Annotated in this window: 51 protein-coding genes and 2 tRNA genes; 29 read left to right on the top strand and 24 right to left on the bottom strand. The window is 59.9% G+C overall.

Annotated elements, in window-relative coordinates:
* The coding region (gene sigJ / locus AC6RA8_RS02620) for an RNA polymerase sigma factor SigJ (RefSeq protein ID WP_500350570.1) at positions 1 to 953 on the top strand (953 nt) is incomplete at its 5' end.
* Between the two features lie 108 nt (positions 954 to 1,061).
* Here the strand turns inward: sigJ and AC6RA8_RS02615 are convergent.
* Entirely contained in the window at positions 1,062 to 3,491 is a 2,430-nt protein-coding gene (locus AC6RA8_RS02615) for an ATP-dependent helicase (protein ID WP_500350569.1), read from the bottom strand.
* 164 nt (positions 3,492 to 3,655) lie between these two features.
* Here AC6RA8_RS02615 and AC6RA8_RS02610 point away from each other — a divergent pair, with 164 nt between their 5' ends.
* The 4 genes from AC6RA8_RS02610 to AC6RA8_RS02595 all read left to right on the top strand — a co-directional run bounded on the left by AC6RA8_RS02610 (position 3,656) and on the right by AC6RA8_RS02595 (position 9,584).
* Entirely contained in the window at positions 3,656 to 4,795 is a 1,140-nt protein-coding gene (locus AC6RA8_RS02610) for an alpha-hydroxy acid oxidase (RefSeq protein ID WP_500350568.1), read from the top strand.
* Positions 4,796 to 4,974: 179 nt separating this feature from the next.
* Positions 4,975 to 8,421, top strand: coding sequence for a pyruvate carboxylase (locus AC6RA8_RS02605; protein WP_500350567.1), 3,447 nt, complete (start codon positions 4,975 to 4,977; stop codon positions 8,419 to 8,421).
* Positions 8,418 to 9,125 carry a phosphotransferase gene (locus AC6RA8_RS02600; protein ID WP_500350566.1) on the top strand — a complete coding sequence of 236 codons (708 nt, stop codon included), beginning with the start codon at positions 8,418 to 8,420 and terminating at the stop codon, positions 9,123 to 9,125. Before AC6RA8_RS02605 ends, AC6RA8_RS02600 begins: the two co-directional genes overlap by 4 nt.
* 33 nt (positions 9,126 to 9,158) lie before the next feature.
* Positions 9,159 to 9,584 carry a VOC family protein gene (locus tag AC6RA8_RS02595; RefSeq protein ID WP_500350565.1) on the top strand — a complete coding sequence of 142 codons (426 nt, stop codon included), beginning with the start codon at positions 9,159 to 9,161 and terminating at the stop codon, positions 9,582 to 9,584.
* On the opposite strand, the gene AC6RA8_RS02590 is transcribed toward AC6RA8_RS02595, so the two are convergent.
* Together AC6RA8_RS02590 and AC6RA8_RS02585 are read right to left on the bottom strand one after the other, a co-directional pair.
* The gene (locus AC6RA8_RS02590; protein ID WP_500350564.1) at positions 9,581 to 9,766 is read right to left on the bottom strand and encodes a hypothetical protein; all 186 of its coding nucleotides are present in this window, start codon (positions 9,764 to 9,766) and stop codon (positions 9,581 to 9,583) included. The two genes, AC6RA8_RS02595 and AC6RA8_RS02590, sit on opposite strands and share 4 nt — an antisense overlap.
* 26 nt (positions 9,767 to 9,792) lie before the next feature.
* Entirely contained in the window at positions 9,793 to 10,170 is a 378-nt protein-coding gene (locus AC6RA8_RS02585; RefSeq protein WP_500350563.1) for a hypothetical protein, read from the bottom strand.
* Between the two features lie 119 nt (positions 10,171 to 10,289).
* Here AC6RA8_RS02585 and AC6RA8_RS02580 point away from each other — a divergent pair.
* Both AC6RA8_RS02580 and AC6RA8_RS02575 read left to right on the top strand, forming a co-directional pair.
* Positions 10,290 to 10,364: transfer RNA gene (locus AC6RA8_RS02580), tRNA-Gly, on the top strand.
* A gap of 54 nt (positions 10,365 to 10,418) precedes the next feature.
* The gene (locus AC6RA8_RS02575; RefSeq protein ID WP_500350562.1) at positions 10,419 to 11,297 is read left to right on the top strand and encodes a hypothetical protein; all 879 of its coding nucleotides are present in this window, start codon (positions 10,419 to 10,421) and stop codon (positions 11,295 to 11,297) included.
* Positions 11,298 to 11,354: 57 nt separating this feature from the next.
* Here AC6RA8_RS02575 and AC6RA8_RS02570 read toward each other — a convergent pair whose 3' ends face one another.
* Positions 11,355 to 11,594: an Lrp/AsnC family transcriptional regulator gene (locus tag AC6RA8_RS02570; RefSeq protein ID WP_299200866.1), complete on the bottom strand. Its 240-nt coding sequence runs from the start codon at positions 11,592 to 11,594 to the stop codon at positions 11,355 to 11,357.
* A gap of 140 nt (positions 11,595 to 11,734) precedes the next feature.
* Between AC6RA8_RS02570 and hisB the strand changes: the two genes are divergently transcribed.
* Positions 11,735 to 12,322 (top strand): imidazoleglycerol-phosphate dehydratase HisB, encoded by a 588-nt coding sequence (gene hisB, locus AC6RA8_RS02565; protein ID WP_500350561.1) that lies wholly within the window; start codon positions 11,735 to 11,737, stop codon positions 12,320 to 12,322.
* Positions 12,319 to 12,957: an imidazole glycerol phosphate synthase subunit HisH gene (hisH, locus tag AC6RA8_RS02560; protein WP_500350560.1), complete on the top strand. Its 639-nt coding sequence runs from the start codon at positions 12,319 to 12,321 to the stop codon at positions 12,955 to 12,957. The genes hisB and hisH overlap by 4 nt, the downstream gene beginning before the upstream one ends.
* A gap of 236 nt (positions 12,958 to 13,193) precedes the next feature.
* Here the strand turns inward: hisH and AC6RA8_RS02555 are convergent, their stop codons facing one another.
* On the bottom strand, positions 13,194 to 13,502 hold the full coding sequence (locus tag AC6RA8_RS02555) for a phosphoribosyl-ATP diphosphatase (RefSeq protein WP_500350559.1): 309 nt from the start codon (positions 13,500 to 13,502) through the stop codon (positions 13,194 to 13,196).
* Positions 13,499 to 14,260 carry an imidazole glycerol phosphate synthase subunit HisF gene (gene hisF / locus AC6RA8_RS02550; RefSeq protein ID WP_500350558.1) on the bottom strand — a complete coding sequence of 254 codons (762 nt, stop codon included), beginning with the start codon at positions 14,258 to 14,260 and terminating at the stop codon, positions 13,499 to 13,501. The genes AC6RA8_RS02555 and hisF overlap by 4 nt, the downstream gene beginning before the upstream one ends.
* A 185-nt stretch (positions 14,261 to 14,445) precedes the next feature.
* Here hisF and AC6RA8_RS02545 point away from each other — a divergent pair, with 185 nt between their 5' ends.
* On the top strand, positions 14,446 to 14,898 hold the full coding sequence (locus AC6RA8_RS02545; RefSeq protein WP_500350557.1) for a DUF302 domain-containing protein: 453 nt from the start codon (positions 14,446 to 14,448) through the stop codon (positions 14,896 to 14,898).
* A 3-nt stretch (positions 14,899 to 14,901) separates the two neighbouring features.
* On the opposite strand, the gene hisA is transcribed toward AC6RA8_RS02545, so the two are convergent.
* The gene (hisA, locus tag AC6RA8_RS02540) at positions 14,902 to 15,621 is read right to left on the bottom strand and encodes a 1-(5-phosphoribosyl)-5-[(5-phosphoribosylamino)methylideneamino]imidazole-4-carboxamide isomerase (RefSeq protein WP_500350556.1); all 720 of its coding nucleotides are present in this window, start codon (positions 15,619 to 15,621) and stop codon (positions 14,902 to 14,904) included.
* A 130-nt stretch (positions 15,622 to 15,751) separates the two neighbouring features.
* Between hisA and AC6RA8_RS02535 the strand changes: the two genes are divergently transcribed.
* A complete protein-coding gene (locus AC6RA8_RS02535; RefSeq protein WP_500350555.1) occupies positions 15,752 to 16,135 on the top strand; it encodes a DUF2147 domain-containing protein in 384 nt (127 codons plus the stop codon).
* 158 nt (positions 16,136 to 16,293) lie between these two features.
* A complete protein-coding gene (locus AC6RA8_RS02530; RefSeq protein ID WP_500350554.1) occupies positions 16,294 to 16,692 on the top strand; it encodes a DUF2147 domain-containing protein in 399 nt (132 codons plus the stop codon).
* A gap of 106 nt (positions 16,693 to 16,798) precedes the next feature.
* On the opposite strand, the gene AC6RA8_RS02525 is transcribed toward AC6RA8_RS02530, so the two are convergent.
* From AC6RA8_RS02525 to rlmB, 3 genes are all read right to left on the bottom strand, one after another.
* The gene (locus AC6RA8_RS02525) at positions 16,799 to 17,272 is read right to left on the bottom strand and encodes a CoA-binding protein (protein ID WP_500350553.1); all 474 of its coding nucleotides are present in this window, start codon (positions 17,270 to 17,272) and stop codon (positions 16,799 to 16,801) included.
* Positions 17,273 to 17,494: 222 nt separating this feature from the next.
* Positions 17,495 to 17,785, bottom strand: coding sequence for a hypothetical protein (locus AC6RA8_RS02520; RefSeq protein ID WP_500350584.1), 291 nt, complete (start codon positions 17,783 to 17,785; stop codon positions 17,495 to 17,497).
* 9 nt (positions 17,786 to 17,794) lie between these two features.
* The gene (rlmB, locus tag AC6RA8_RS02515; RefSeq protein WP_500350552.1) at positions 17,795 to 18,571 is read right to left on the bottom strand and encodes a 23S rRNA (guanosine(2251)-2'-O)-methyltransferase RlmB; all 777 of its coding nucleotides are present in this window, start codon (positions 18,569 to 18,571) and stop codon (positions 17,795 to 17,797) included.
* Between the two features lie 106 nt (positions 18,572 to 18,677).
* On the opposite strand from rlmB, the gene AC6RA8_RS02510 reads away from it, so the two are divergent.
* A tRNA-Tyr gene (locus AC6RA8_RS02510) sits at positions 18,678 to 18,761 on the top strand.
* 284 nt (positions 18,762 to 19,045) lie between these two features.
* Here AC6RA8_RS02510 and AC6RA8_RS02505 read toward each other — a convergent pair.
* From AC6RA8_RS02505 to AC6RA8_RS02480, 6 genes are all read right to left on the bottom strand, one after another.
* Positions 19,046 to 20,158 carry a type IV secretory system conjugative DNA transfer family protein gene (locus AC6RA8_RS02505; RefSeq protein ID WP_500350551.1) on the bottom strand — a complete coding sequence of 371 codons (1,113 nt, stop codon included), beginning with the start codon at positions 20,156 to 20,158 and terminating at the stop codon, positions 19,046 to 19,048.
* Between the two features lie 73 nt (positions 20,159 to 20,231).
* On the bottom strand, positions 20,232 to 20,504 hold the full coding sequence (locus AC6RA8_RS02500; RefSeq protein ID WP_500350550.1) for a hypothetical protein: 273 nt from the start codon (positions 20,502 to 20,504) through the stop codon (positions 20,232 to 20,234).
* A gap of 22 nt (positions 20,505 to 20,526) precedes the next feature.
* Positions 20,527 to 20,739, bottom strand: a complete 213-nt coding sequence (locus AC6RA8_RS02495) for a hypothetical protein (RefSeq protein WP_500350549.1) — start codon at positions 20,737 to 20,739, stop codon at positions 20,527 to 20,529.
* Between the two features lie 598 nt (positions 20,740 to 21,337).
* Positions 21,338 to 22,363 carry a quaternary amine ABC transporter ATP-binding protein gene (locus AC6RA8_RS02490; protein WP_500350548.1) on the bottom strand — a complete coding sequence of 342 codons (1,026 nt, stop codon included), beginning with the start codon at positions 22,361 to 22,363 and terminating at the stop codon, positions 21,338 to 21,340.
* 1 nt (position 22,364) lies between these two features.
* Entirely contained in the window at positions 22,365 to 23,399 is a 1,035-nt protein-coding gene (locus tag AC6RA8_RS02485; protein WP_500350547.1) for an ABC transporter permease, read from the bottom strand.
* Positions 23,400 to 23,472: 73 nt separating this feature from the next.
* Complete coding sequence (locus tag AC6RA8_RS02480) at positions 23,473 to 24,438, bottom strand: glycine betaine ABC transporter substrate-binding protein (protein ID WP_500350546.1); 966 nt, start codon at positions 24,436 to 24,438, stop codon at positions 23,473 to 23,475.
* A 237-nt stretch (positions 24,439 to 24,675) separates the two neighbouring features.
* Between AC6RA8_RS02480 and AC6RA8_RS02475 the strand changes: the two genes are divergently transcribed.
* The 7 genes from AC6RA8_RS02475 (at position 24,676) to AC6RA8_RS02445 (ending at position 30,174) form a co-directional block, all read left to right on the top strand.
* Positions 24,676 to 25,047 carry a hypothetical protein gene (locus AC6RA8_RS02475; RefSeq protein WP_500350545.1) on the top strand — a complete coding sequence of 124 codons (372 nt, stop codon included), beginning with the start codon at positions 24,676 to 24,678 and terminating at the stop codon, positions 25,045 to 25,047.
* Positions 25,044 to 26,117, top strand: a complete 1,074-nt coding sequence (locus tag AC6RA8_RS02470) for a Rieske 2Fe-2S domain-containing protein (protein ID WP_500350544.1) — start codon at positions 25,044 to 25,046, stop codon at positions 26,115 to 26,117. The genes AC6RA8_RS02475 and AC6RA8_RS02470 overlap by 4 nt, the downstream gene beginning before the upstream one ends.
* Positions 26,114 to 26,869 (top strand): hypothetical protein, encoded by a 756-nt coding sequence (locus tag AC6RA8_RS02465; protein WP_500350543.1) that lies wholly within the window; start codon positions 26,114 to 26,116, stop codon positions 26,867 to 26,869. Before AC6RA8_RS02470 ends, AC6RA8_RS02465 begins: the two co-directional genes overlap by 4 nt.
* Complete coding sequence (locus AC6RA8_RS02460) at positions 26,866 to 27,129, top strand: hypothetical protein (protein ID WP_500350542.1); 264 nt, start codon at positions 26,866 to 26,868, stop codon at positions 27,127 to 27,129. Before AC6RA8_RS02465 ends, AC6RA8_RS02460 begins: the two co-directional genes overlap by 4 nt.
* 78 nt (positions 27,130 to 27,207) lie before the next feature.
* Positions 27,208 to 28,215: a GT-B fold glycosyltransferase domain-containing protein gene (locus tag AC6RA8_RS02455; RefSeq protein WP_500350541.1), complete on the top strand. Its 1,008-nt coding sequence runs from the start codon at positions 27,208 to 27,210 to the stop codon at positions 28,213 to 28,215.
* Positions 28,216 to 28,350: 135 nt separating this feature from the next.
* Positions 28,351 to 28,779 carry a hypothetical protein gene (locus AC6RA8_RS02450; RefSeq protein WP_500350540.1) on the top strand — a complete coding sequence of 143 codons (429 nt, stop codon included), beginning with the start codon at positions 28,351 to 28,353 and terminating at the stop codon, positions 28,777 to 28,779.
* 102 nt (positions 28,780 to 28,881) lie between these two features.
* Positions 28,882 to 30,174, top strand: a complete 1,293-nt coding sequence (locus tag AC6RA8_RS02445) for an O-acetylhomoserine aminocarboxypropyltransferase/cysteine synthase family protein (RefSeq protein WP_500350539.1) — start codon at positions 28,882 to 28,884, stop codon at positions 30,172 to 30,174.
* A 122-nt stretch (positions 30,175 to 30,296) separates the two neighbouring features.
* Here AC6RA8_RS02445 and AC6RA8_RS02440 read toward each other — a convergent pair whose 3' ends face one another.
* Complete coding sequence (locus tag AC6RA8_RS02440) at positions 30,297 to 30,977, bottom strand: SIMPL domain-containing protein (RefSeq protein WP_500350538.1); 681 nt, start codon at positions 30,975 to 30,977, stop codon at positions 30,297 to 30,299.
* Positions 30,978 to 31,139: 162 nt separating this feature from the next.
* Here AC6RA8_RS02440 and AC6RA8_RS02435 point away from each other — a divergent pair, with 162 nt between their 5' ends.
* On the top strand, positions 31,140 to 33,902 hold the full coding sequence (locus AC6RA8_RS02435; protein WP_500350537.1) for a hypothetical protein: 2,763 nt from the start codon (positions 31,140 to 31,142) through the stop codon (positions 33,900 to 33,902).
* Positions 33,903 to 33,958: 56 nt separating this feature from the next.
* Here the strand turns inward: AC6RA8_RS02435 and hppD are convergent, their stop codons facing one another.
* Complete coding sequence (gene hppD, locus AC6RA8_RS02430) at positions 33,959 to 35,053, bottom strand: 4-hydroxyphenylpyruvate dioxygenase (protein WP_500350536.1); 1,095 nt, start codon at positions 35,051 to 35,053, stop codon at positions 33,959 to 33,961.
* A gap of 136 nt (positions 35,054 to 35,189) precedes the next feature.
* Between hppD and AC6RA8_RS02425 the strand changes: the two genes are divergently transcribed.
* Together AC6RA8_RS02425 and AC6RA8_RS02420 are read left to right on the top strand one after the other, a co-directional pair.
* The gene (locus AC6RA8_RS02425) at positions 35,190 to 35,645 is read left to right on the top strand and encodes an Lrp/AsnC family transcriptional regulator (protein WP_189369757.1); all 456 of its coding nucleotides are present in this window, start codon (positions 35,190 to 35,192) and stop codon (positions 35,643 to 35,645) included.
* Between the two features lie 189 nt (positions 35,646 to 35,834).
* Positions 35,835 to 37,715, top strand: coding sequence for a monovalent cation:proton antiporter-2 (CPA2) family protein (locus AC6RA8_RS02420; protein WP_500350535.1), 1,881 nt, complete (start codon positions 35,835 to 35,837; stop codon positions 37,713 to 37,715).
* Positions 37,716 to 37,774: 59 nt separating this feature from the next.
* Here the strand turns inward: AC6RA8_RS02420 and cobT are convergent, their stop codons facing one another.
* Positions 37,775 to 38,782: a nicotinate-nucleotide--dimethylbenzimidazole phosphoribosyltransferase gene (gene cobT, locus AC6RA8_RS02415; protein ID WP_500350534.1), complete on the bottom strand. Its 1,008-nt coding sequence runs from the start codon at positions 38,780 to 38,782 to the stop codon at positions 37,775 to 37,777.
* Positions 38,783 to 38,853: 71 nt separating this feature from the next.
* Between cobT and cobS the strand changes: the two genes are divergently transcribed.
* Positions 38,854 to 39,618 carry an adenosylcobinamide-GDP ribazoletransferase gene (cobS, locus tag AC6RA8_RS02410; protein WP_500350533.1) on the top strand — a complete coding sequence of 255 codons (765 nt, stop codon included), beginning with the start codon at positions 38,854 to 38,856 and terminating at the stop codon, positions 39,616 to 39,618.
* 63 nt (positions 39,619 to 39,681) lie between these two features.
* Here the strand turns inward: cobS and AC6RA8_RS02405 are convergent, their stop codons facing one another.
* From AC6RA8_RS02405 to AC6RA8_RS02385, 5 genes are all read right to left on the bottom strand, one after another.
* Positions 39,682 to 40,194, bottom strand: a complete 513-nt coding sequence (locus AC6RA8_RS02405) for a CarD family transcriptional regulator (protein WP_500350532.1) — start codon at positions 40,192 to 40,194, stop codon at positions 39,682 to 39,684.
* Between the two features lie 290 nt (positions 40,195 to 40,484).
* Complete coding sequence (gene fdxA, locus AC6RA8_RS02400; protein WP_500350531.1) at positions 40,485 to 40,820, bottom strand: ferredoxin FdxA; 336 nt, start codon at positions 40,818 to 40,820, stop codon at positions 40,485 to 40,487.
* Positions 40,821 to 40,871: 51 nt separating this feature from the next.
* The gene (locus AC6RA8_RS02395) at positions 40,872 to 41,258 is read right to left on the bottom strand and encodes an RNA-binding S4 domain-containing protein (protein ID WP_500350530.1); all 387 of its coding nucleotides are present in this window, start codon (positions 41,256 to 41,258) and stop codon (positions 40,872 to 40,874) included.
* Entirely contained in the window at positions 41,259 to 44,075 is a 2,817-nt protein-coding gene (locus tag AC6RA8_RS02390) for a helicase-related protein (protein WP_500350529.1), read from the bottom strand.
* A gap of 21 nt (positions 44,076 to 44,096) precedes the next feature.
* A complete protein-coding gene (locus AC6RA8_RS02385) occupies positions 44,097 to 44,642 on the bottom strand; it encodes a tetratricopeptide repeat protein (protein ID WP_500350528.1) in 546 nt (181 codons plus the stop codon).
* An 86-nt stretch (positions 44,643 to 44,728) separates the two neighbouring features.
* Here AC6RA8_RS02385 and AC6RA8_RS02380 point away from each other — a divergent pair, with 86 nt between their 5' ends.
* Genes AC6RA8_RS02380 through AC6RA8_RS02360 form a run of 5 tightly spaced genes read left to right on the top strand, consistent with a single transcriptional unit; the run spans position 44,729 to position 49,442 of the window.
* Positions 44,729 to 45,019: an SCP2 sterol-binding domain-containing protein gene (locus AC6RA8_RS02380; RefSeq protein ID WP_500350527.1), complete on the top strand. Its 291-nt coding sequence runs from the start codon at positions 44,729 to 44,731 to the stop codon at positions 45,017 to 45,019.
* Entirely contained in the window at positions 45,019 to 45,960 is a 942-nt protein-coding gene (locus AC6RA8_RS02375; RefSeq protein WP_500350526.1) for an alpha/beta fold hydrolase, read from the top strand. Before AC6RA8_RS02380 ends, AC6RA8_RS02375 begins: the two co-directional genes overlap by 1 nt.
* 38 nt (positions 45,961 to 45,998) lie before the next feature.
* Positions 45,999 to 47,003, top strand: a complete 1,005-nt coding sequence (locus AC6RA8_RS02370) for a ligase-associated DNA damage response exonuclease (RefSeq protein ID WP_500350525.1) — start codon at positions 45,999 to 46,001, stop codon at positions 47,001 to 47,003.
* Complete coding sequence (locus AC6RA8_RS02365; RefSeq protein WP_500350524.1) at positions 47,000 to 48,592, top strand: ATP-dependent DNA ligase; 1,593 nt, start codon at positions 47,000 to 47,002, stop codon at positions 48,590 to 48,592. Before AC6RA8_RS02370 ends, AC6RA8_RS02365 begins: the two co-directional genes overlap by 4 nt.
* Positions 48,585 to 49,442, top strand: a complete 858-nt coding sequence (locus tag AC6RA8_RS02360; protein ID WP_500350523.1) for an amidohydrolase family protein — start codon at positions 48,585 to 48,587, stop codon at positions 49,440 to 49,442. The genes AC6RA8_RS02365 and AC6RA8_RS02360 overlap by 8 nt, the downstream gene beginning before the upstream one ends.
* Positions 49,443 to 49,552 lie beyond the last annotated feature (110 nt).

The following is a 49,552-nucleotide window of genomic DNA, read 5'->3' as shown; positions in this document are numbered from 1 at the left end:
TGACGTGGACCGATCAATTCGAAGCACAGCGGCCGATGCTTACGGCCCTGTGCTACCGCATGCTGGGCGAACGGGCCGCCGCCGAAGACGCAGTACAGGATACATGGCTTAAATGGGCCGCTGCGGATCATGCCGCCATCCGAACACCGGCCGCATGGCTGCGCACCGCCGCAACACGGGTGGCCATCGACAGCCTGCGTCGGGCCAAAACGCGTCGGGAATCCTATGTTGGCCCATGGCTGCCCGAACCGTTGATTGTGGATGAAACGACCGCCGAAGACAGCTTTGCCCAAGCGCAGGATTGCGAACTGGCCCTGCTCTGGATGATGGACACGCTGCCCACCAACGAACGCGCCGCCTTTGTCCTGCGCGAGGCGTTTGATGCTTCCTATGCCGACATTGCCCAGACACTGGGCAAATCAGAAGCCGCCTGCCGCCAACTGGTCAGCCGCGCCCACCGCCGCGTGGCACAATCTACCCCGGACCTGACGCAACCAGCGGGCAAACGCGCCGCCCAGATCAGCGGCTTTCTCGCCGCCATCGTCAGCAACGATCTCGACGCTGCCAAGGCCTATCTGTCCAAGGATGCTGTTGCCATCTCGGATGGCGGGGCCAAGGCCCGCGCCGCCCGCCGCCCGCTCATCGGCCCGGATGATATCGTTCTGGTCTCACATACAGTCACGCTGAAACACGCCGGTACCCTCGTACCCACCCCGGTCACTGCGAACGGCCACCCAGCACTGCTGATGACCGAAAACGGTCTGGCCCAAACACTCTTCACGGTGGCCCTGAACAGCCAAGGTCAAATCTGCTGGATGTATACGATGCGCAACCCCGACAAGCTGCCCTCCGTGGCCGTACACCGGGTCGGCGGGCGGGCGCCTTTGCGTCAGCAAACAGAGCCGCCCGACGGCAAAGCCCTACAAACAGTTAAGCCCGCCGCGCAAACGTAAATGCCCAGCCAAAGTGAGCGGATCGTTAGCGCGGTTCGGCGCAGCAAAACGCGCAGTATACAAATTTGAAAGGGCAGTACGATGCGTTAACCGCACTGCTCGGTGACCTCAAAACGGAATGTCATCCGTCCCTGACACAAAGCGCGAGACCACCTTCTTCGTTCCCGCCTTTTCAAAGTCGACTTCCAGCTTATCACCCTCAATCCCGATGATTGCACCGTATCCGAACTTCTGGTGAAACACCCGCTCACCAACCGTGAAGGCCGACACCGCATTCAGGTCGATCACTGTGTTCCGGCTCTCCTTGGGCTGGCTCATGGGTCGCTCGCCGGCGCGCGCCTGCAACCGTTTCCAGCCGGGCGAGTTGTAAACATTCGCTTCAGCCGCCGCTTGGTGCAACCGCGACTCACCCCCCATATTCGGGGCCGCAGCACCAAACCCGCCCCCGTATAGGCCCGGGGGCGTCAGCACATCCACATGTTCCTCGGGCAGCTCATCAACAAAGCGCGACGGCATGGATGATTGCCATTGTCCAAACACCCGCCTGTTCGAAGCAAAGGAAATCGTACACACCTCCTCCGCCCGCGTGATGCCCACGTAGGCCAAGCGCCGTTCCTCTTCGAGCCCCTTGATCCCGCTTTCATCCATCGACCGCTGCGATGGAAACAGCCCATCTTCCCAGCCTGGCAGGAACACCTGCGGGAACTCCAGACCCTTGGCAGCGTGCAGGGTCATGATCGAAACCTTGGCCTCGGCATCCTCGCTGGCATTGTCCATGACCAGCGAAACGTGCTCGAGAAACCCTTGCAAATTTTCAAAGGATTCAAGAGCTTTCACAAGCTCCTTCAAGTTCTCCAACCGCCCCGGCGCCTCGGGGGTTTTGTCGTTCTGCCAATGCGCGGTATAGCCCGACTCGTCCAAGATGATCTCTGCCAACTCGATATGGCTCACCGGCGGTGGACCGTATTCGACACGCAACGGCGCCACACCCTCATCAATCACAGAGTCATCTTGCGCCACTTCAATGCGCGGTCCACGCAGCTTGGAGTTCCAGCGCGCAATTCCATCGACAAGCGCGCCTAACTCCTTGCCACCCTTTCCTTTAATCAAACCCTGATCAACCGCCAGCCGCGCGCCTTCAACCAATGACACCCCGTTGGCCCGCGCCGTGATCTGGATGGTCTGCTGCGCCTTGTCCCCCAAGCCCCGCTTGGGTGTGTTCACGATCCGCTCAAACGCCAGTTCATCGTCGGGCGATACGACAACGCGGAAATAGGCCATCGCATCCCGGATCTCCATCCGCTCGTAAAAGCGTGGCCCGCCAATGACCCGATACGGTAATCCGATGGTCAGGAACCGATCTTCAAAAGCGCGCATCTGATGCGAAGCACGTACCAGAATAGCCATGTCTTCCAGTGACATAGACCGCACACCTCGTGTGCCGCTCTGCGCCGCCTCGATCTCTTCCCCGATCCAGCGCGCTTCTTCCTCGCCGTCCCAATGGCCGATCAGGCGCACCTTCTCGCCCTCGTTCTTGTCGGTCCACAGCGTCTTACCCAGACGATCTTCGTTGCCGTCAATGACACCCGAGGCCGCCGCCAGAATATGCGGGGTCGACCGATAGTTCTGTTCCAGCCGCACCACATGCGCGCCCGGAAAATCCTTTTCAAACCTTAGGATGTTGCCCACCTCGGCCCCGCGCCAGCCATAGATCGACTGGTCGTCATCGCCCACACAACAGATGTTCTTGTGCCCCTGTGCCAGCAACCTAAGCCACAGATATTGCGCAACGTTGGTATCCTGGTATTCGTCCACGAGGATGAATGCAAACCACCGCTGATACTGTTGCAGCACATCCGGATGCGCTTGAAAAATAGTGACCATGTGCAACAGCAGGTCCCCAAAGTCGCAGGCATTCAGTTCGATCAGACGGCGCTGGTATTGCGCATAAAGATCAACGCCCTTGTGATTGTAGGCCCCGGCATCCGCTGCAGGAACCTTGTCGGGTGTCAACGCCCGGTTCTTCCACCCATCAATGATGCTGGCCAGCTGCCGCGCGGGCCAGCGCTTGTCATCGATGTTGGCCGCCTGAACAAGTTGTTTCAAAAGGCGGATCTGGTCGTCCGTATCCAGAATGGTGAAATTGCTCTTGAGGCCCACAAGCTCGGCATGGCGGCGCAGCAGCTTCACGCAGATGGCGTGAAAGGTACCCATCCAAGGCATACCTTCGATCGGCTGCCCCAGCATCTGCCCCACGCGGTTCTTCATCTCGCGTGCGGCTTTGTTGGTAAAGGTGACGGCCAGAATCTCGTTCGGACGCGCCCTGCCCGTGTTCAGCAAGTGCACGATCCGCGCGGTCAGCGCTCGGGTCTTGCCCGTACCCGCGCCCGCAAGCATCAGCACCGGCCCATCCAGTTGCTCGACCGCCTCGCGTTGAGCGGGATTCAGATCATCCAGGTACGGTTGCGGGCGCGCTGCCATGGCACGTGCGGACAGGGATGCACCTTCAAAGGCGTCAAATTCATCAAAGCTGCTCATGCCGCAATGTATCGCGCCAGCGTTCAAAGGAAAAGACTGATGTTCACGCGATGTTCCGCACCCTTTTGCCCTTTTCGAAACCGCAGTTTGGAGAGTCCAACAGGCAGAGCGTTCGCAAATTCAACGGCTTGCAGCCCTGCGCCCCCATCTCCATAGTCCCGCGCATGGATCTGAACAGCCGCTATCCCGCCCTCAGCGATCTGCGCGACCGCGCACGCCAGCGAATCCCGAAATTCGTTTGGGAGTATCTGGACAGCGGAACTGGCGATGAGGCAACGCGCCGCCGCAATCGCACAGCGCTTGATCGCGTGGGGTTGTTGCCCTCCATTCTGCACGGCGAATTCGAAGCTAACCTGTCCACGAACCTGTTGGGAAAGCAGCGCGCGTTGCCCTTTGGCATCGCTCCGGTTGGCATGTCCGGACTGATGTGGCCCGACGCCGAACGCCACTTGGCGCAAGGCGCAGCGCGCCTGGGAATCCCCTACGCCCTGTCCACAGTGGCGGCCGCCTCGCCCGAGGATGTCGCCCCGGTTTTGGGCGAGGATGCCTGGTTCCAGATGTACCCACCCCGCGATGAGGGCATCCGCAAGGACATGCTGGACCGCGCCCGCACCGCCGGATTCAAGACACTGGTGCTGACCGTCGATGTACCCGTCGCGTCCCGGCGCGAACGGCAAACACGTTCCGGCATCACCAACCCACCCCGTCTGACCCCACGCCTCATGGCGCAGGTGGCCCTACGACCTGCATGGGCCTTGGCGATGGCGCGCAAAGGCATGCCACACATGCGGATGCTGGACGCCTACGCGACAGCGGCAACCAAGAACCTGCCCGTCACGGCCCATGTCGGATACCTTCTGCGTACATCACCGGATTGGGATTATGTATCCTGGCTGCGCGATGCTTGGGACGGACCCTTCGTCGTCAAAGGTGTGATGCGGGGCACGGATGCAGAAAAGCTCGAAGGTCTGGGCGTCGATGCCATCTGGGTGTCGAACCACGCGGGCCGTCAGTTTGATGCGGCCCCCGCAACAATCGAAGTTCTACCCGCCGTCCGGCGCGCCACGCGGTTACCCATCATCTTCGACAGCGGAGTCGAGGGTGGACTGGACATCCTGAGGGCTATGGCATCCGGGGCGAACTTCGTCATGCTGGGTCGCGCTTGGCACTACGCACTCGCGGCACTGGGACCGGATGGCATCGATCATCTCAGCCATATCCTGTCCGAAGACTTGAAGGCCAATATGGGTCAACTTGGAGCGCGGACGCTGCAGGACCTCCCAAAACCATTTGAACACGCCTAGCGCCGACACTCGCTCGGCATCAGGTAAGTATTGACTGACCACCCAGACACCACAGCCGGTCATCCACCGGGCACCTTTTCTCCTGCAGAGCCATCTACCCACAACCACGTATTGTTTGCGTCACGTAAACATCATAGAGAATGCCGCGACTGCAAAATACGGCCCCGGGGGGAGCGACCATGCCCGATTTCCAAAAGATTCTCATCGCCAACCGCGGTGAGATCGCCATCCGCATCATGCGCGCCGCGAACGAAATGGGGAAAAAGACGGTCGCCGTCTTTGCCGAGGAAGACAAGCTTGGCCTGCACCGCTTCAAGGCGGATGAAGCCTACCGCATCGGTGAAGGGCTTGGCCCCGTCGCCGCCTATCTAAGCATTGACGAAATGATCCGCGTGGCTCGCGAAAGTGGTGCGGATGCCATTCACCCGGGCTACGGGCTTCTGTCCGAAAACCCCGACTTTGTAGATGCCTGCGAGAAAAACGGCATCACCTTCATCGGTCCCAAGTCCGAAACCATGCGCGCCCTAGGCGACAAGGCCAGCGCCCGCAAGGTGGCCATTGCCGCTGGCGTGCCTGTCATCCCAGCCACCGAAGTGTTGGGCGACGACATGGACGCGATCCGCAAGGAAGCGAAAGAGATCGGCTACCCCCTGATGCTCAAAGCCTCTTGGGGCGGCGGCGGGCGTGGCATGCGCCCGATCATGGGTGAGGATGAGGTCGAGGAAAAGGTGCTCGAAGGCCGCCGCGAGGCCGAAGCGGCCTTTGGCAACGGCGAGGGCTATCTGGAAAAGATGATCACCCGCGCCCGCCACGTCGAAGTGCAAATCCTGGGCGACAAGCATGGCGGCATGTATCACCTGTTTGAACGCGACTGCTCGGTCCAGCGCCGCAACCAGAAGGTCGTGGAGCGCGCGCCTGCCCCCTACCTGACCGACAAACAACGCGCCGAGATCTGCGATCTGGGCTACAAGATCTGTAAGCACGTGAACTATGAATGCGCGGGCACGGTCGAGTTCCTGATGGATATGGAAACCGACAAATTCTACTTCATCGAAGTGAACCCCCGCGTGCAGGTCGAACACACCGTGACCGAGGAAGTGACGGGCATCGACATCGTCCGGGCGCAAATCCTGATCGCCGAGGGCAAGCCGATAGATGAAGCCACTGGCATGGCCTCGCAGAAAGACATCAAGCTGATGGGTCACGCGCTCCAGACCCGCGTGACGACGGAGGACCCGCAGAACAACTTTATCCCCGATTATGGACGCATCACCGCCTACCGTTCGGCCACCGGCCTTGGCATCCGCCTCGACGGTGGCACGGCCTATGCGGGCGGCGTCATCACCCGCTACTATGACAGCCTGCTGACCAAGGTGACGTCCAAGGGTCCAACGCCTGAGATTGCCATCGCCCGCATGGACCGCGCCCTGCGCGAGTTCCGTATTCGCGGCGTGTCAACAAACATTGCCTTTGTCGAAAACCTGCTGAAGCACCCGACCTTCCTGTCGAACGAATACACAACCAAGTTCATCGACGAGACGCCCGAGCTGTTCCAGTTCCCTAAACGGCGCGACCGCGGCACCAAGGTGCTGAACTACATCGCGGACATCACCGTGAACGGGCACCCGGAGGTCAAGGACCGCCCCCGACCCCGTGCCGATATCAAAGATCCGAAACCGCCATCACTGCAGGCTGATCCGTCGCACCAGATGGGCACCCGCAATCTGTTGGAACAAAAGGGCCCACAAGCGGTTGCCGACTGGATGAAATCCCAGCAGCAATTGCTGATCACCGACACCACCATGCGCGATGGGCACCAGTCTCTGCTAGCCACGCGGATGCGCAGCTATGACATGATCAAGGTGGCGCCTGCCTATGCGGCCAACCTGCCGCAGCTGTTCTCCATGGAATGCTGGGGCGGTGCGACTTTCGACGTGGCCTATCGCTTCTTGCAGGAATGCCCGTGGCAGCGCCTGCGCGATCTGCGCGAGCGTATGCCCAACCTAATGACGCAAATGCTGCTGCGCGGCGCCAACGGGGTGGGCTACACCAACTACCCTGACAACGTGGTGCAGGAATTTGTGCGCGTCGCCGCAGACACCGGCATAGACGTCTTCCGCGTTTTTGACAGCCTGAACTGGGTCGAAAACATGCGCGTCGCCATGGATGCGGTCCAAGAGCAGAACAAAATCTGCGAAGGCACGATCTGCTACACCGGCGACATCATGGACCCGGACCGTGCCAAGTATGACCTGAAATACTACGTCGACATGGGCAACCAGTTGAAAGATGCCGGCGCCCACGTGCTCGGTCTCAAGGACATGGCAGGCCTTCTGAAGCCCGCGGCAGCCAAGCAGTTGATCCGCGCCCTGAGGCAAGAGGTGGGTCTGCCCATCCACTTCCACACTCACGACACCGCGGGTGTGGCCGTTGCGACAATCCTCGCGGCGGCCGAAGCTGGGGTAGACGCGGTCGATTGCGCGATGGACGCGCTGTCAGGCAACACCTCGCAGGCCACGCTCGGGACTGTTGTCGAAGCTCTGCAAAACAGTGACAGAGACACCGGCCTCAACATCGACGCCGTGCGCGACATCTCGGACTATTGGGAAGCGGTGCGCGCCCACTACGCGGCCTTTGAAAGCGGCATGCAGGCCCCCTCCTCCGAGGTGTACCTTCACGAAATGCCCGGCGGGCAGTTCACCAACCTCAAGGCACAAGCGCGCTCGCTTGGTCTTGAAGAACGCTGGCACGAAGTTGCCCGGACCTATGCAGATGTTAACCAGATGTTTGGCGACATTGTGAAGGTCACACCGTCGTCCAAAGTGGTGGGCGACATGGCCTTGATGATGGTCTCGCAGGGACTAACCCGTGACGAGGTCGAGGACCCTGACAAAGAGGTCGCCTTCCCCGACAGCGTCGTGGACATGATGCGCGGCAACCTGGGCCAGCCTCCGGGCGGCTTCCCGCATGGCATCCAGCAAAAGGTACTCAAAGGCGAAGAACCCAACACAGCCCGCCCAGGCGCAGATGTGCCCCCGGTCGATCTGGAAGAGACACGCACCGACCTTTCCGGCCAACTGGAAGGCAAGGCCATCGATGACGAGGATCTGTCAGGCTACTTGATGTATCCCAAGGTGTTCCTCGACTACATGGGACGTCACCGTACATACGGCCCCGTTCGAACCCTCCCAACCAAGACGTTCTTCTACGGCATGAATCCCGGCGATGAGATCACGGCGGAAATCGACCCTGGTAAAACCCTCGAAATTCGCCTGCAAGCGGTGGGTGAAACCAACGAGGACGGCGAAGTGCGCGTGTTCTTCGAACTCAACGGCCAACCGCGCACCATCCGCGTGCCAAATCGCCTGGTGAAGTCGCAAACAGTCTCTCGACCCAAGGCCGAAGACGGCAACGCCGGTCATGTCGGCGCGCCCATGCCGGGTGTCGTGGCCAGCGTCGGTGTCACAGCCGGACAGGAGGTTTGTGAAGGCGACCTTCTTCTGACCATCGAAGCCATGAAAATGGAAACCGGTATTCACGCCGAACGCGACGCGGTTGTCAAAGCCGTGCACGTCTCGGCCGGCGGTCAAATCGACGCCAAGGACCTGCTGGTCGAGTTGGAGTGACCCCGCCGCTGGGCGCATGGGGGCTGACGGGCACACCCGTCCCCCTGCCCGGCGGACACCGCAACACCGTGCTGCGCGTAGGCCAACACGTGCTCAAGTCGACGCGGCGGTCTGAGGCAGCTATCGCGTGGCTATTGCCTGTCGCACGGCATGCAGAAGCTTGTGGACTGCACGTACCGAAACCTCTTCAGTCCAGCCTTGGTACCTTCGTGGTTGATGGCTGGACCTGCGAACCGTTCTTCGAAGGTAGCCCCACATCTCCAAATTCTGTGGCCGACAAGATCACACGCCTTCACAGATTTGCCGCTGACCTACCTCAACGCGACGGGTTTGTATCCGCCCGCGATCTTCTGATCGAGCAGTCAGGGGGAGATATCGATCTGACCAGAGTGCCACCGGATCTCGTTGTCCAACTCAGGGCGGCATGGTCGGCAATCGGCCTTGAAACCACACTTGTGCACGGCGACCTGAACCCGGACAACATACTAACTGACACGGATGGCAATGTGACGTTGATTGACTGGGACGAAGCGCGCCGCGATCACCCTATCTTTGACACCGCCACCTGGTCCGATGCACAGACACCGATCATCAAACAAGCCGCACTCGCCTGGGAGATTGCGTGCTCCTGGGAGATCGAGCCCGCGCATGCGCGATCGCTTGTGCCGTCGTTCATGCCAGGATTGAAGCTTGGTGAGCACTAACTCACAATTGTGACCTCCCGGGATCGGACGTAGATGACGTCTCACAACCGCACACCTCCAACAGCCAGACCCGAAATAGATATGCACATCCAATCCTTCTCCATCCTCGTCCCGGACTACGAAGCAGGCCTCGACTTTTTCTGCGGAACACTGGGCTTCGAATTGGTCGCCGACATCGATCAGGGCCACAAACGCTGGGTCGAAGTGCGCGCCCCCGGTGCGCAGACGTCAATCATCATCGCGCGGGCGGACGGCGCAAACCAGATCGCTAGCATCGGCGCCCAAGGTGGCGGACGGGTCTGGTTGTTCCTGCACTCGGATGACTTTGCACAAGACCATGCACGGCTGACGTCACGCGGGATCGCTTTCGAAGAAGAACCACGGCACGAGGTCTACGGAACCGTGGCCGTCTTCCGAGATCCCTTTGGCAACCGCTGGGACCTGATCCAGCGCACTTAACGCTGTGTTTCGATCTGCGTGTCCACAATGGCCGAGGCCGTGAAAAGAACGCCACCGATCACCTCAGTCCCGGCATTTACATGATGCCTCAGTTGCGGCTCTGCGTCGCCTGAGGCAGCACAGCCCAGGACAATCGCAAAGGCCAGTATCAGTGATTTGGCTGCGGACAAGCTGAGGGGCATCGGGGATCCTTTCTGTTGAGCCAGTTCTAAACAGGTGACGGAATGACGGTGACCGCGCCTTGCCCCGCAACGCCGAAGTCCAGAAACAGGATAAAGCTGGCCGGAGGCGGCGTGGTGAACGTCACGGTTGCGCGCGCTGGAACATCCTCCGCGAAATTGACGGCAACCGGTGCTTCAAACTGTACGGTTGCGCCAGGAACGTACATTGCCTGCAGGACCAACGGACCACCCAACCCCGTGAGGATAAGCCGTATGTTCACTTGAAGCCCCACCATGACGGCGCGCTCGACCTGGGCCATCATGGTGGGACCATGCGGCCCGTCATGAGCTTGGGCTGCCGGAGAAAAAGCACAGGCAGAAAGCAGGGCAAGGACCGCAATTATGACGCGTGAGTGGCGGATCATGTGACTTCTACGCAGGGGTATCGGCCTTCCGTCGCCTGTTTCCAAATTTTTTGCAATCTTGTCCATTTTCCCCTTGCAGCGCGAGGCGGGTAAAAGTATTCCACGCCTCACCCAAGGAAGCGGGCGTAGCTCAGGGGTAGAGCATAACCTTGCCAAGGTTAGGGTCGGGCGTTCGAATCGCCTCGCCCGCTCCAACATCCTCCCTCGCGGGAGTGACAAGAAGGCCGCCGCTTGGCGGTCTTTTTTGTTTGTCATCTGCAAATGTTGCCGCCAAACCACGTGTTTCCACAACGCGGACATACGGGATTCAAAGTTGTGGACGCCGCACCTGCAGCGCATTAGCGTCAGCTGCAAGCAGGCTGGTCCTGCGTAATGAAAAGGCTCACACAAGAGCCGTCAAGACGAGCAGGTCTCACATGAAATATCTTATCAGCGCCGTACTTGGCGTCACCCTTCCAATTGCCAGCGCTGCACAGGCGGTCGAGGTCACCGGCGGTTCGGTACAACTGGAGTACTCGGCTTTTGAGGACGACACAGATCTCAACCGGGTCAATCTCGAAGGCTCGATGGAAATCGGTTTTACACAATCGTTCAGCACCCAAATTGACCTGGGCCACAACAGTTTCGGCGAAACAGACATCGATGGCACCAACATTGGTCTGCACGCGATCTACCACTTGAACGACTCTACGTCGCTTGGCGCATTCTATACACGCGAAGATGTTGAAGACGCCGATGCCGATATCTTCGGCATTGAAGCAGGTTTCGAAACGGGCGCCTTCGAGGTTGAAGGCTTCCTCGGCCAGCTTGATGCAGAAAACGAGGACGAAACAATTTTCGGGTTCGAGGGCCGGTACGAATTGAATTCGGGATTCGGATTGTCCCTCGGATACGAAGATGTAGGCAGCAGCTCAACTGTAAACGTGGCGACCACAACGCTGCGGATCGACCGGGATGTCACCAGTAACCTCAACCTGTTTGCTGAAATTGGGTCGACCAGCATTGACACTAACATCGGCGATGCTGATGAAACATTCGTCGGCATCGGCGGCCGTTACGTATTTGGCGCCGAGCGCGGCGCGACGTTCAATCAGCGTGGGTTGTTGCGCATCATTCCGGGTCTCTGATCTGCCCAAGCATCGCCGCAGGTCTGTCTCTTGTACAGCGCCGCGGCGCACGTATCCTCAGAACACCTTGAACGTCATCGTGGTTAGCGACCGTTCGATCCCATCGATATCTAGCAGCTCATCATTGATGTATTTTCCGACATCCTGACCTTCTGGAATGTAGACCTTCATCAACAAGTCGTAATCGCCCGAGGTCGAATAAAGCTCGGAATGGATTTCACGCAGCGCAATCTCTTCGGCGACCTTGTAGGTGGAACCGGGGCGACAGCGGATTTGGATGAAAACACAAGTGGTCATGGGCAAGGCCTTGGGCAACTGAGGTGCATACCCCGTAGTGGCACGTCTGCACAGGTGCCTGCAAGCGTGATGGGCGCCTCTTGGCGGCGCTGCCCTCCCCGCCTATAGAGACATCCGAACGCATAGGCAGGAGGCGCGCGATGCGCAGCACCACCCTTACCCGTACCACGGCCGAAACCGATATCTCGGTGTCGCTGAACCTGGATGGCACCGGTCAATATGACAATGACACGGGCGTCGGCTTCTTCGACCACATGCTGGATCAGCTTGCGCGCCACGCGCTGATCGACATGACCGTGCGCTGCAAAGGGGACCTGCATATCGACGACCACCACACGGTCGAGGACGTGGGCATCGCCATTGGGCAGGCGCTCAGCCAAGCCGTTGGAAACAAGAAGGGAATCCAGCGCTACGGATCCTGCCTGTTGCCCATGGATGACGCGCTTGTCCGGGCGGCACTGGACCTGTCGGGGCGGCCCTTCCTTGTGTGGAACGTGGATCTGCCGACGCCCAAGATCGGGACCTTTGACACTGAGCTCGTGCGTGAATTCTTCCAAGCGCTTAGCACCCATGGCGGCATAACGTTGCACGTTGACATGCTGCACGGGATCAACAGCCACCACATTGCCGAAGCGGCCTTCAAGGCGGTTGCGCGCGCGCTGCGCGTGGCGCTCGAGGTCGATGCGCGCATGGCAGATGCCATTCCCTCGACCAAGGGCAGCCTATGAGCCTGACGGTCCTGATCGACTACGAAAGCGGCAACCTACACTCGGCCGAAAAGGCGTTCGAACGCATGGCGCGCGAGGCGGATGCCGGCACGGTTGTGGTGACTTCTGACGCAGATGTGGTGGCCAAGGCCGACCGGATCGTGCTGCCGGGCGACGGGGCCTTTCCCGCCTGTGCAGCGGCTTTGCGCGGCTCCGGCATGTATGACGCACTTGTCGAAGCCGTTGAAAAAAAAGCGAAACCTTTTCTCGGGATCTGCGTGGGCATGCAGTTGATGGCAGCATGGGGTCGTGAGTATAGCGACACGCCGGGATTGGGGTGGATCGATGGTGAAGTTGTACCAATCAAACCCTCAGATACGGCTTTGAAGGTGCCTCATATGGGGTGGAACGATCTGGTTCTGGAGGCACAACACCCCGTATTTGAAGGGGTTTCGACGGGCGATCACACCTATTTCGTGCACTCCTATCACTTCGAGGTGGCGGACCCGGCCATGCGGTTCGCCCATGTGGATTACGGCGGAGATGTCACTGCTGTTGTTGGGCGGGACACGATGCTGGGGATGCAATTCCATCCCGAGAAGAGCCAGGATATCGGCCTGCGCATGATCCGCAATTTCCTGACTTGGGCGCCCTGAGAAGCGGGGCGGAGGACACCTCCGCCTCACGCGCGTAAGGCGCATTTCAATGCGCCGCCTGCCGTCGAAAGGCAGTGTGCCATTTGTCTGGTTAAAATCACCAAAACGCACCGTACGGCACACAAGGCATTGAAATCACGTGCGAACCACAGTTTCGCTAGGAAAGAGTTGATGCCCCGAACAGGCTGTCCCCGCGGGGACACATGCGCAAATCGTAAGGCGGAGGTGTCCTCCGCCTACCCCCGCGCTGCCTTTTCGGCGATGCCAGATGTGCCCTGGCGCCGCGCAAGTTCCGCCATCACATCACCCAGCGCCACGTCCCGCGCCGCCAGCATCACCAACAGATGATAAAGCACATCGGCTGCCTCAGATGTCAGAGCGGCTTTATCATCTTTCACCGCTTCGATGATCGCTTCTACGGCTTCTTCACCAAATTTCTCGGCGCATTTTTCCGGCCCCTTGGATAATAGCTTGGCGGTCCAGGAACTGTCGGGGTCCGCGCCTTTGCGGGCCTCAATGGTCGCAAAAAGATCGTCGAGGGTCATGTCAGCCTCATCGGGATACCGGCGGCCGCCATGTGGGCCTTGGCCTCTGCAATGGTGTAGTCACCGAAGTGGAAGATGGAGGCCGCCAGCACGGCGGATGCGCCCCCTTCAGTGACGCCATCCACAAGGTGGTCAAGCGTGCCGACGCCACCGCTGGCGATCACTGGGATCGGCACGGCGTCCGAGATGGCGCGCGTCAGGGGCAGGTTGAACCCTGCGCGTGTCCCGTCGCGGTCCATGGAGGTGAGCAGAATCTCCCCTGCCCCTTTTTCGGCCGCGGTACGGGCAAATTCGACCGCGTCGATGCCCGTCGGCTTGCGTCCGCCATGGGTGAAGATTTCCCACCGGCCCGGCTCGACCGTCTTGGCATCGATGGCGCAGACAATGCACTGGCTGCCAAACTGGTCGGCGGCGCGCGCGAGCACATCGGGGTCGGCCACGGCGGCGGAATTGAACGATACCTTGTCGGCCCCAGCCAGCAGCAGTGCCCGCACATCCGCCACCGTCCGGACACCACCGCCCACTGTCAGCGGGATAAAGCACTGTTCCGCCGTGCGCTGCACCAGGTCGAACATCGTGCCCCGGTTTTCATGGGTCGCATGGATGTCGAGAAAACAGAGCTCATCCGCGCCCGCAGCGTCGTATGCACGCGCGGCTTCGACCGGATCGCCGGCGTCGATCAGGTCGACAAAGTTCACGCCCTTGACCACGCGGCCATCGGCGACATCGAGGCAAGGAATGATGCGCGTTTTCAACATGCGCGTCTGGTAGCGTGGATTTGACAGCGGGGAAAGGGGCTCTGCCCCCGGCCTGCGGCCTCCCCCGGAGTTTATCTGGCAAGATGAAGGAGTATTTCCGCCCATCCGCGCCCCTCACGGAAAGGTGCATGGCCTTCGCTCGCGCATATGACACCTTCGGGCTATTGCAAACGAGGAGACGCGTGATGCGGATTTTGATGGCTCTGGTGATGAGCGTTTTTTTGGCAGGTACGGCAATGGCTGGTGACAACGGGATTATTCGCAAGGAATCGGCGAATGGCGTGGTCGAGACAATGGATGCGCTTCAGGCCGCACTTGAAGGGGCTGGGCTGACCATCTTTGCGCGCGTTGATCATGGGGCTGGTGCACAAGGCGTGGGCGAAGATATTGGCAACTCGCAGCTGCTGATCTTTGGCAACCCCAAACTGGGCACGCAGGCGATGCTGGATGATCGGGCATCTGCCTTGTTCCTGCCGATGAAAATCGCGGTGTTCGAGGACGAGACAGGCAAGACCATGATCGCCTATGAGGATCCAGCGGCGATGCTGGGCAAATTGGGTGGGGTGGCTGAGGATGCCGCCTATGTCCAGACCATGACCGGTGCGTTGGGCAAGTTCACCGATGGTGCTGCGCAATAAGTGCTAGCCCTTGAGGGCCGCGAGCGCTGAGGCCAGGTCAATGGCCCCATCGTAGAGCGCGCGGCCCGAGATGGCGCCTGAAATCGCGCCTGTCGCCTTGAGCGCCGTTAGATCATCCAGTGACGACACGCCGCCGCTCGCGATGACGGGAATGTCCACCGCTTCGGCCAAGGCTTGCGTGGCAGGGATGTTTGGCCCACCCATGGCCCCGTCGCGGTTGATGTCGGTGTAGATGATCGCGGCCACGCCCGCGTCCTCGAAGGATTTGGCCAAATCGGTGGCGTCCACGTCTGTCTCCGTCGCCCAGCCTTTGGTCGCGACCTTGCCGTTCCGCGCATCGATGCCCACGGCGACGTGACCGGGAAAGGTCTTGGCCGCATCGCGCACCAGATCGGGGTTTTCGACCGCCACGGTACCAAGAATGACCCGTTGTATGCCCTTCGACAGCCACATGTCGATTGTCGCCATATCCCGAATGCCGCCACCAAGTTGTGCGGGCACGTTGCAGGATTTCAGGATCGCCTCAACCGGAGCTGCGTTAACCGGTTCGCCTGCAAAGGCGCCGTTCAGGTCCACCAGGTGCAACCATTCACACCCCGCTTCGACAAAAGCGCGCGCCTGTGCCGCCGGGTCGTCATTGAACACGGTGGCCTTGTCCATGTCCCCGTGTACGAGGCGCACGGCCTGGCCGTCCTTGAGGTCGATGGCGGGGTAAAGGATCATGTTGTCGGGCCTTTCACTGTCTGCTCGCGTCCTTGCACCTATCCGTGAGATTTGCAACGCGACCCAAGGTCATTCTTGCCATATCGCTTCCAGATGGCTCACAGTCCCGGCCATTACGGAGGAGACACTCATGAAACATCTTATCGCAGCCGCATGTGTGGCCGTTGCAGGCGCTGGAGCCGCAATGGCTGATCCTGTGCTGGGCACATGGAAAACAGAAGTAGATGATGGCGCCTATGCGCATATCGCGATGAGTAAGTGCGGCGCAAAGATCTGCGGCACGATTGCCAAAGCGTTTGACGCCAGCGGCCCGATTGCGTCCGAGAATGTTGGCAAGCAGCTTGTCTGGGATATGGAGCCCCAGGGGAGCGGTAGCTATGCCTCGGGCAAGATCTGGCAGCCGTCGACCGGCAAGGTTTTCAAGTCAAAGATGGCCCTGAGCGGCAACAGCCTGAAAGTGTCGGGCTGTGTTGGCCCGTTCTGCAAAAAGCAGACGTGGTCGCGCGTAAACTAATCCCATAGGCACCTTTTGGCCCATGCCCCCGCGCCCTTTGGGCGCGGGGTTTTTCATGTCCGATCCCCCGGTTTCGTCCCCCTCCAGACGCGCGAAACCCGGACCGACCAGGATGCCCATCAGGGTTCATCGCGTTTTGTGGTACAATGCCGTGTACCATGACACATCTGTTGGCCAAATTTGTCGTGCCTGCCGCAGCCCTGTGGCTGGCTACTCTTCCTGTCCCTGCAGCATCGGGACCGGAGGGCGTGTGGCTGACCCCACCCGACCGCAAAGGCCAGACTGCACATGTGGATGCAAAGAAATGCGGCACCGCCTATTGCGGGACGATCGTGTCGGTATTTGCCCCGTCGGGCGAGCCCATCAGTGCGGCCACCATCGGTCAGCGCGTGTTCTGGGACATGATTGGCTCCAGCAATGTCTATGAGGGCCGCGCCTTCGTCCCAGCGCACAATCGCAATTACAATGCGAAGATGCAGGTCAACGGCAACCGGATGAAAGTGTCGGGGTGTTTGGGTCTGATATGTCAGAGCCAAATCTGGCTGCGTGTGCGCTGAACGGCACTTTTCTAGGTACGTTGCTTGCGCACGACGTCATGTAGTGCGCCCGCCTTTTACCAATGTGGTGTCCGCGCGACGGACATTGATGGAAGCGGGAAAGGGGCTAGAGCCGGGATGAGATGATGCCGGTATTGAATCCACCCATCCGCAGTTCGCCAAACAGGCGCTGATATTCGATCTTGGGGCATCGGTTCTGGATGACGGTCAATCCGGCCGCACGCGCCTTCGCCGCGGCGTCGGCATGTTCCACGCCGATCTGCATCCAGATCGTTTTCAGGGTTGGAATGCGGGCCATTGCGGCGTCCACGATCTCGGGCACGGCCTCGGATCGGCGGAAGATGTCCACCATATCGACGGGTTCATCGATCGACTCGAAATCAGGCACGATCTGGCGTCCAAACAGCGTCTCGCCTGCGTAGACCGGGTTCACGGGGATCACGGTGAACCCTTTGAGCGCGAGGTACCGCGCCACATAGTAGCTGGGTCGCACCGGGTTGGTGGACACGCCCACAACGGCCACAACCTTGGTTGCCGTTAGGACCTGTTTCAGATGCGCATCGGTATAGGTTTCGGACATAATTCCCCCCTGCCCGGTCACGTTCCCAAAAAAACGCCCCGATCGCAAAGCGAAAGGGGCGCGCAGGTGCGGAACGAGGGACAGTGAAATAACCTACAGGAGTTCCAAACCTGTGGTTCACTTTTTAAGATATGATCGCTCACGTCTTGCAAAAGACCCTCTCGCAAATCTGTGAACGAAAACTTAAAGATCGGATTTGGCCGGCCCGCGGTCGCCAAGCCCTCAGTCAAATATATCTTCAATGATATCAAACGCATCCTCGAACATGTCCGCCCAACGCGACTTGCGCTTCTTGTACTTTTTCTTGGCGGGTTTTGGCTTGCTTTTGTGACGAATGGCCGAAGGCCGCACGGTTTCACGGTCGCCTGACCGCTTCTTGGGCAGCATTTTGAGGTCTTGCAAAGGCGCGCCGCAACTGGAACAGGCCAGTTCGTGGCGCTCGCGCCCTGTCAGAACAAGGGCAGCGCGGGTGCCGCAATAGCAGCACGTGGCGATCTTCGTGGGGTGGGCGATGGCCGCCTCCTATCCGTGGTCCTTGGAGGCATATAGGGCAATTGCGGCGGCATTTGAGACATTGAGTGACCCAAACCCGCCTGCCGCGTCGATTTTCACCAGCGCATCACAGGTTTCGCGGGTTTTCTGGCGCAGGCCGGGTCCCTCGGCCCCCAAGACCAGCGCGACGGCGCGACCCTTTTGGCCGCTCAGGGTGGTTTCAATCGTGGCCTCAGCCTCGCCGTCCAGTCCCAGAACCATGTAGCCCATGCCCTGCAACTCCACGATGGCATCCGCCAGATTGCGTACTCGAACATAGGGTTGGCGTTCGAGCGCGCCCGAAGCCGTTTTGGCCAGCGCACCGGTTTCGGGTGCTGCGTGATGTCGTGTGCCGATCACGGCTGATGCGCCCAGCACTTCGGCTGAACGGAGAATCGCCCCGACATTGTGCGGATCTGTCACCCGGTCGAGCAGGATCAGACGTGGTGCTTCTGCCCCGATGGCCACATCGGCAAGGCTGCCCCAGTCCAACGGCTTGACCTCAAGTGCGGCCCCCTGATGGACCGAGCCGGGATCAATGGGCGGCCTGAACTTGCGCGGGTCGATCACGTCGGGCGTGATGCCGGCGGTCAGAATGGCGTCTTCCAGCTTGTTCTTGGCATTCAGCGTGACCATCAGGCGCAGTTTTTCACGTTTGGGGTTCAGCAGCGCGTCACGTACTGCGTGCAAACCGAACAGCCAGACTGTCGCTGCCGCGTCCGCCTTTTTCGCCTGTTCCTTTTCGACGACCCATTTGGGTTTTTTCATCTTTGCACCTTTGGCCCTTTGGGTCTGATTTTGTGCCTTGACCCTTGATATACGTCCCGGTAATCACGCGCTCACGCCACCGGGGTTCAGGCCCTAATGGCGTAGTGGGCGACAGGCCGCAAGGTGTGGCAGGGGACTGTAACTCCCTCGCGGAGACGCACGCCTGGTTCGATTCCAGGGTCGCCCACCATCCCGCACTTTTTTGCGGAAATTTCCCCTAGTACCTTGAAAGGGTAGGAAATTTTAACGGTTCGATAACCGTTTTCCCGGCAGTACCGCAGGGGCTCTGCAAAGGTGAGCCGCAGCACTGTTTGACGCAGTGCCAGAGACCCGTTTTTATAAATATTCCAAGGGCTTGCCAGGAAGCTAAGGGCTGGTTCGATAAACTCGCTCTCGTGTCCGCACGGAGCCCCAGAATTCACAAGCTTATCTTCAAAAGACAGCTTTTCACGCTCCAGCTTCTCGATACGCGCCTCATAGGCTTTGATCACAGAGGAGCTGGAAGCATCGACAATGCGATCCGAGGTTGTTTCGGATTTGCCCGATGTCTTGGTAGACACACACCGGAGACAGCCCGAAGCCACGACCAATTGAGTAGAACTCGGCAATCTCAGGAAAGCGCCCAAGCTGGGCAGCTTCATCAATCACCAGATTGAGCGTTGACGCCTCAGGACGGGTTTGCTTGATCGTGCGCAGCGTTGAGAAGATCTGGCGAATGACAGCAGCATTTTGTTGGGTCATCTCCGGCGGCATCACGAAGAAGACGAAGACAGGATCGCCGCTATTCTCGCAAAGCACATCCAGCGTGAAGTCAGCCTCATTGGTACGCACCAGCGCCGCTTGCAGGCGCGGATCATTCATGAAGGCTAGAGCGTTGCTGATCCCGCCCATGACAGAGTCAAAGGTGCGGCGGCTTTCTGCGGCCATATCCAGCATCTCATCGAAGGTGATTTTCAGATCACCTTCACCAAGAGCGCTCATCACCTCAGCCGTCTCTTCCCAGCTTTCCGGGTACGAGCGCACCATGCCGATCAGCTCATTGAGAGATGTGGGAGAGACCCCGCCATCTATATGCACCAGACCGCGCATCAGAGCATCGAGCCAGTTCTGGCCTTTCTGATCGAAGAAGGCAGAGTCTCCACCACCGCTTTCGGGCAGGAAGGTACGTGCCGCACGGCGGCAGTCGGCCACAAGGCGCGGACTATCAGGCGTCAGATGGCTCAGAAGCGAGAGCCGATTACCCGTCACCCCGTGGGTAAAGTACGGGTTGATCTCATAGACCCGCGCTTTGATCGAGGCGAAGTAAGGCTCCATCACCGCGCGCAGCTCACGCTTGGGATCGAAGATCGCATAGCGGGCTGGCTCGCCGCCCCGTCCAGGCGCATCCATTAGATGGGCGAGGATAGAGGTGAACTTGCCGGAGCCAGCTCCGCCGATCAGCAGCGTGCCAGCGTTTTTGGCATGGTAGAGCTTGCGTCCACCATAAAAGCCGAACGGCACGCCGCCTTGAGCCTTGAAGGCTTTTTTGATTTCAAATGGGCTGGCAAATCGCGCCGAGCCATAGGGATATTGTTCGTCAAAAGTCATGACGTTTCCTTTCTGTTTTCAGTTTTTACTTTGAGGTGGGATGACGGCTTTTAGAGAGCCGCCATCCCTTTGATCACCGATAGACTCCAGCTTTGCCGATCAGTTTCTTGGTGGTCTTCAGCTTTGCCCCAATGAAGATGAGGCAAGCGCCGATTGCACCGCAAATGAGCATTGCCTTTCCATCTCCGTTTTGGACTGCGCCGTAAGCCATCAGGCCGAAGATCGCCCCAATTCCGAGAAGCCAGCCTTGCAGTTTCTTGCGACCGGGGATTGGGATTTCATCTTGAATGTTAGCCATATTGTTTCCTTCGTGTTTCATTTCAGTTTTGATGTCTGGCCACGTCATTGCAGCCAGCCAGATTGGTTTTTCAGATCAGTCGATAGGCGATGTAGACACCTGCCACGGTCAGCCCTGCGATAATCCCGGCTCGCGCTGCGAAGAACGTAAGGGGCCAGCAGAGCAGCATGTAACAGATCATGATGAAATCGACCGTCTCGGGGCTGTAGCTCCGCCTTGAGAGCTCCCAGACGTAAGGGCCTGTGAACTCATAAAATGGAGGGCTTACAACGATGGAGACCATCGCAGCGGCGCATGTCGCAAAACCGCCTTTCAGGTCTTCACCCGGACCTCGACCTCCAGGGCCTTGGAAGTGATTTGGATAGTGCATGTCTTACCTTTCTCGTTTCTGTTGTGCTGCGCGAAAGCACAGCGGTATCGGGCACTGAGAACGGTGTTCTCAGCGTTGGTTTGGTTTAGTTTTTGGGCTGATGGGCCCGGCTAGTGGTCGGGAGAGAGTTGGCCTCCGCTCCTGTCCAAAAACATAGGCACGACCAAGGTCGAATTAACGAACGGGCTACAAAGTACTGATATTAATAATGAAATTTCCTCATGAAGGCTTGATGCAAAAACATTTCTTAGCAAATTGCGCCGCCACAATTTACGTAGCGCAATACATCAGCTTCGCTTGGGGAGGTTTTTGAGCTTATTAAGCTGCCAGAGCGCAACTCCTCTAAACCAATCCGACTTAGGGCGTCCCGATCTTGCTATCACCGGTTCCAGCTCATCGAAAAAACCACGGTCAAAGCGGAGGCCAACAACTTCCGTCAACGGTCCGGTAGGAACCGCATGTCCTTTCAGCGTCGTTTCCCGCGAGGCCATAAAAGCATGGACAGCTTCGGTTACCCCCCAGACACCCGCGGCACGAGCGCTTTGACCAGGTCCTTCATGTCAAGCTGACCCACAACCTCGCCACCATCCGTAACTTTGTAGACGTGATTGGTATCCCCACCCGTCAGCGCGATCATGTCCTCAAGGTTGCGGGAGGCCTCGACCTCTCCGTCGAAGCTGTTGCCTTGGATGGGTTTCATCACCGACCGGACACGCAGCACGCGGGCGCGGTTAATGTCGCTTACGAAGTCTTCGATGTAAAGATCTGAAGGCGCAAGCAAAATGCCCTGCGGCTCGCCCTGTTGAACCACTGCGCCATCCTTTAGGATTACGAGGTGGTCCGCCAGTTTCAGCGCCTCGTCCAGATCGTGCGTGATGAAGACGATGGTCTTGTGCAGCTCCTTTTGCAGCTCCAAGAGCAGGTTCTGCATATCGGTGCGGATCAGCGGGTCGAGGGCCGAGAACGCCTCGTCCATAAGCATGATGTCGGTGTTGGCGGTCAGCGCACGGGCGATGCCGACCCGTTGCTGCATGCCGCCTGAGAGTTGCGCAGGATACCGGTCTTCGAAACCCTCAAGCCCCACGCGCGCCAGCCATTTGCGTCCCTCTGCATCACAAGTCGCCTTGTCCGCACCCTGCACGCTCAACGGCAGTTGGGCGTTTTCCAGCACCGTCTTGTGGGGCAACAGCGCGAATTTCTGGAACACCATGGACATCTGCTTTTGGCGCAGGTCACGCAGGGCCGCCTGCCCCAGCTTCATCACGTCCTGCCCATCCACAAGGATTTCACCGGCAGAGGGGTCAATCAGGCGGTTGAGATGCCGGATCAAAGTGGACTTGCCGGACCCAGACAGGCCCATGATCACCGTGATCTCACCCGGCTGCATATCGACATTGATGTCCTGCAGACCCAGCACGTGCTTGTGTTTTTCCAACAGGGTTGTCTTGTCCATACCCGCCTGGACATGGGGCACCATGGCCGCGTCGTTGGGGCCAAAGATCTTGTAGAGCCCGCGCAGGGACACTTTTGCGGTCATCTCAGTGTTCCTTGCGTCCGGTGTCGACACGGGCGAGCGCGGCCTTGGACACGCGATCAAGGATCACGGCCAGCAGCACGATGCCCAGGCCCGCAACGATGCCAACACCCAGTTCGAGGTTTCGGATGCCACGCAGGACCAACACGCCAAGGCCGGGGGCCGAGACAAGCGAGGCGATCACCACCATCGCGAGGCTCATCATGATCGTCTGGTTCACGCCCGCCATGATGTTTGGCAGCGCCAATGGCAGCTCAACCCGGCTGAGTTTTTGCCACGCTGTCAGGCCAAAGGCATTGGCCGCCTCAATCACGTCCTTGTCCACCAGCCGGATGCCGAGATCGGTCAGACGAATGACCGGCACGATGGCATAAAGGATGATGGCAATGCCGTACAGCTTTGATTCTGTGACAGAAAACAGGAAGATCAGCGGGATCAGGTAGACGAAGGTGGGCAGCGTTTGCAGCAGGTCGAGGATGGGGACGATGGTGCGTTGTGCCGTATCCGATTTTGACATGCCGATGCCTATAGGCACGCCAAAAAGGACCGAAAGCCCGGTACAGACAAACACGATGGCAAGGGTCTGCATCGCCACCTCGTAATGGTCAATAAACCCGAAAAAGAGGAGGACAAGGCCGACGAAGGCTGTCACGGATTTCGAGCGGCTGACCAGCCATGTGATCAGCAACAATGCGGGAATCATCAGCCACCACGGCGCGCTTTGGAACACCCAGAGCGTGCCATCGAGCATCCAGCTGAGTGGTTGGGTGATGGGATCGAGGACGAATTTCAATTCGGACCGGATCGACAGGAAGCCCTGTTCAATTCCGGCGGTCAGGTCGCGGGTCTGTCCGATGCGCCCGCAGGCTTCGTGCAGCACGTCGAGGGACGGAAACGGCAGACCGCCCTCTTCTGCCACTGCGTCGTTACCGCCGCTTTGAGCCAGAAGCTGCGCCATGGACATGGGCGCATCTTCCTTGCCCACGTCGCACCACTCCCGCAGGCCAAGGCCGTCGAAGATGCCATCATAGGCTGCCATGTCGTTCCCCAGTTTCTTGATTTTGCGCCCCAACGGGCGAGGGTTGCGCCGGGGCGAACCCCGGCGCCCGAGCTTATTGCAGCAGGGCCGACAGGTTGCCGCGTGCCTCGTCGTTCAACCAGCCACCCCAGACGTCCTTGTAGGTGGTCAGGAAGTACACGGCAGCCTCTTCGTTCGAGGCTTCGTTGGCTTCCTGCCACGCCAGCACTTCGCCCATCTGGGCGTTTGTGAACGTGACACTGCCCATCAGTGCTGCGGCGTCCGGTTCACGGTCGACAAAGGCTTGGGTCGCGGCCGTCACCACATTCGACACAGGGTATGCGGACAGGCCGGGTGTGGCGCAGTCTTCCAGACCGTTGCACGTGTGGGTGTCGGCGTCATAGGCGGGCATTTCTACCTGCACCATCGGATATTTGCCCAGAACGGATGTGGGTGCCCAATAGTAGCCAAACCAAGGTTCTTTCGCTTCGTAAGCAGCGGCGATCGCCGTTGCCAGAGTCTCGCCCGAACCGTGCTGAAAACGTTCGACGCCCGCATCAGCCAAACCGGAGGCTTTGAAGTTGTTGTGGTTGGTGATGTCACAGCCCCAACCCGACGGGCAGTCGTGGAACCGGCCACCGACCAGCTGTGGGTTCGCTTTGATCCCTTCAAGCGTCTTCAGCTCTGGATGCGCTTCGGCCAGATAGTCGGGGATCCACCACGCTTCGACGCCGCCATCGGACAGCACCTTGGACATCTCCACCAGTTTGCCCTCGCCTCGCAGCTCTTCGTAGACCTCGGTGTAGCTGGTCCAGAGCTCGGTCAGGATGTCCGGCTCGCCCGTTTCGGCCACGGATGCCATCGCGGGCACGGTGGTGGTGGGCACAACGGTCACGGAACAGCCATAGCCCTGCTCGAGCAGGAACTTGGCGACATTGGTGACCACGGCGGCAGACGCCCAGTCCATTTCGGTGATCGACACTTCGCCACAGTCGGCGGCGGCGATGGATGCAACAGACGTGCCCATCAGCAATGCGGCGGCAAATGCGAGTTTTTTCATGAGTTTGCTCCCTGTTCTGGCGGCATTTTCGCAGAAGATGGGCCAAGTGATAGACCCAAATTGCCACAGACTTACAGTCCAAACCCGCCCGTGCCGCGAAATTCGCCGCCCAAATCCACACGGCCTGATCACAATTTCGCTCTGTCAGGACAAAGTGACAGTTTGGGCTTGGGCCGGAAGGGATCAGCTTGTTAGGGTCACAGAGGAACGAACGAACTGACGCAAGGACGATACCACATGGACGTGGCACAGGCCCTCGTGATGGCGATGCAGACATGGGGGATGATCGGCGCACTTGTTGCCGCGGTGTTCCTGACCATCGGAATCGACAGAATTGATGAAGATGCGCGCGGCGCTTACATTTTCCGCCCACTCCTGATCCCCGGTGTGCTGCTGATCTGGCCGATCGTCCTGTGGCGTTGGTGGCAGATTGAAACCAAACGTGCGGCGTGGGCCAATCGCTATCGTCCGGTGCGTGCCTCTTACGGTCTGGCCGTCATCGCGATGAGCATCGGTATCGTGGTCATCGTCATTACGGGCCTGAGCGTGCGCCAGACCTGGCCCGCTGACATCGCCCCTGTGCAATTGACCGAAGGGGCGAGCCAATGAGTGTCAAGTACATCCCCGTTCAATGGAACCCGAACAAGTGGATCTATGACGCCGTGATGCTGGCCGGTGTCGCCGCATTCCTGTGGGTGTTTCTGTATGTCACGCCCGGCGCGCTCAGCCACGAGCGCCCGATCAACCCGCAAATCCACAATGCCCGCGCCTTTGGCGCCTGTGCCTTTGTCATGTTGACCGTGATCCTGTGCATTGGCCCTGCAGCGCGGCTGGACAAGCGGTTCCTGCCATTGCTCTACAACCGTCGCCATTTCGGCGTGATGACAGCCTTTGTTGCCATGACGCATGCAAGCTACATCCTGAACTGGTATTTCGCCTTTTCCAGTTCGGACAAATATGTCGGCCTGCTCTATGCCAATTCAAGCTTTGGCCAGATCGCGGGCTTTCCCTTTGAAGTCTTCGGGATTTTTGCGCTGGTCTGTCTGCTGATCCTTGCGGCAACATCCCACGACTTCTGGCTCAAGTTCCTGACGCCGCCTGTGTGGAAGCGGCTGCACTACCTGATCTACGCGGCCTATTTCTCGGTCGCGGCACATGTGTCGCTGGGCATATTGCAGGATCAGCAGAACCATGTGTTCACGGTGCTGTTCCTTGTTGGTGCTGGGGCCGTCATCGTCCTGCATCTTGCCGCTTGGATGCGGGAGCGGTCCGAGGCGGCTGCCAAAGATGGCGCGTGGGCCGAAGTGGCGCGCGTTGGTGACTTCCGCGAAGGCTATGCCAAAATCGCCAAACTCGCGAACGGTGACCGCGTGGCCGTCTACCTGATGGAGGGCAAGCTGAGCGCCATTTCCAACGCCTGTGCGCACCAGAACGGGCCATTGGGTGAGGGCAAGATCATCGACTGTCTGGTCACCTGTCCATGGCACGGCTTTCAATACGACGTGCGCAATGGCCGCTCGCCCGCACCCTTTACCGAAAAGGTCCCAACCTACCGTGTCCGCGTGGTGGACGACATGGTCGAAGTACATCCTGACGCCAATCCACCCGGCACATATGTGGAACCGGTCCCGTTGCCAGCGCCCGAACCGGACCAGCCCGAAGAAGGGGTGACAGCATGAGCGACAAGCCATTCTTCGTTGGCTACCTGCCAGCCCCGGGGCCCTTACGCACGTTCCTTTTGACGGCCTGCGTCCTGTTGATTGCCGGACTGGCGGGCGCTGGTTTTCTCATGGGCGCTGCCCAGGACGACCCCGGCCCCGGCGCCTTTCGATTTGACTATGGCCGCCAGACCGTCACCGGTGTGGTGGAAATGACGCCCTACCCCGTCATCCACGTGACCGAGGGCAATGACCGGATCAAGCCCGGTGACAGCTTTCTGATGACGGCAGGCGGCAAGTCCGGTGTCGACAGCCGCGCCATGCCACTGAACGGCCAACTGGCGCAAGTGTCCGGGATCGTGCTGGAACGCGGCGACCTTTATATGATGCAGCTGCGCGGTGGCCGAAACGGTCTGCAAGCCGCCGAAGGTGACGCGCCAGAGATCACGCCGGAGCCGCAAGGCCGTTGGAAACTGGCGGGGGAGATCTGCGACGGCAAATGCCTTGCAGGCGCCATGCGCCCGGGCCGCGGATTGGCCCACAAAGCCTGTGCCAATCTGTGTCTGCTGGGGGATGTGCCTCCGATTTTCGTGTCGACCCAACCCGTGTTGGGTGAGGAATTCCTGCTGGTCATCGGCCCCGATGGCACCCGCCTGCCCCGCGAAGCCTATGATCATGTGGCGCAGTTCATCACCGCCGAGGGTGAGATCACGAAACATGGTGATCTGCTGATCTGGGAAATCGACGTGGACACGATCGAGGTGACGGAATGAAGCGTGCTTTCTGGCTGATCATCGCCGCACTAACGGCGGCCATCCTGTTCTACGTGTCCCGGTTCTGGTACCTGCGCCTCTGGCCGCGCGATGGGCTGTTTGGCGTCGACGCACTGCGCCCTCAGGGCGGGCTGGTCGGGCAATGGCTGCGCGGCACGGATCTCGCCCCGTTCGAGCTTTTGATCTGGGCCGTGGGTGCCTTCGTGATCCTGACTGGTCTGCAAAAACTCTACGATCTTTTGAACCCACCGCCGGAATGACCGGATCTGGGTCTTTTGCCATTCCCGTGTGCCGCGTATAGTGCTGGCAAAACAGCGAAAACGCATCTCGACAGGCACATGGTACGCAAACCCAAGAAAACGACACCCCCGACGTTTAACATTGCCCTTGTGGGTCAGGCCGGGCGGCTTGGGTACGAGGCCCTGCTGTTCGTAGCGTCCTTACGCGCCAAAAGCCCCAGTTTCGCAGGGCGCGTGCTGATCGCTGAACCGCAGCCCGGACCGCTGTGGCCCAAAGACCCACGCATGACGGGTGATGTGCGCGAGGCTTTGGAAGCCCTGGGGGCAGAGGTTGTTCCCTTTCAAAACCGGCATTTCGGCGCGCTCTATCCTTACGGTAACAAGATCGAGATGCTGACGGCCCTGCCAAAAGGTGAGCCGTTTGTCTTCTTCGACAGCGACACGCTTGTGCTTGGAGATCTGGCCGCAGTGCCGTTTGATTTTAATTATCCATCCGCGTCGCTCAGACGGGAAGGTACATGGCCACAGATTGAGCTGTATGGCCCCGGCTACGGTGAAATCTGGAAGTCGCTTTACGACATGTTCGGTCTGGATTTCGAAACCAGCCTCGATACCACGGAACCTGACGAGTACTGGAAGCGCTACCTGTATTTCAACGCGGGCTTCTTCTTTGGTGCCTGCCCACATGCCTTCGGCACCCGTTTCCTGGAATATGCGCTGGCGATCCGCAACACGCCGCCAGCACCCTTGGTCTGTCAGCCGCTTGATCCATGGCTCGACCAGGTGGCCCTGCCCCTTGTGATCCACAGCTTCGGCGGTGGACGCGACAGCGCCGTACATGGCCTGCTGGACGGCAGCGTCACCTGCCACTACCGCATCTTCCCCCTTCTTTACGCACGTGAAAGTCAAAACGTGATCGACACGCTCGAAGAAGTCACGGCGCCAAACAAGATCAAGAAAGTCCTAAAAGGCTACGATCCGATCAAGAGGATGGTCTTTCAGGGACGCGGTGCGAAGGTGCGTGCCTTGTTCGATCAGAACGACATGCCACGGCGCGAACAGGCCATCCGAAACCGGATCAAATCCAACGGCTTCTGGATGCGCTGACCCGTTACGCTGCGTCAAAAACTTTGCGCGCGCCAAATTTGAGACATTTTGGGCCATTTTCCCCCTTACATACGCGTCTCAGGATATTAATTCCTCAGTCAATAAAAATTGACCCCCCACATTCGGATGGCTGAGATGACGCAATCCCTTACACGTTTTTTGACGACACTTTCGCACGCATTCTGCAATGACCGGCTGGACCTGCTGGCCGATCACTTCACCTACCCGCTGCCGCTCTATACACGGGGCGAACTGCTGGTCTTTGGCTCACGCGATGTTTTGATCGAAGCTCTCGAGCTCTATCGGAACGTGGCCTGCAAGTCCCGTATCACCCAAATCACACCGCGGGTGGTCGCCACCGGTATCCCAAGCAAGGGGTATTCCCAGGTCTGGACGGAATGGGATCACTTTAATGACGCGGGCACCCTGAAATGCACCAGCCAGGTGCGCTACGCAATCTTTCAGGACAGGATGGCCCTGCATCCCAAGATCGAGATGATCGATTACACATCGATTGGCTTTCCTGAGGTCTGCGCGTCATTGCCCCTGATGCAGACGGCCTGAGACCACGAAGCCCAGCCTGCCCTTGCCCACATCCGTTGCATTGCCTAACCATGCAGGCGATGCAATTGACCCGGCGCTTACCGCCGGACGTGGGAGAAAACTATGACCGACGGCCCAAAATACGGCTTTGACACCCTTCAGATTCATGCGGGCGCACGGCCGGACCCGGCCACAGGCGCGCGGCAAACACCGATCTATCAGTCGACCGCTTTTGTTTTCCGCGACGCGGAACACGCCGCAGCCCTCTTCAACCTGCAAGAGGTTGGCTACATCTATTCCCGCCTGACCAACCCAACAGTGGCCGTGCTTCAGGAACGCATCGCCACACTCGAAGGTGGCGCCGGTGCGGTCTGCTGCTCATCCGGTCACGCCGCGCAGATCATGGCGCTGTTCCCGCTAATGGCGCCCGGCCTGAACGTGGTGGTGTCGACCCGGCTTTACGGTGGATCGGTGACGCAATTCAGCCAGACTATCAAACGTTTCGGATGGGAGGCGACATTCGTCGACTTTGACGATCTTGATGCGGTCAAGGCGGCCATCGATGACAACACTCGCGCCGTATTCTGCGAAGCGATTGCAAACCCGGGCGGATACATCACCGATCTTGACGCCATCGCGGCCATTGCCGATGCAGCAGAAATCCCACTGATCGTCGATAACACCTCGGCCACGCCGTATCTGTGCCGCCCCATCGAACACGGGGCCACGCTGGTCGTGCACTCGACCACCAAGTACCTGACTGGCAACGGCACGGTTACGGGTGGCTGCGTGGTGGACAGCGGCACCTTCGACTGGTCCGCGAATGACAAGTTCCCGTCGCTCAGCCAGCCCGAGTCCGCCTATCACGGCCTCAAGTTCCACGAGACATTCGGCCCGCTCGCCTTCACGTTCCACGGCATCGCCATCGGCCTGCGTGACCTCGGTATGACGATGAACCCTCAGGCGGCGCATTACACGCTCATGGGCACCGAAACCCTGTCGCTGCGCATGGATCGGCATGTCGAGAACGCGATCAAGATCGCGGAATGGCTCGAAAAGGACGACCGCGTCGATTACGTCACCTACGCTGGCCTGAAAAGCTCCCCCTACTATGACCGCGTGGCCAAGATCTGCCCGCGTGGTGCGGGTGGCCTGTTCACCTTTGCGGTCAAGGGCGGCTACGACGCCTGTGTGAAACTGGTGAACGCGCTGGAAATCTTCAGCCACGTTGCGAACCTCGGCGACGCGCGCTCGCTGATCATCCACTCGGCGTCGACCACGCACCGCCAGCTTACGGCAGAACAGCAACGTGCTGCGGGGGCCGCACCGGAAGTGGTACGCGTCTCCATCGGGATCGAGGATGCAGACGACCTGATCGCTGATCTGGACCAGGCGCTGTCCAAAGCTGCTAGCTGATCCGGAAAACTAAGGGGCGCAGCTTTCTGGCTGCGCCCCTTCCTCGTTTTCCCCTTGGATGCGGCCACACGCAGGGGGCAGAGCCCCCTCAAAAAATGTCGTCGCGCAGCGCGGCCTTTGGATCACGGCTCGAGCGAGAAGCTCATCGACACACGCGACGTCACGACCAACTCCCCTGCCGCAATCGGTACGTCAGCAGACCTGGCTGCGGCAAACATCTCGGGCCGTGGTGCGTTTAGCCCTCCTTCGCTCAGGCTCAATACGGGACCAAGGCCGACACCGGCTGCAGCACTCAGTTGCGCCGCCTTCTCCATGGCATCCCTGACGGCTGCGGCCCGCGCTTCGGCCTCGGCCTCACTCGGGTCCTGCAACTGGAACTTCAATCCATTGAACGTGTTGGCCCCAACTTCGAGCACCTGATCCAGCACACCGCCCAAACCCTCCAGATCCCGCACGCGCACGGTCACCGCATTGCGTGCTTCAAAGCCGGTGATCTGGCGGTCGGTCGAGTCAAAGCCGCTCCAAACAGGGTTGACGTTCAACTGCGAGGTCTGAATGTCCCGTGCCTCAATCCCCTGTTCCGACAACACTGCAATCAGGGCCGTCGCATCGGCGCTGACCTTGGCGATCGCATCGCCGGCTGTTTCGTCAACATGCACGACACCCAGTGAAATCACGGCCATGTCGGGGGTAACGGCCACCTGACCTTCACCCGATACGGACAACACAGGGCCGTCATCCTGCGCGGCAACCGCGCCTGCCACCATCATCCAGACCGCAGCACTTACCAAAGACAGTTTCATAGCAATCTCCAATCTCTATATTGGTCCGACATTTCCCGCGTGGGTGGCGCATGCGCAAGCCGGTCATGTGGCTTTTTCTTTGCATGGGCAAAGACCTGCTTTATTCTTCGCGCAACCACCCCCAGTGTTCCGTTCGGAACGCACAGTTGTTATGGGCAAATTATGAAGCCTGAATTTGCGTTATCCTTGTCCTTTGACGGGATCCGACTGCTGCACCGCGCGGCAGGAGGGTGGCGTGAAGTGGGTGCCGTGGATGTCGGCACCGACGATCTGACCGGAAGCCTCAAGGCGCTGCGCAAGCAAGCCAACGAGGTCAAGAACAAACGGCTCCGTACAAAGCTGATTATTCCGGACAACCAGATCAAGTATCTGACCATCGATACCGGAGACATTGACCTCGAAGCGCGGCGCGAAGCGGCCAAAGATGCGCTTGATGGTGCCACCCCCTACGCGGTGGATGCGCTTGCCTTCGACATCTCGGTCGATGGGGACAAAACGCACATCGCTGCCGTTGCACACGAAACCCTGTCCGAGGCCGAAGCGTTTGCCGTCGAGCATCGCTTTCACCCGGTCAGCTTTGTCGCGGCCCCCGAGGGGGACGGGTTTCTGGGCGAACCGTTCTTCGGGCAAACGGCGCATGCCGACAACGTGTTGGCCGACGGTGCTGAGGTCGAGCCCGACGGCATTCGCGTCGTAATCGTGTCGCACGAGCCAGAGCCAGAGCCAGAGCCAGAGCCAGAGCCAGAGCCAGAGCCAGAGCCAGAGAAAACTGTCTCCGAACAAGATGCAACAGCGGACGATAGCGCGCCCGAAACCGTAGAGACGGCAAAGGTCGACCCCCCCGAACCCGACGCGGACAGTACACCTGATCCTAACAAGAAAGCCGCACCTGATAGCGGTGAGAAGTCTGTCGCTCCCAAAAGCGCAACGCCACTTCCGGAAGATGTTGTTGGGACCAAAGACGAAGTGACAACGCCGATCAATGCAGCGCTTGCCGCCAAGCCTGACCAGACCGACCCTGGGCCTGTCACAGCAAAGGAACCAACGGCCAAACCAAAAGCGCCAGAAGAAAAGGACGCGAGCGAACAGCTTACGTTGCAAGCCGAGGACATCGTCGCCAAGACCGAAGAAGAGGCGGCAACACCCCGGGCATCAGAGGAGGAAACGCCGGACGAGGCTTCCGCCCTTATGGGCTTCGCGACACGGCGTCGTGCAACGGGCGAAGGCACATCTGCCGCACCATTGGGTGGTGTCACCCGCGATGCCTCCGCCAAACGCCCAGCAGCTCGGCTGAACGTTGCCGGCACGACAGCGGACAAGGCGCCTGCCCTTGATCCGAAACAGGCAGCTTCCAAAAGCCTGCGCGCTGCACCGCCTATTGAAGACTTGCCGCCCGAAACGCTACCGGCGCCAAAGAAAGCGGCTGCAGAGAAAACTGGCTTCCTGTCGCGGCGAAAGCCCAAACGGATACCGCCCGCCCCTCCTTCGATCCAACAGGCACCCGCGCAGGCTGCGCGTGCAGGATCGCCTGCCCCGGCGGTTGCCGCAGCGACGGATGCCGAAGCGCAGCGCATGACGGTCTTTGGCGCGCGGTCAGATGTGCAAGTGGGAGGCAAACCGCGTTATCTGGGCCTGATCCTGACCGTCATCCTGCTTGTCTTCCTCGCAGGTGTGGCAGCATGGGCCTCTGTCTTCCTCGATGATGGACTTGCCAAGTTTTTCCCCAAACGGGAGCGTACCCTTGCATCAACCCTGCCAGCAGATGCAGGGCAGTCTCTGGCCGAGGATGTAGGCGCAACCGTTGAGCTGGAGCCGACCGAGCAAAGCGGTGACGAGTTGATTGTCGCCTCGCTCAACGAAGGTCTCAGCGATGACGGGCTGACGGCCGAAGATGCTGCCGTGCTGGATGCGCTGCGCGATCCACAACCCGATCCGACCGTTCAGGAAGAGCTCGACACAGCCGCCCTGGAAGCACGCTATGCCGTGACAGGCATCTGGCCCAAAGCACCGGACATTCCCCCGTCACCGACAGGTTTGATCGTGTTGGAGGACCTCTATGTCACCGGCATCGATCCTGTCAGCCCGGCCCTGGACGCGATCGCGGTACCGGGCACGGGGTCCTATCTGACTGATGCGGCCCTGCCTGATATCACGTCACCTCCGCCACCCGGAACCAACTTTGCGCTGGACGAAAGTGGCCGCATTGTCCCGACCGAGGACGGCGCACTCAGCCCAGATGGGTTCACGGTGTTCCTGGGATCCCCCCCGCTCAAACCACCAGCTGCCCGTCTGCAGCAAGAGGACGTTCCCGAGACAAGCAGCACGCCCAACACGGCTGCACTGGCGCAGGTCCGGCCCCGTGAACGTCCAAACGATCTGGTTGAGCAAAACGAACGCGCGACACTGGGCGGTCTGTTGCGGTCCGAACTTGCCTTGTTGCGGCCCCGCCTGCGCCCAGCCGCCCCGCAAGAAGCGGAACCGGTGCAGGACGTCGACACCACCGACCTTGCCGAAGAGGATGTGACCGAACCCATCAGCGCACTGGCTGTGGCACAGTCCATCCGGCCCGAGACGCGGCCCCGGAATTTCGACCGTGTGGTGGCCCGTGCCAGCCGCACCGCCACCGCACCGCAACGCGTTGCGGCCGTTGCCCCCCGAACGGTCACTCCGGCCATTCCGTCGTCAACCTCGGTCACGCGCGAGGCAACCGTGCGCAACGCAATCAACCTCAGCCGCGTTAACCTGATCGGCGTCTATGGCACGCCGTCCAACCGCCGCGCGCTGGTCCGGCTGAAAAACGGCCGCTATCAGAAGGTCAAAGTTGGTGACCGCTTTGACGGCGGGCGCGTGTCCGCCATCGGCGACAGCGAATTGCGGTACCAGAAAGGCAACCGCAACCTCGTCCTGAAAATGCCAAAAGGGTAGCAGGACACCCGTCCGGTGTCCCTCTGTGTGCTTTGTGGGAAAATGGGCGTGTGGCGTTAATCAGCCACCAATTCACCGGTATTGATCTGTTCCTGCTCGATGCTCTCGAACAACGCTTTGAAGTTCCCCTCGCCAAAGCCGTCATCGCCCTTGCGCTGGATGAACTCGAAAAAGATCGGGCCAATGACCGTCTTTGAAAAGATCTGGAGCAGGATCCTGGTCTCACCCCCGTCGACCACACCTTCACCATCGATCAGGATGCCATGTTTTTTCATCCGATCAATCGGTTCTTCGTGGTCAACAACCCGGTCCTTGGACAGATCATAGTATGTGTCGGGCGGCCCCGGCATGAACTTCAAACCGTTCTCGGCAATCGCATCCGTGCTGTCATAGATGTCGTCAGACCCCACCGCGATATGCTGGATACCTTCGCCCTTGTACTTTTTCAGATATGCCACGATCTGACCTGTCTCGCCCCGGTCCTCGTTGATCGGAATGCGGATACGACCACAGGGGGACGTCAGCGCGCGGGAAAACAGGCCTGTGAACTTGCCCTCGATGTCAAAGAACCGGATTTCCTTGAAGTTGAACAGGTCCCCATAGAACCGGAACCACGTGTCCATGTTCCCCTTGTGCACATTGTGCGTCAGGTGATCGAGATAGAAGAACCCGACGCCGCGCGGCTTGGACTGTGCCAACCATTCGTATTCGTCGTTATAGGGTGAGGTGTCGTAGTACTGGTCGACAAAATAAATCAGGCTACCACCGATGCCATAGATGGCTGGCACATCCAGCACCTTGCCATCGCCCTCATAGGGCTTGGCCCCGAGCTTCACCGCACGCTCGAAGGCGTGTTGCGCATCCACGACCCGCCAGCCCATCGACGGCGCGCAGGGTCCATGCTCGTCAACAAAACGCGCCCCGAAGCTGTCCGCTTCGGCGTTCAGCACATAAGTGATATCGCCCTGTTGCCACAGCTCGATGTCCTTCGCCTTGTGCTTGGCGACCTTCTCATATCCCATCCGGGTGAAAAGCGTGCGCAACGCCTCCGGCTCAGGATGTGCAAACTCGACAAATTCAAACCCATCCGTGCCGGCCGGGTTGTCAGCGGAGATGGTCGATTTCGGTGCGTTATGCGGGAACGGGCCCATAAGAATACCTCCTTGAACAGGTTTAATGCAGATATGGGGCTATAAACGCGCGGTATCTGCGCATAGTTTCGCGCAAACCTTTCAATCCACGCGTTTTCAGCGCATCATGTAAGGGAAATTGGACGAAATCCCGCAGATGCTTGATTCCATCGACACCCGCCTGCTCGCCGCCCTGCAAAAAAACGCACATCTGACAGCACAGGAACTCAGCGCCATGCTGCACCTGTCGGCCAGCCAAGTGGGGCGCAGACGCCAACGGCTTGAGGCCGAGGGCTACATCGAAAGCTACGTCGCCCGCCTGGATGCCAAGCGGCTGGGATTGACCGTTCAGGGATTCGTACAGGTCCAGTTGTCCGTGCATGGGCCAGAGCACGCCGCCAGCTTCGCCCGCCTGATCAACACCCAGCCGGAGGTGACAAGCGCGTGGACCATGACGGGTGAGGCTGATTACCTGCTGCGCGTCTACTGTGCCGACCTGACAGCGCTGAACACCCTCATCCATGATGTGCTTCTGCCCCATCCCGCCGTCGCACGGGTGCACAGCCAGATCGTCATGGACCAACTGAAACGCGACGGCCCCCTACCCACCTGAGACCAACAAAAACCACCCTGTGCAGTGCGCCGCGCTACACCGCTCGATACAGCATAAGAATGATTTCGCTCATTGGGACCGCGCACCCATTGTTCCACGCAGCCAATTCGGGCCAAGTTGTTTCCTTCGCCTTGTATTTCGCCGACACCGAGGCATCTTGAGAACAGACCGAAACGTACAGGGTCCAACATGGAAAGTTTTCTCTACCAAGCTTCGATCTACCTCGCCGCTGCCGTGATTGCCGTGCCGCTGGCGTCGCGCTTGGGGCTTGGCTCTGTTCTGGGCTATTTGGCTGCCGGTATTGCCATCGGTCCCGTTCTGGGCCTTGTCGGCGCCGAAACCGAGGACTTGCAGCATTTCGCCGAATTCGGCGTGGTCATGATGCTCTTTCTCATCGGTCTGGAACTTGAACCCAGGGCGCTTTGGGACATGCGGCACAAATTACTGGGTCTGGGAGGGTTGCAAATCGTTCTGTCCGCACTGGCACTGATGGGCGTTGCCATGGCCTACAACCAGCCGTGGGGTATAGCACTTGCCATCGGTCTGACTTTGTCGCTGTCCTCAACCGCTATCGTCCTGCAGACCCTTTCGGAAAAGGGTCTTATGCAGACCAGCGGTGGCCGATCCGTGTTCTCTGTCCTGTTGACGCAGGATATCGCGGTCATCCCAATCCTCGCATTCCTGCCCCTGCTCGTCGTGACCCTACCGGTACAGATCACCGGCGATGGCTCCATCACCCGTGCCCATGGCGACGACCATGGCGGCCATGGGCACGCTGCAACCATGAGCTTGGTCGAGGGCCTACCCGCCTGGGGTGTTACGCTGGTGACAATCGCGGCGGTCATTGCCGTCATCCTCGCCGGTGTGTTCCTGACCCGGCCAGTGTTCCGGTTCATCCACGCGGCCCACCTGCGCGAGATGTACACAGCGCTCGCCCTTCTGATTGTGGTTTCGATCAGCTTTCTGATGATGCTTGTAGGCCTGTCCCCTGCGCTTGGTGCCTTCCTCGCCGGCGTGGTGCTGGCCAGCTCGGAATTCCGGCATGAACTTGAATCGGACCTCGAACCCTTCAAGGGCCTGTTGCTGGGATTGTTCTTCATCACGGTCGGCGCGGGCATAAACTTTGATCTGCTCTTCCGCGATTGGCCCGCGCTCCTGTCGATGGCGATCCTCGTGATCGGGATCAAGGGCTTCCTGCTCTATCTGCTGGCCGTGTCGTTCAAGATCCGGGGGCGCGACCGCTGGCTCTTTACCCTTGGCCTTGCCCAAGCAGGTGAGTTTGGTTTTGTCCTCGTGGCGTTCTCGGTGGGTCAGGGCGTCATCCCGCAAAGCGTAGCTGAAACGCTCCTTCTGGTCATTGCACTGACCATGCTGATCACCCCCCTGCTCTTCATCCTCTACGAGCTACAATCGCGTCGCATCGCGAAGCGCGGGGTCGAAATCGAAGCCGACGAGATTGACGAAGACGGCCCCGTGATCATCGCGGGCATCGGCCGGTTCGGCCAGATCGTGAACCGCCTGCTGCAAGGTTCCGGGTTTAAGACGGTTGTTCTGGACCACGACATGGAAACCATCGCCCTGATGCGCCGTTTCGGGTTCAAAGGGTTTCTGGGCGATCCCAGCCGCCCTGACATCCTGCATGCCGCGGGGCTAGACACCGCGCGCGTGCTGGTGGTTGCCCTGGACGACAAGGATGCCTCCACGCGGCTGGTCGCCTATGCCCGTAAGACACGGCCCGACATCCACATTATCGCACGGGCGTATGACCGCGTGCATGTTTACCGGCTCTATCAGGCAGGCGCGGATGACATCGTGCGCGAGATGTTCGACAGTTCCCTACGCGCGGGGCGCTACGCGCTCGAAAACCTGGGCCTCACAGAATACGAAGCTGCCGAAGCCGAGCACGTGTTCTATGCCCATGACCGGGACGCAGTGCGGCAATTGGCCGAAGTGTGGGACCCGAACGTACCCGCTTCCAAGAATGACGCCTATGTCGAGCGCGCCAAGTCGCTGGAAAAATCGCTTGAGGCTGCTCTGTCAGCCCGCCAGGAAGAACCCAAACGGGCCTGACTAACGAACATGCCAAGGGTTGGCGGGTGGGCGAATTTGCGCAGCAAAGAGAGCACCCGTCAGCCGTCGGACACGCCCGCCTCGGCAAAGGTTGCCATGCCGGAATGGCAGGCAATGGCTCCTTTGAGCACGCCGATGGCAAGCGCTGCACCTGATCCTTCGCCCAAACGTAATCCAAGCGACAGCAGTGGGGCCTTGCCCAATGCATCCAGCATCCGGCCATGCGCTGCCTCGGCGCTTTGATGCCCCGCCACCACATGATCCAACGCGCCCTCTTGCGTCTTTGCAAGGCACGCAGCCGCAGCCGTACAGATGAACCCATCCATGATTACGGGGATGCGTAAGGACCGCGCCCGAGCGATGGCACCGACCATCCCGGCCAGTTCACGCCCGCCCAGACGCATCAACACGTCCAGCCCGTCGGTCGCCGCGCTATGCAGGTCCAGCCCATCCGCAACCACTTGCGTTTTGAACGCCAGCGCATCGCCTTCAACCCCGGTGCCACGCCCCGTCCACTCACCAGCGTCACCGCCAAACAGCTTGGCCGCGATGGCGGCGGCAGAGGTCGTGTTGCCGATCCCCATCTCGCCCACGACCAACAGGTCCGCATCCTCGGCAACAGCGTCCCAGCCTGCATGCAGGGCTTCCACAGCCTCGACCTCAGTCATGGCCGGGCCCTGGGTGAAGTCAGCCGTCGGTGTATCCAGATCCAGTGCCACAACATCCATACGGGCACCAAACGCCTTGGCCAGTTGGTTGATGGCAGCACCACCATGTTCGAAATTCGCAACCATCTGCACCGTCACTTCCGGCGGAAAGGCGGAAACGCCCCGCGCTGCAACCCCATGGTTACCCGCAAAGACGATGACCTGCGGCTCATCAATCGACGGGCGCGCATCGCCCCGCCAGCCTGCATACCATTGCGCAAGATCCTCAAGCCGGCCCAGAGCACCGGGGGGTTTGGTCAATTGCCCATTCCGCTCTGCTGCGCCTGCCAATGCCGATTGATCCGGACCGGGCATGTTGGCCAATAGAGCGCGCAGCGCATCCAAACTCTCAAAGCTCATGGGTCTTGTCCTTGCCTGTTGGTCCCACGCTCTTTACCCAATCGGAACGCACCCGCAAGTCAGGACCGGACATGGCACAGAATGATTCCGACATTGCCCTTGCGGCACGCCTCTGGGACGTGCCCGCCGCACTGGTATTGCTGACGCGCCTTCCCATGCCTGCCCTACCGGATCATGTCTTTGCCCATGGCGCGCGGGCCGTTTGGGCCTACCCCGTTGTCGGATTGGTGCTGGGCAGTCTGCTGGCGCTGTTCGCCGCCACCCTCAATGCGCTTGGTTTATCCGCACCTTTCATCGCGGGTTTGACGCTTGGTGCGCTGGTCATGCTGACCGGTGCCATGCACGAGGACGGGCTGGCCGACACAGCCGACGGTCTTTGGGGCGGGCATGATCGGGACCGACGGCTTGAGATCATGAAGGACAGCCGCATCGGAGCCTATGGCGTGCTGGCGCTGATTGTCGTGATGGGCCTGCGCTGGCTGGGACTGGCCGAGGTGTCATGGGTCGGATTGATCGCCGCCCTGATGCTAAGCCGCGCAATGATGCCACCGCTCATGCTGGCCCTGCCCCACGCGCGCAACACAGGTCTGTCCCATAGTGTCGGTGCGCCTGGCATGGGCACCGTCGTGGTTGCAGTCTTGATCGGAGTTGTCGGGGCTACAGTGTTGGCGGGTGGCGCAGGGCTGTTGGCAGCGATTGTTGCGGGTGCAGTCACCCTGATCGCCGGCCTGGTGGCGAACGCAAAGATCGGCGGGCAAACCGGGGACATTCTGGGCGCGACCCAAATCTTGACCGAGATCGCTGTCCTGTTGACGCTGGCCACAATGGCCCAATAAAAAAACGTGTCCCCGCGGGGACACGTTTGTTTTCAGCGGCTTACGTTTTTTGTTAACCGGATTTTAAGCAGCGATACGGCTGCTCAGCACGTCGCCCACTTCCTTGGCGGCGGCAATCTCGTCTCCACCAGAGACAGCGGCCACTTCACGGGTCAGACGCTCAAGCGCCGCTTCATACAGCTGACGCTCGGAATAGCTTTGCTCGCGTTGGTCGTCGGTGCGGTGTAGGTCGCGCACCACCTCGGCGATGGCAATCAGATCGCCTGAGTTGATCTTTTGCTCATATTCCTGTGCCCGGCGGGACCACATGGCGCGCTTGACCTTGGCCTTGCCCTTGAGTGTCTTCATGGCCTGACTGATCACGTCGGGGCTCGACAATGCACGCATCCCGATCTCGGTCGCCTTGTTGGTGGGGACACGCAAAGTCATCTTGTCCTTCTCGAACGAGATGACGAACAATTCCAGTTCAATACCTGCCACTTCCTGCTTTTCCACGGACGTGATCTGACCCACGCCGTGCGCGGGGTAGACGACGTATTCATTGGGGCGGAAGTCGAGTTTCTTAGATTTTGTCATTCCTGATCCTCATGCGACTCCGGGTTGGCCAGCCTTTTTGACAGTCAAAACCGCATCAGGCGGGGCATGCACTGCCACGTCTTGTTGCGGTTCAGGTCAAAATATTTGGTCGGGCCCGAAGCATTGCAACGGGTCGAGGCAGCGTCCGTCTGTCAGTTGTCCAAAGACCATAACACAAAAACGGTGGATTCGAAAGCTGCCCTAAAGGAAACTTTCAAAAGCCCCTTATTTTCCAAGCCCATACGTCTCGATTTTTTGATCCGTTGCGCTGATAAAAGCGATTCGCTGGCTTATCCGCCTTCGCCCGCGTTTTCTGAGAAGAGCTCCATCTTGCCCTCCTTGCCGTCCATCTCTTCGGCGGTGGGCAACGGGTCCTTCTTGGTGATGATCACCGGCCACATCTCGGAATACTTGCGGTTGAACTCGACCCACTTCTCCATATCCGGCTCCGTGTCGGGGCGGATCGCATCGGCGGGGCATTCGGGTTCACATACGCCACAGTCGATGCACTCATCGGGGTGGATCACCAACATGTTCTCACCCTCATAGAAACAATCGACCGGACATACCTCGACACAGTCGGTGTATTTGCAGGCAATGCAGGCGTCGTTGACGATATAGGTCATAAGGGGTGTCTCATCTCATCGGGCATAGCTTAGCTAAAGGAGTGAGCGCCATCATTCAAGATGGCGCGACCGGGAAAGATCAGCTTGCCGCCTGTCTTTCTTGGTTGGACGGCCTTTTCCTTCGAACCTTGGGTTTTCCGGAACGGGCGTTTCTTTTGGCGGCGGAGGTGGGGACATATCGTTATAAAGCGCCTGCGCTTCGGGAGCCGGTCCCCGACGTGTGCCGATGGCTTTGACCTCGATCACCCGGACCACACGACCTTGTGAAAAGGTCAGCACATCCCCCGGCGCAATTGTTGTTGATCGCTTGGTGATCCGGTCGCCATTCACACGCACATCACCGGCGGCAACACGGGTAGCCGCGAGCGACCGTGTCTTGAAGAAGCGCGCAAACCACAGCCACTTGTCTAGCCGCAGTTTGTCCGCTTCATCAGCCACTTACTTGTCGTCCTTCAACCCCATAAGGGCTGCAGCAAAGGGGTTGTCAGGATCAATCGCCTTTTCCTTCTTCGGCGGTCGAGCCGAGAAGTTCTGGGGCTTGTTGCCACCGTCGCGACGCGGGCCTTTGCCCTTGGGCTTGCCGCCCTTCGGACCACCTTTGCCACGCGGTTTACCGCCCTGTTGCGGGCGCCGATTCCCTGCGTTGCGTCCCCACGTGAAGGTGTAGAACACCTCCATCTCTGGACCGGTGTCTTCCTCTGTACTCTCGGTTGCCGGGGCGTCTCCCGACTTCGCTTCTGGGGCCTCTTCCGCCCCTGCGCTTTCAGATTGCGGAGTTTCGGTTTTTTCCGGCGCAGCGGCCCCCTCGGCCGTCGTTTCCGTCGGAGATGCTTCCGTTTCCGTTTTGGCTTCGGGTGCAGGAACTGCGTCAGAAGGCTTGACCTTTTCCCGCTCCCCCTTCTCTGACTTGTAGCCAAGCCCGTCCATCAGGCCCGCAAACTGTTCCAGAGTCATGCCCGTAATCGACAACATGTCAGCCTTGGCTTCGAACCCGCCGCGCGAGTCCTCTGCGCGCAACATGTCTGCCAGACGCTCCAGCATGTCGATGCGGATCGCCCGTTCGCCTGCGTTGCGGTAGCCCGACATGGTATCAACGCCCTGCGGGCCGTCAGCCATGGCAGGCACGGTCACAAGCCCGGGCGGCGGTGCTTCAGGGAATTCAGCCAGCCCATTTGTCAGTGACCACAGCACCAGACGCAGGCGCGTGGGTGCAGGTTTCAGCAGCAAGGGCATGAAGATGGTGAACTGACCAAAACGGATGCCATGCTTGCGCAGCAGCCCGCGTGCATCCTGGTCCAGCGCTTTGACATCGTCAGCAACCGTGGCGCGCGGCAGCACACCCAACCCCTCGATCATCTGGAACGCAAAGCCTTTGGCCAGACCGGTCAGCGCCTCGTCCTTCTGCATGGCCAGAAGCGGCTCGAACAGAGCCGCGACCTTGCGGTCGATGAAGTGCTGCAAACGGCGCTGTACTTTTTGCGCAACGTCTGGGCCTGCGACATCATCCACGAACACCTCGACCATGGGTTTCAGCGGGTCCTGTCCCGCCACCAGCTTGCCCACGGCAGAGCTGCCCCACATCAGGCCACCCTGTTCGGTGAAATCCAGCTCGGTGTCCGGTGCGTTATAGAACCGGTCGGCCCGCAGGTGGAAATGTGGCGCCAGCGCCTGCAGCGCCGCGGTCTTGATCGTCTTTGCCTCGGCCGCGCCCGCCCCCTTGTCCTGAGAGAACCGGAACCCGTCCAACTTGCCGACGAACTCGCCTTCGACAGTCACTTCACCTGCGTCATTTACTTCGGCCACCATGGCCTCCTTCTGGCCTAGTCGGCGCAAGAGCACGCTCGTGCGCCGATCTACAAATCTTTGTGTCAGTTTTTCGTGAAGAGCATCTGACAAGCGGTCTTCTACATGGCGCGTCTCGTCGCGCCAATGGCTTTCGTCATCCACCCACCCCTTGCGTTGCGCCACATATGTCCATGTGCGGATAAACGCCAATCGCTTGCTGATGGCGTCAATGTCGCCATCCGCCCGGTCAATACGTTTAATTTGCCGCGCCATCCAGTCATTCGGGATGGAGCCACGCTCGTGCAGATAGCGGAAAATCACGTCGAGCAGGCTGGAATGTTCCTGATGGCTGATGCCCCTGAAATCCGGCACGCGGCACACATCCCAAAGCAGGCGGACCGATTGGGCGTCCGTACAGCGGGCCGTGACCTCGGCACTTTCGCCCAGCGATTTCAACGCTTGCGAGTCGTCCGCTTCCCGTGCCTTGACCAGCACCTCGTGATCCGAGGGCGCCTCAAGGCTGCGCACCAGCGCATCGATGGTGCCAAATTGCAGGGCATGGTTGCGCCATTGCAGCTTGCTGAGCGGGGTAAAGCGGTGATCCATGATCGCCTGCGCCACACCGTCATCCAACGGGCTGACATCACCGGTCACGCCAAAAGTGCCGTCTTTCTGTCCGCGCCCGGCCCGACCGGCAATCTGCGCCAACTCGTTGGGGGCAAGCGCACGCATCCGCCGCCCATCGAACTTGGTGAGCGAGGAAAAGGCCACGTGGTCAATATCAAGGTTCAGCCCCATGCCGATGGCATCGGTCGCGACAAGGAAATCCACCTCGCCATTCTGATACATGTCCACCTGCGCGTTGCGGGTGCGAGGGGACAGTGCCCCCATGACCACAGCCGCCCCGCCCTTTTGTCGGCGGATCAGTTCGGCAATGGCATAGACGTTATCGACCGAAAACCCGACGATGGCCGACCGGGGCCGCATCCGGCTGATCTTTTTCTGACCGGAATACACAAGCTGCGACATCCGCTCGCGCCGCATGAACTGCGCTTCAGGCACAAGGGCCGCAATTGGCCCTCGCATGGTGTCAGATCCCAGAAACAACGTTTCGTGCAGGCCGCGCGCCCTGAGCAGCCGGTCCGTAAAGACATGGCCGCGTTCTGGATCGGCACAAAGCTGGATTTCATCGACGGCAAGGAAATCGCAGCCCATCCCTTCGGGCATCGCCTCGACCGTACAAACCCAGTACTGCGTGCGCGGTGGCACAATCCTTTCTTCGCCCGTGACCAGCGCTACGACTGATGGGCCGCGCAAGGCAACAATGCGGTCATAGACCTCGCGCGCCAACAGACGCAGCGGCAGCCCAATCACACCCGTGCGATGGCCCAGCATCCGTTCGATGGCATAAGTGGTCTTGCCTGTGTTGGTGGGGCCGAGAACGGCAACCACCCGCGCGTCGCCCGACATGGGCTGTCCCCCGGTAACTCGTCAGAGTGTGCGGCCGATGCCTTGGGCCTTCAACTGCTCAAGCGCCTTGGTGGCGTTTTCATGATGCGGATGCAAGTCGAGAACCTGCTGAAACGCCCGTTCGGCCCTAACGTTGTCTCCGAACTCCTGAAACATGACGCCCAAACCGAAGATAGCATTGTAGTTGTCGGGGTTCAGGGTCAGGGCCTTTTCAAGATCGCTCAGGGCCGGGCCATACAGGTCCTTCATGTAAAAAGCCGTCGCGCGGGCATGCCAGCCCTCGGCAAAATCGGGGGCATGGTCGATCAGCGCGGTCAGATGTTCGATGGCAATGTCCGGTTTCTCGTTCTCAAGCGCATCACGACCTCGGCGCAGCAGCATATCGAGCGCGGTCGAGCCCGATTGCGACCACTCCCGCTCAATCTCCCGCGTAAGCCGCGTGGCCTCAGCAGGCTCGGCATCGCGCAGCGCTTGCAACTTCTCGTCCAGCGATGATTGCGCGGCGGCGGGTAAGGAATTCCCTACTGTCAGTAAAAGTGCCGTGACGACAGGGTAGAGTTTACGCAAGTGAGTGCCCATAACGATGAATGTAACAGGCCGGGCCGCAAATTCCAGAGACCGCACCCGTCCACAGACCGAAAAGGGCATCAAAGATGAGTGACACAGTGACCGAGGCCGTGGCCGTGCTGAACGAAAAGCTGGCTGGCGCAGATTTCACCGGCACCGCGAAATTCGACATCGAAGGCGAAGGCGCCATTGTCATGGACGAAAACGGCGCACGTGCAGCCGACGAAGACGCAGACGTGACACTGTCGGCTGACGCAGACACGTTCCGCTCCATCCTCGAGGGCGACACGAACCCGACATCTGCCTTCATGACCGGCAAGCTCAAGGTCGATGGCGACATGGGTATGGCGATGAAACTGGCCTCCGTGCTGGCCTGATGACCCCGACGGCTGCCCCCCTTTTCACCGATGTGCACCCTGCACCGCTGGACGGAGCCGCCTATTGGGCGACCGCGGCGGACGGGGTGCGCATCCGGTTGGGCGTGTGGCAGCCGGATGCGGCCAAGGGAACGGTTCTGCTGTTTCCCGGCCGCACCGAGTACATCGAGAAATACGCGCCATCGGCAGGTGAGCTCGCCAAGCACGGCTTCGCTACAATCGCGATTGACTGGCGCGGCCAAGGGCTGGCAGACCGAATGTTGGACGATGCGCGCATGGGCCACGTTCTTGCGTTTTCCGACTATCAACTTGATGTGACTGCCACAGTCACCGCGGCCCGCGAACTGGGCCTACCAGAACCATTCTTCCTGCTCGGCCACTCGATGGGCGGCTGTATCGGCCTGCGTTCCCTGTACGAAGGGTTGCCTGTTAGCGCCGCAGCCTTCACTGGCCCAATGTGGGGCATCCGCATCTCGGCCCATCTGCGCCCGGTCGCCTGGGCCTTGGGCCGCATGATGCCCGCGATCGGACAGGGCCACCGCCTGCCGCCCGGAACAATCATCGACTCCTATGTTCTCACGGCCCCGTTCGAAGACAATCTGCTGACCACCGACCTCGAGATGTACGAAATGATGCGCGATCAACTGCGCGCGCATCCTGACCTCGCCCTCGGCGGCCCTAGTTTCGTCTGGCTGCGTGAGGCCCTCGACGAAACACTGGCCCTGTCGCGCATGGCGGCTCCGAAACTGCCCTGCGACACTTTCCTTGGAACCAATGAGCGCATTGTCCACGTGGGGCGCATCCACAACCGGATGGACAGCTGGGAAGACGGCAACCTGCACTTGATCCACGGCGGCGAGCACGAGGTGCTCATGGAAGGTGCCAAGACCCGCATCGGCATCTTTGACACCATGACGGCCCGCTTCGCCGACGCAGCCTGAGGCTGGTCTGACCCACCAGACATGCTAGGTTCGCTGCCATGAGCGGCGCACTGACCTTTACGCCTGCAGGCATCTACTGCCCCGCAGGCGACTTCTACATCGACCCATGGAAGCCGGTCGACCGGGCATTGATCACACATGGCCACGCGGACCACGCGCGCTGGGGCATGGAATCGTATCTGGCCACCGACATTGCCGCACCCGTCATGCGCCATCGTCTTGGGGACGTCTCCATAGACACTGTGAGTTACGGCGAGCGGTTACAGATCGGCGGTGCAACCGTATCGTTCCACCCGGCCGGCCACGTGCCCGGATCGGCCCAAATCCGCGTCGAAGTTGCGGGCGAGGTTTGGGTCGCTTCGGGCGACTACAAGGTAGTGGATGATGGCCTCTCGACCCCGTTCGAGCCAGTCAAATGCCACCACTTCATCACTGAAAGCACCTTTGGCCTGCCTGTGTTCCGCTGGCAGGATCAAGACGTGATCGCCGCGCAGATCAACGACTGGTGGGCGGGCTGCGCGGCAGCGGGAAAAACCGCCTTTCTCGGCTGCTATGCATTGGGCAAGGCGCAACGCCTCTTGTCCATCCTGAACTCCGACATCGGCCCGATCCTGACACACACCGCCATAGAGAACACCAATGCAGTCATGCGCGGACAAGGCATCGCTTTGCCCGATACCGTGCAAGCTAGCCCGGACCTGAACCCCAAGGATTACACAGGCGCAATCGTTCTGGCCCCACCGTCGGCGCTTGGATCCGCTTGGGCCCGCGAGTTCGGGCCACAGGAAAACGCGTTCGCCTCCGGTTGGATGGCACTTCGTGGCATCCGGCGACGGCGTGCAGGTGACCGTGGCTTTGTCATCTCAGACCATGCCGACTGGTCCGGGCTCCTGTCAGCCATCACAGATACGAGTGCGGAAAACATTTATGTCACGCATGGTTATACAGAAATCTTCACACGCTATCTGAATGAGCAAGGCTGGAACGCGCAGGTCCTGCAAACCGAATTCGGAGGAGAGGATGCCGAGGACGAAGCCGCATGAAACGCTTCGCCGCGCTGTTCAACGCTATCGACCAATCCACAAAGACAACGGTCAAGGTCGCAGCCCTCGCGGAGTATTTCCAAGAGGCCACTGAAGAAGACCGTATCTGGACCATCGCCATCTTCTCGGGCCGTCGCCCCAAGCGGGCGGTCAATACCACACGCCTGCGCGAATGGGGTGCCGAGGTCGCGGGCATCCCCCTGTGGCTCTTCGAAGAAGCCTACCCAATCGTCGGCGATCTGGCCGAAACCATCGCGCTGGTTCTGCCTCCGCCTCGCACAGAAACAGATTACGGATTAACCCATTGGATCAATGCATTGCGTGATCTTTCTCAAGTCGAAGAACCCGAGCGCAAGGCATTCGTCCTCGACGCATGGGCATCGCTCGACCCCACCCAACGCTTCCTGTTCAACAAACTGCTTACCGGCGGCTTCCGCATCGGCGTCAGCCAAAAACTGATGACCCGCGCCCTGGCCCGCGCCACCGGCAAGGATGAGGCCGAAATGGCCCACCGCCTGATGGGCGACTGGAACCCGGCCACCACCACATGGTCACACCTGATCCTAGAAGATGATCCCGCCGCTAACGCCTCGCGCCCATACCCGTTCTACCTCGCTTACGCGCTGGAGGACGAGCCGGAAAACCTCGGGGAACCAAATGATTGGCAGGCGGAGTGGAAGTGGGACGGCATCCGCGGCCAATTGATCCTGCGCGATGGTGAACACTTCGTCTGGTCCCGCGGCGAAGAGTTAATGACCGACCGCTTCCCCGAACTGGCCCGCGCGCGCGATTTCATCCCTGACGGCACCGTGCTCGATGGTGAGTTGCTCGCCTGGGGTGAAGGCGCGCCACAAAACTTCAACGCCCTGCAAAAACGGATCGGGCGCAAAACCGTGCCCAAAAAGCTGCTGACCGAAGCGCCCGTGATCCTCTATGCCTATGACCTGCTCGAATGGGAGGGCAAAGACTTGCGGCAAACGCCTCTCCGGGATCGTCGTGCCACTCTGGAAACCCTTTGCAAATCTCTGCCCGACGATGCCCCTGTCAAACTCTCGCCCACCGTCGACTTCGAAAGCTGGACCTCTCTCGCCCAAACCCGTGCCACCGCCCGGGATGCGCAAGCCGAAGGGCTGATGCTTAAACGCATGGACAGCCCCTATCTCACTGGCCGCAAGAAGGGTGATTGGTGGAAATGGAAGCTCGACCCACTGACCATCGACGCGGTGATGATCTACGCCCAATCGGGACATGGGCGGCGCGCCAACCTGTTCACCGACTTCACCTTCGCCGTCTGGAACGGCAACGACCTCGTGCCCTTCACCAAGGCTTACTCCGGCCTGACGGACGAAGAGTTTCGCAAGATTACGGCTTGGGTCAAAAAGAACACCCAGCAGCGCTTTGGCCCCGTCCGGCAGGTCACGCCGCATCACGTGTTCGAAATCGCCTTCGAAGGCATCCAAGCCTCCACGCGGCACAAATCGGGGGTAGCGCTCCGCTTTCCTCGCATGTCACGGTGGCGCCACGACAAACCCGTGCAAGAGGCCAACAGCCTCGACGACCTGAACGAGATGCTTAAGGCTTATGGATAGCGCCCCGCCTCCCTTCGCGCCGACCTCACCACAAACAAAACTACCCGCAGACGCTTGGGACGCTCATGTCCACCTATTGGGCGGGCCCCAACATCCGCTATGGGACGGTCGCGTACAAAACCCGCCCGAAGGCATTGACTTCGACAGCTGGATCGACCGCTACCGCGCCCATCTTCAAGCACTAGGATGCACGCGGGGCCTGATCGTACACTCCATTCTCTACGGCACTGACAACACTGTCACTCTCGAAGCCGTCCGCGCGATGGGCAAAGGGTTCAAAGGCGTCGGCCTCCTCCCCGACGGTGCATCAGACGCTGACATCAAACACTTCGCCCACGCAGACATCGTCGCTGTGCGCCTCAACTACGTTCATGGCGGCGTGCTCACCTGGGATGGGGCCAAGGCCATGGCCCCCGCGCTCGCCGATCATGGGCTTCACATCCAGATGCTGTTGCATGCCGACAAACATATCGACGAACTGGCCGACGATATCCGCGCCCTGCCCGTTCCGCTGGTGATCGACCATTGCGGCTGGCCCACCCAGCTCGACCCGAACACAGAGGCCATCGACACGCTGTGCGCGTTGCTGTCAGAGGGGCACGCCTACGTCAAACTCTCAGCCCCCTATCGGCTGGCAGATGACATCACCGGAACACAGCCACTTATGCGCCGCCTGATCGATGCCAATCCAGATGCTTGCCTATGGGGCTCCGACTGGCCGCACATCATGCTGAACGGCGCACAAATGCCGCATGCGGCTGCGCTCGCTGACAGCCTCGGTAGCATCACCACAGGAGAAGAAAGGCAAAGGATCTTCGTCGGCACACCAAACCGCCTCTTCGCCTCCTGATCCATCTTCATTTCGCAAGATAAACCGCGGGGTCTGGGGCAGAGCCCCAGCCGGGCGCCCCACTAAACATCCGGGCGCCCCATTCCCCCCCCCCCCCCCCCCCCAACCCA

Source organism: Tateyamaria sp. (genome assembly GCF_059783535.1).
The sequence above is the reverse complement of the archived record's forward strand: the minus strand, read 5'-3'. Positions and strand labels throughout refer to the sequence as shown.

Coding starts and splice junctions, on each gene's coding strand:
- AC6RA8_RS02615 (WP_500350569.1), bottom strand. CDS start 3,491: ATGAGCAGCTTTGATGAATTTGACGCCTTTGAAGGTGCATCCCTGTCC.
- AC6RA8_RS02610 (WP_500350568.1), top strand. CDS start 3,656: ATGGATCTGAACAGCCGCTATCCCGCCCTCAGCGATCTGCGCGACCGC.
- AC6RA8_RS02605 (WP_500350567.1), top strand. CDS start 4,975: ATGCCCGATTTCCAAAAGATTCTCATCGCCAACCGCGGTGAGATCGCC.
- AC6RA8_RS02595 (WP_500350565.1), top strand. CDS start 9,159: ATGACGTCTCACAACCGCACACCTCCAACAGCCAGACCCGAAATAGAT.
- AC6RA8_RS02590 (WP_500350564.1), bottom strand. CDS start 9,766: ATGCCCCTCAGCTTGTCCGCAGCCAAATCACTGATACTGGCCTTTGCG.
- AC6RA8_RS02585 (WP_500350563.1), bottom strand. CDS start 10,170: ATGATCCGCCACTCACGCGTCATAATTGCGGTCCTTGCCCTGCTTTCT.
- AC6RA8_RS02570 (WP_299200866.1), bottom strand. CDS start 11,594: ATGACCACTTGTGTTTTCATCCAAATCCGCTGTCGCCCCGGTTCCACC.
- hisB (WP_500350561.1), top strand. CDS start 11,735: ATGCGCAGCACCACCCTTACCCGTACCACGGCCGAAACCGATATCTCG.
- hisH (WP_500350560.1), top strand. CDS start 12,319: ATGAGCCTGACGGTCCTGATCGACTACGAAAGCGGCAACCTACACTCG.
- AC6RA8_RS02555 (WP_500350559.1), bottom strand. CDS start 13,502: ATGACCCTCGACGATCTTTTTGCGACCATTGAGGCCCGCAAAGGCGCG.
- hisF (WP_500350558.1), bottom strand. CDS start 14,260: ATGTTGAAAACGCGCATCATTCCTTGCCTCGATGTCGCCGATGGCCGC.
- AC6RA8_RS02545 (WP_500350557.1), top strand. CDS start 14,446: ATGCGGATTTTGATGGCTCTGGTGATGAGCGTTTTTTTGGCAGGTACG.
- hisA (WP_500350556.1), bottom strand. CDS start 15,621: ATGATCCTTTACCCCGCCATCGACCTCAAGGACGGCCAGGCCGTGCGC.
- AC6RA8_RS02535 (WP_500350555.1), top strand. CDS start 15,752: ATGAAACATCTTATCGCAGCCGCATGTGTGGCCGTTGCAGGCGCTGGA.
- AC6RA8_RS02530 (WP_500350554.1), top strand. CDS start 16,294: ATGACACATCTGTTGGCCAAATTTGTCGTGCCTGCCGCAGCCCTGTGG.
- AC6RA8_RS02525 (WP_500350553.1), bottom strand. CDS start 17,272: ATGTCCGAAACCTATACCGATGCGCATCTGAAACAGGTCCTAACGGCA.
- rlmB (WP_500350552.1), bottom strand. CDS start 18,571: ATGAAAAAACCCAAATGGGTCGTCGAAAAGGAACAGGCGAAAAAGGCG.
- AC6RA8_RS02505 (WP_500350551.1), bottom strand. CDS start 20,158: ATGACTTTTGACGAACAATATCCCTATGGCTCGGCGCGATTTGCCAGC.
- AC6RA8_RS02500 (WP_500350550.1), bottom strand. CDS start 20,504: ATGACGTGGCCAGACATCAAAACTGAAATGAAACACGAAGGAAACAAT.
- AC6RA8_RS02495 (WP_500350549.1), bottom strand. CDS start 20,739: ATGGTCTCCATCGTTGTAAGCCCTCCATTTTATGAGTTCACAGGCCCT.
- AC6RA8_RS02490 (WP_500350548.1), bottom strand. CDS start 22,363: ATGACCGCAAAAGTGTCCCTGCGCGGGCTCTACAAGATCTTTGGCCCC.
- AC6RA8_RS02485 (WP_500350547.1), bottom strand. CDS start 23,399: ATGGCAGCCTATGATGGCATCTTCGACGGCCTTGGCCTGCGGGAGTGG.
- AC6RA8_RS02480 (WP_500350546.1), bottom strand. CDS start 24,438: ATGAAAAAACTCGCATTTGCCGCCGCATTGCTGATGGGCACGTCTGTT.
- AC6RA8_RS02475 (WP_500350545.1), top strand. CDS start 24,676: ATGGACGTGGCACAGGCCCTCGTGATGGCGATGCAGACATGGGGGATG.
- AC6RA8_RS02470 (WP_500350544.1), top strand. CDS start 25,044: ATGAGTGTCAAGTACATCCCCGTTCAATGGAACCCGAACAAGTGGATC.
- AC6RA8_RS02465 (WP_500350543.1), top strand. CDS start 26,114: ATGAGCGACAAGCCATTCTTCGTTGGCTACCTGCCAGCCCCGGGGCCC.
- AC6RA8_RS02460 (WP_500350542.1), top strand. CDS start 26,866: ATGAAGCGTGCTTTCTGGCTGATCATCGCCGCACTAACGGCGGCCATC.
- AC6RA8_RS02455 (WP_500350541.1), top strand. CDS start 27,208: ATGGTACGCAAACCCAAGAAAACGACACCCCCGACGTTTAACATTGCC.
- AC6RA8_RS02450 (WP_500350540.1), top strand. CDS start 28,351: ATGACGCAATCCCTTACACGTTTTTTGACGACACTTTCGCACGCATTC.
- AC6RA8_RS02445 (WP_500350539.1), top strand. CDS start 28,882: ATGACCGACGGCCCAAAATACGGCTTTGACACCCTTCAGATTCATGCG.
- AC6RA8_RS02440 (WP_500350538.1), bottom strand. CDS start 30,977: ATGAAACTGTCTTTGGTAAGTGCTGCGGTCTGGATGATGGTGGCAGGC.
- AC6RA8_RS02435 (WP_500350537.1), top strand. CDS start 31,140: ATGAAGCCTGAATTTGCGTTATCCTTGTCCTTTGACGGGATCCGACTG.
- hppD (WP_500350536.1), bottom strand. CDS start 35,053: ATGGGCCCGTTCCCGCATAACGCACCGAAATCGACCATCTCCGCTGAC.
- AC6RA8_RS02425 (WP_189369757.1), top strand. CDS start 35,190: ATGCTTGATTCCATCGACACCCGCCTGCTCGCCGCCCTGCAAAAAAAC.
- AC6RA8_RS02420 (WP_500350535.1), top strand. CDS start 35,835: ATGGAAAGTTTTCTCTACCAAGCTTCGATCTACCTCGCCGCTGCCGTG.
- cobT (WP_500350534.1), bottom strand. CDS start 38,782: ATGAGCTTTGAGAGTTTGGATGCGCTGCGCGCTCTATTGGCCAACATG.
- cobS (WP_500350533.1), top strand. CDS start 38,854: ATGGCACAGAATGATTCCGACATTGCCCTTGCGGCACGCCTCTGGGAC.
- AC6RA8_RS02405 (WP_500350532.1), bottom strand. CDS start 40,194: ATGACAAAATCTAAGAAACTCGACTTCCGCCCCAATGAATACGTCGTC.
- fdxA (WP_500350531.1), bottom strand. CDS start 40,820: ATGACCTATATCGTCAACGACGCCTGCATTGCCTGCAAATACACCGAC.
- AC6RA8_RS02390 (WP_500350529.1), bottom strand. CDS start 44,075: ATGTCGGGCGACGCGCGGGTGGTTGCCGTTCTCGGCCCCACCAACACA.
- AC6RA8_RS02380 (WP_500350527.1), top strand. CDS start 44,729: ATGAGTGACACAGTGACCGAGGCCGTGGCCGTGCTGAACGAAAAGCTG.
- AC6RA8_RS02375 (WP_500350526.1), top strand. CDS start 45,019: ATGACCCCGACGGCTGCCCCCCTTTTCACCGATGTGCACCCTGCACCG.
- AC6RA8_RS02370 (WP_500350525.1), top strand. CDS start 45,999: ATGAGCGGCGCACTGACCTTTACGCCTGCAGGCATCTACTGCCCCGCA.
- AC6RA8_RS02365 (WP_500350524.1), top strand. CDS start 47,000: ATGAAACGCTTCGCCGCGCTGTTCAACGCTATCGACCAATCCACAAAG.
- AC6RA8_RS02360 (WP_500350523.1), top strand. CDS start 48,585: ATGGATAGCGCCCCGCCTCCCTTCGCGCCGACCTCACCACAAACAAAA.